42 protein-coding genes and 1 tRNA gene (2 of these 43 cut by a window edge) are annotated in these 57,671 nt (G+C 64.7%); 12 read left to right on the top strand and 31 right to left on the bottom strand.

Going from position 1 to position 57,671, the window contains the following annotated elements:
- Positions 1 to 161, top strand: partial view of an S-formylglutathione hydrolase gene (gene fghA, locus AC07P1_RS19655; protein WP_494697395.1) — the 3' portion only. It extends 709 nt beyond the left edge of the window; the window shows 161 of its 870 coding nt (coding positions 710-870); its start codon lies beyond the left edge, outside the window; it ends in the stop codon at positions 159 to 161.
- On the opposite strand, the gene AC07P1_RS19660 is transcribed toward fghA, so the two are convergent.
- From AC07P1_RS19660 to AC07P1_RS19670, 3 genes are all read right to left on the bottom strand, one after another.
- On the bottom strand, positions 151 to 732 hold the full coding sequence (locus AC07P1_RS19660) for a DJ-1/PfpI family protein (RefSeq protein WP_494697396.1): 582 nt from the start codon (positions 730 to 732) through the stop codon (positions 151 to 153). The genes fghA and AC07P1_RS19660 overlap by 11 nt on opposite strands.
- A gap of 104 nt (positions 733 to 836) precedes the next feature.
- Complete coding sequence (locus AC07P1_RS19665) at positions 837 to 1,811, bottom strand: chemotaxis protein (protein WP_494697397.1); 975 nt, start codon at positions 1,809 to 1,811, stop codon at positions 837 to 839.
- 246 nt (positions 1,812 to 2,057) lie between these two features.
- Positions 2,058 to 2,133: transfer RNA gene (locus AC07P1_RS19670), tRNA-Gly, on the bottom strand.
- Positions 2,134 to 2,250: 117 nt separating this feature from the next.
- Here AC07P1_RS19670 and AC07P1_RS19675 point away from each other — a divergent pair.
- The 5 genes from AC07P1_RS19675 (at position 2,251) to AC07P1_RS19695 (ending at position 7,700) form a co-directional block, all read left to right on the top strand.
- A complete protein-coding gene (locus tag AC07P1_RS19675) occupies positions 2,251 to 3,885 on the top strand; it encodes a Na+/H+ antiporter (RefSeq protein WP_494697398.1) in 1,635 nt (544 codons plus the stop codon).
- A gap of 8 nt (positions 3,886 to 3,893) precedes the next feature.
- Positions 3,894 to 4,976 carry a sensor histidine kinase gene (locus AC07P1_RS19680; protein ID WP_494697399.1) on the top strand — a complete coding sequence of 361 codons (1,083 nt, stop codon included), beginning with the start codon at positions 3,894 to 3,896 and terminating at the stop codon, positions 4,974 to 4,976.
- The gene (locus tag AC07P1_RS19685) at positions 4,952 to 5,716 is read left to right on the top strand and encodes a LytR/AlgR family response regulator transcription factor (RefSeq protein WP_494697400.1); all 765 of its coding nucleotides are present in this window, start codon (positions 4,952 to 4,954) and stop codon (positions 5,714 to 5,716) included. The genes AC07P1_RS19680 and AC07P1_RS19685 overlap by 25 nt, the downstream gene beginning before the upstream one ends.
- A gap of 166 nt (positions 5,717 to 5,882) precedes the next feature.
- On the top strand, positions 5,883 to 6,383 hold the full coding sequence (locus AC07P1_RS19690) for a VOC family protein (protein WP_494697401.1): 501 nt from the start codon (positions 5,883 to 5,885) through the stop codon (positions 6,381 to 6,383).
- A gap of 114 nt (positions 6,384 to 6,497) precedes the next feature.
- Positions 6,498 to 7,700: an acyltransferase family protein gene (locus tag AC07P1_RS19695; protein ID WP_494697402.1), complete on the top strand. Its 1,203-nt coding sequence runs from the start codon at positions 6,498 to 6,500 to the stop codon at positions 7,698 to 7,700.
- A gap of 104 nt (positions 7,701 to 7,804) precedes the next feature.
- On the opposite strand, the gene AC07P1_RS19700 is transcribed toward AC07P1_RS19695, so the two are convergent.
- Both AC07P1_RS19700 and AC07P1_RS19705 read right to left on the bottom strand, forming a co-directional pair.
- The gene (locus tag AC07P1_RS19700; RefSeq protein WP_494697403.1) at positions 7,805 to 10,243 is read right to left on the bottom strand and encodes a penicillin acylase family protein; all 2,439 of its coding nucleotides are present in this window, start codon (positions 10,241 to 10,243) and stop codon (positions 7,805 to 7,807) included.
- A gap of 75 nt (positions 10,244 to 10,318) precedes the next feature.
- Complete coding sequence (locus AC07P1_RS19705; RefSeq protein WP_494697404.1) at positions 10,319 to 11,257, bottom strand: bifunctional helix-turn-helix transcriptional regulator/GNAT family N-acetyltransferase; 939 nt, start codon at positions 11,255 to 11,257, stop codon at positions 10,319 to 10,321.
- 144 nt (positions 11,258 to 11,401) lie between these two features.
- Here AC07P1_RS19705 and AC07P1_RS19710 point away from each other — a divergent pair, with 144 nt between their 5' ends.
- Positions 11,402 to 11,740, top strand: coding sequence for a four-helix bundle copper-binding protein (locus tag AC07P1_RS19710; RefSeq protein WP_363500486.1), 339 nt, complete (start codon positions 11,402 to 11,404; stop codon positions 11,738 to 11,740).
- Between the two features lie 22 nt (positions 11,741 to 11,762).
- Here the strand turns inward: AC07P1_RS19710 and AC07P1_RS19715 are convergent, their stop codons facing one another.
- The 18 genes from AC07P1_RS19715 to AC07P1_RS19800 all read right to left on the bottom strand — a co-directional run bounded on the left by AC07P1_RS19715 (position 11,763) and on the right by AC07P1_RS19800 (position 37,116).
- Positions 11,763 to 12,710 carry a LysR family transcriptional regulator gene (locus tag AC07P1_RS19715; RefSeq protein WP_090314101.1) on the bottom strand — a complete coding sequence of 316 codons (948 nt, stop codon included), beginning with the start codon at positions 12,708 to 12,710 and terminating at the stop codon, positions 11,763 to 11,765.
- 56 nt (positions 12,711 to 12,766) lie between these two features.
- A complete protein-coding gene (locus AC07P1_RS19720; protein WP_315217334.1) occupies positions 12,767 to 13,729 on the bottom strand; it encodes a glycoside hydrolase family 43 protein in 963 nt (320 codons plus the stop codon).
- 34 nt (positions 13,730 to 13,763) lie between these two features.
- Positions 13,764 to 14,768 (bottom strand): galactofuranose ABC transporter, permease protein YjfF, encoded by a 1,005-nt coding sequence (gene yjfF / locus AC07P1_RS19725; RefSeq protein ID WP_494697629.1) that lies wholly within the window; start codon positions 14,766 to 14,768, stop codon positions 13,764 to 13,766.
- Positions 14,769 to 14,779: 11 nt separating this feature from the next.
- Positions 14,780 to 15,835: an ABC transporter permease gene (locus AC07P1_RS19730; RefSeq protein ID WP_494697405.1), complete on the bottom strand. Its 1,056-nt coding sequence runs from the start codon at positions 15,833 to 15,835 to the stop codon at positions 14,780 to 14,782.
- Positions 15,832 to 17,397 carry a sugar ABC transporter ATP-binding protein gene (locus AC07P1_RS19735; protein WP_494697406.1) on the bottom strand — a complete coding sequence of 522 codons (1,566 nt, stop codon included), beginning with the start codon at positions 17,395 to 17,397 and terminating at the stop codon, positions 15,832 to 15,834. Before AC07P1_RS19735 ends, AC07P1_RS19730 begins: the two co-directional genes overlap by 4 nt.
- A 12-nt stretch (positions 17,398 to 17,409) precedes the next feature.
- Positions 17,410 to 18,384: an ABC transporter substrate-binding protein gene (locus tag AC07P1_RS19740; protein WP_315217327.1), complete on the bottom strand. Its 975-nt coding sequence runs from the start codon at positions 18,382 to 18,384 to the stop codon at positions 17,410 to 17,412.
- Positions 18,385 to 18,516: 132 nt separating this feature from the next.
- Positions 18,517 to 20,952, bottom strand: a complete 2,436-nt coding sequence (locus AC07P1_RS19745) for a beta-L-arabinofuranosidase domain-containing protein (protein WP_494697407.1) — start codon at positions 20,950 to 20,952, stop codon at positions 18,517 to 18,519.
- Positions 20,952 to 21,977, bottom strand: coding sequence for an arabinan endo-1,5-alpha-L-arabinosidase (locus AC07P1_RS19750; protein ID WP_494697408.1), 1,026 nt, complete (start codon positions 21,975 to 21,977; stop codon positions 20,952 to 20,954). The genes AC07P1_RS19745 and AC07P1_RS19750 overlap by 1 nt, the downstream gene beginning before the upstream one ends.
- Positions 21,978 to 22,037: 60 nt before the next feature.
- The gene (locus AC07P1_RS19755) at positions 22,038 to 23,585 is read right to left on the bottom strand and encodes an alpha-N-arabinofuranosidase (protein WP_494697409.1); all 1,548 of its coding nucleotides are present in this window, start codon (positions 23,583 to 23,585) and stop codon (positions 22,038 to 22,040) included.
- A 16-nt stretch (positions 23,586 to 23,601) separates the two neighbouring features.
- Positions 23,602 to 25,536 (bottom strand): glycoside hydrolase family 97 protein, encoded by a 1,935-nt coding sequence (locus AC07P1_RS19760; RefSeq protein ID WP_494697410.1) that lies wholly within the window; start codon positions 25,534 to 25,536, stop codon positions 23,602 to 23,604.
- 104 nt (positions 25,537 to 25,640) lie between these two features.
- Positions 25,641 to 26,408, bottom strand: a complete 768-nt coding sequence (locus tag AC07P1_RS19765) for an SDR family NAD(P)-dependent oxidoreductase (protein WP_090314108.1) — start codon at positions 26,406 to 26,408, stop codon at positions 25,641 to 25,643.
- A gap of 63 nt (positions 26,409 to 26,471) precedes the next feature.
- On the bottom strand, positions 26,472 to 28,040 hold the full coding sequence (locus AC07P1_RS19770) for an aldehyde dehydrogenase (NADP(+)) (RefSeq protein WP_494697411.1): 1,569 nt from the start codon (positions 28,038 to 28,040) through the stop codon (positions 26,472 to 26,474).
- Positions 28,037 to 29,029: an AraD1 family protein gene (gene araD1 / locus AC07P1_RS19775; RefSeq protein ID WP_494697412.1), complete on the bottom strand. Its 993-nt coding sequence runs from the start codon at positions 29,027 to 29,029 to the stop codon at positions 28,037 to 28,039. Before araD1 ends, AC07P1_RS19770 begins: the two co-directional genes overlap by 4 nt.
- 38 nt (positions 29,030 to 29,067) lie before the next feature.
- On the bottom strand, positions 29,068 to 30,813 hold the full coding sequence (locus tag AC07P1_RS19780; RefSeq protein WP_090314111.1) for an IlvD/Edd family dehydratase: 1,746 nt from the start codon (positions 30,811 to 30,813) through the stop codon (positions 29,068 to 29,070).
- Between the two features lie 150 nt (positions 30,814 to 30,963).
- Positions 30,964 to 32,025 carry an aldose epimerase family protein gene (locus AC07P1_RS19785; protein WP_494697413.1) on the bottom strand — a complete coding sequence of 354 codons (1,062 nt, stop codon included), beginning with the start codon at positions 32,023 to 32,025 and terminating at the stop codon, positions 30,964 to 30,966.
- A gap of 103 nt (positions 32,026 to 32,128) precedes the next feature.
- Complete coding sequence (locus tag AC07P1_RS19790) at positions 32,129 to 33,082, bottom strand: glycoside hydrolase family 43 protein (protein WP_494697414.1); 954 nt, start codon at positions 33,080 to 33,082, stop codon at positions 32,129 to 32,131.
- 19 nt (positions 33,083 to 33,101) lie between these two features.
- Positions 33,102 to 34,457, bottom strand: coding sequence for a glycoside-pentoside-hexuronide (GPH):cation symporter (locus tag AC07P1_RS19795; RefSeq protein ID WP_315217302.1), 1,356 nt, complete (start codon positions 34,455 to 34,457; stop codon positions 33,102 to 33,104).
- Between the two features lie 64 nt (positions 34,458 to 34,521).
- Positions 34,522 to 37,116, bottom strand: a complete 2,595-nt coding sequence (locus tag AC07P1_RS19800; RefSeq protein WP_494697415.1) for a TonB-dependent receptor — start codon at positions 37,114 to 37,116, stop codon at positions 34,522 to 34,524.
- A gap of 431 nt (positions 37,117 to 37,547) precedes the next feature.
- Here AC07P1_RS19800 and AC07P1_RS19805 point away from each other — a divergent pair, with 431 nt between their 5' ends.
- Positions 37,548 to 38,021: a hypothetical protein gene (locus AC07P1_RS19805; protein WP_494697416.1), complete on the top strand. Its 474-nt coding sequence runs from the start codon at positions 37,548 to 37,550 to the stop codon at positions 38,019 to 38,021.
- A gap of 9 nt (positions 38,022 to 38,030) precedes the next feature.
- Here AC07P1_RS19805 and AC07P1_RS19810 read toward each other — a convergent pair whose 3' ends face one another.
- From AC07P1_RS19810 to AC07P1_RS19835, 6 genes are all read right to left on the bottom strand, one after another.
- The gene (locus AC07P1_RS19810; protein WP_494697417.1) at positions 38,031 to 38,690 is read right to left on the bottom strand and encodes an NF038120 family PEP-CTERM protein; all 660 of its coding nucleotides are present in this window, start codon (positions 38,688 to 38,690) and stop codon (positions 38,031 to 38,033) included.
- Positions 38,691 to 38,790: 100 nt separating this feature from the next.
- Positions 38,791 to 41,436 (bottom strand): EAL domain-containing protein, encoded by a 2,646-nt coding sequence (locus AC07P1_RS19815; RefSeq protein ID WP_494697418.1) that lies wholly within the window; start codon positions 41,434 to 41,436, stop codon positions 38,791 to 38,793.
- A complete protein-coding gene (locus AC07P1_RS19820; protein ID WP_494697419.1) occupies positions 41,433 to 44,537 on the bottom strand; it encodes a sensor histidine kinase, YfiR-like protein-associated in 3,105 nt (1,034 codons plus the stop codon). Before AC07P1_RS19820 ends, AC07P1_RS19815 begins: the two co-directional genes overlap by 4 nt.
- The gene (locus AC07P1_RS19825) at positions 44,534 to 45,205 is read right to left on the bottom strand and encodes a TOL_0243 family YfiR-like periplasmic protein (RefSeq protein WP_494697420.1); all 672 of its coding nucleotides are present in this window, start codon (positions 45,203 to 45,205) and stop codon (positions 44,534 to 44,536) included. Before AC07P1_RS19825 ends, AC07P1_RS19820 begins: the two co-directional genes overlap by 4 nt.
- Before the next feature lies 1 nt (position 45,206).
- Positions 45,207 to 47,141 (bottom strand): TOL_0244 family TonB-dependent receptor, encoded by a 1,935-nt coding sequence (locus AC07P1_RS19830; protein ID WP_494697421.1) that lies wholly within the window; start codon positions 47,139 to 47,141, stop codon positions 45,207 to 45,209.
- Between the two features lie 341 nt (positions 47,142 to 47,482).
- The gene (locus AC07P1_RS19835; protein WP_494697422.1) at positions 47,483 to 48,988 is read right to left on the bottom strand and encodes an AMP nucleosidase; all 1,506 of its coding nucleotides are present in this window, start codon (positions 48,986 to 48,988) and stop codon (positions 47,483 to 47,485) included.
- Between the two features lie 141 nt (positions 48,989 to 49,129).
- On the opposite strand from AC07P1_RS19835, the gene AC07P1_RS19840 reads away from it, so the two are divergent.
- The 3 genes from AC07P1_RS19840 (at position 49,130) to AC07P1_RS19850 (ending at position 54,785) form a co-directional block, all read left to right on the top strand.
- Complete coding sequence (locus tag AC07P1_RS19840) at positions 49,130 to 53,176, top strand: Pls/PosA family non-ribosomal peptide synthetase (RefSeq protein ID WP_494697423.1); 4,047 nt, start codon at positions 49,130 to 49,132, stop codon at positions 53,174 to 53,176.
- A 230-nt stretch (positions 53,177 to 53,406) separates the two neighbouring features.
- Entirely contained in the window at positions 53,407 to 54,039 is a 633-nt protein-coding gene (locus AC07P1_RS19845) for a PEP-CTERM sorting domain-containing protein (RefSeq protein ID WP_494697424.1), read from the top strand.
- A gap of 44 nt (positions 54,040 to 54,083) precedes the next feature.
- Positions 54,084 to 54,785: a polysaccharide deacetylase family protein gene (locus tag AC07P1_RS19850; protein WP_494697425.1), complete on the top strand. Its 702-nt coding sequence runs from the start codon at positions 54,084 to 54,086 to the stop codon at positions 54,783 to 54,785.
- Positions 54,786 to 54,820: 35 nt separating this feature from the next.
- On the opposite strand, the gene AC07P1_RS19855 is transcribed toward AC07P1_RS19850, so the two are convergent.
- Positions 54,821 to 55,366, bottom strand: a complete 546-nt coding sequence (locus tag AC07P1_RS19855; RefSeq protein WP_494697426.1) for a hypothetical protein — start codon at positions 55,364 to 55,366, stop codon at positions 54,821 to 54,823.
- 30 nt (positions 55,367 to 55,396) lie between these two features.
- Positions 55,397 to 56,281, bottom strand: a complete 885-nt coding sequence (gene bla / locus AC07P1_RS19860) for a class A beta-lactamase (RefSeq protein WP_494697427.1) — start codon at positions 56,279 to 56,281, stop codon at positions 55,397 to 55,399.
- A 130-nt stretch (positions 56,282 to 56,411) separates the two neighbouring features.
- Between bla and AC07P1_RS19865 the strand changes: the two genes are divergently transcribed.
- Positions 56,412 to 57,671, top strand: the 5' portion of a protein-coding gene (locus AC07P1_RS19865; RefSeq protein ID WP_494697428.1) for an FAD-dependent monooxygenase. It continues 336 nt past the right edge of the window; only the first 1,260 of its 1,596 coding nucleotides appear in the window; its start codon is at positions 56,412 to 56,414; its stop codon lies off the right edge, out of view.

The following is a 57,671-nucleotide window of genomic DNA, read 5'->3' on the forward strand; positions in this document are numbered from 1 at the left end:
CCGAGCAGCTGCACCCGGAGGCGTTCGAGGAAGCCTGCCGCGGCGCCGCGCAGCCGCTGGAACTGCGGCGGCACGCGCGCTACGACCATGGCTACTACTTCATCTCGACGTTCATGGAAGACCACATCCGCTTCCATGCCCGCAACCTCGCTACAGTTTGATTTCGGTTCCGAGCACGCGCAGGAACTGGCCGAGCCACGCCGGGTGCGCAGGCCACGCCGGCGCGGTGACGAAGTTACCGTCGGTGACCGCCTGGTCGACCGGGATGTCGGCGTATTCGCCGCCGGCGAGTTTGACTTCCGGCGAGCAGGCCGGATAGCACGAGATCTTCTTGCCGCGTATGACCTCCGCCGCCGCCAGCAGTTGCGCGCCGTGGCACACGGCCGCTATCGGCTTGGTCGCGGCCGCGAACTCCTGGACGATGGCGATCACGCGCGGATTGAGGCGCAGGTACTCGGGCGCGCGGCCGCCGGCGATCATCAGCGCATCGTATCTGGCCACGTCGACGTCGTCGAAACTGGCGTTGAGCGCGAACAGGTGGCCCGGCTTTTCGGTGTAGGTCTGGTCGCCTTCGAAATCGTGAATCGCGGTCTTGATGGTGTCGCCGGACTTCTTGCCGGGGCAGACCGCGTCCACCGTATGCCCAACCATCTGCAGCGCCTGGAACGGCACCATGGTCTCGTAGTCTTCCGCAAAATCGCCAGTCAGAAACAAAATTTTCTTAGCTGCCACGGTATGTCCTTTCGAGAACGGGTTGTAAAGAAAAAGGGCCGCGACGTCGCCGTCACGGCCCTTCGATACTACCCTGATTTGTTCGCGGACGCCGACGCCGGCACTTAAGCGGCGGCGGCCCCGGTGGCCTTGGCGATCACGGTGCGGATGGTACCGGCCAAATCCTCGGCCGAGAACTTGGCCACGTACGCGTCGGCGCCCACGCCCTTGACGTGATCCTCGTTGGTCTTGCCCGACAACGAGGAGTGGATCACCACCGGAATCTTGGAGAAGCGCGCGTCCTGCTTGATCAGGCGCGTGAGCGTGAAGCCGTCCATTTCCGGCATCTCCAGATCGGTCAGCACCATGGCCACGCGGTCGGTGATGGCCACGCCTTCGGCCTTGGCGCCGTCGGCGATATGCTGCAGGCGCTCCCACGCCTCCTTGCCCGACTTGGTCATGATGAAGTGCACGCCCATCGCATCGAGACCTTTTTCGATCAGGTTGCGCGCGACCACCGAATCGTCGGCCGCCAGGATCACTGCGCCCGGTTTCAACAGCACTTTCGGGCCGATGGTTTCCGGGTCGATGTCCTTGCCCTCGGGCGGCACCAGCTCGCGCAAAATGGTTTCGACGTCGAGCACTTGCGCCAGGCGGGTGTTCTGCACGTCGCCGTCGACGCGCGCGATACTGGTGACTTTGCCGCCGGCCGTGCCTTCGGCGGTCAGCACCTGGCTCCAGTCCAGACGCACGATTTCATCCACCGATTCGACCGCGAACGCCTGCGTGGTGCGCGCGAATTCGGTGACCAACATGATATTCAGACCGGTTTTCGGGGTCACGCCCACGATGCCCGGCAAATCGAGCACCGTAATGATTTGACCGCGCAGATTGACGACGCCCAGCATATGTGGCGGGGACCCGGCCACCGCTGTCACTTCCGGCATCGCGACGATCTCGCGGATTTTGAAGACATTAATACCAAACAACTCGGAGTGTTGACCGTTGGCGTCGCCGCCCAAACGGAACAGCAGCAGTTCGAACTTGTTGGAATTTGTTAAATTACTGCGCTCATCCACTTCCTGCTGAACTGATTTCATAGATTCGTCTCCACGGGGTCCGCTGATAGGAAAAGGCCCACTGCGGGCCTAGCTTCCATTGCGTTTCCAGTATAGCGGGAGCAACACGCTTGCGTCACATTTTGGACTCAGGATATTGATTTAAAGCACGATATACAACGGTTGCGAGACAAAACATTGCCAATAAAAAAAGAAACCTCAAGGGTTTCTTTTTAGTAGTAAATCCGCACCGCCGTGCGGGGATATCGGAGTTTGAATCTGGAATTCTGGAGCGGGAGAAGAGTCTCGAACTCTCGACCTCAACCTTGGCAAGGTTGCGCTCTACCAACTGAGCTACTCCCGCGTGGAGAGGCCAGATTATGACAGAAAGATCCCCGCCTGACCAGTGCTCGCGGCCAACTTTTTCCAGAACGGGCAATAGTGTAAGCTTGATAGCGATTTGCAATGGAAAAGGATGGGAATGGATTCGATCGAAGTCGTGTTGGCGATGTTGTTGGCGGTGGTGGCCAGTGCCTATATCAAGCGGCTGCTGCCGCCGGCGATCCCGCTGCCGTTGGTGCAGATCGCGCTGGGCGCGCTGATCGCCGCCAAATCGTCGCACGGCGTGGACCTGGAACCGGAACTGTTCTTCCTCGCCTTCCTGCCGCCGCTGCTGTTCCTCGACGGCTGGCGCATTCCCAAGAGCGGCCTGCTGCGCGACAAGGGCACCATCCTGGAACTGGCGCTCGGCCTGGTGATCTTCACCGTCGTCGGCGCCGGCTTCCTGATCCACTGGCTGATTCCGGCGATGCCGCTGCCGGTCGCCTTCGCGCTGGCGGCCATCATCTCGCCGACCGATCCGATCGCCGTCAGCTCGATCGCCTCCAACACGCCCATCCCCAAACGCCTGATGCACATCCTGGAGGGCGAATCGCTGCTCAACGACGCCAGCGGCCTGGTGTGCTTCCGCTTCGCCGTCGCCGCCGCGATGACCGGCAGCTTCTCGGTCGGCACCGCCGCCCTCACCTTTGCCTGGCTGGTGGTGGCCGGCATCGGCGCCGGCGTGGGCGTGACGCTGGCCGTGACGTGGGCGCAACGCTGGCTGTCGCGCCGCTTCGGCGAACCGGTAGGCTCGCCGATCCTGGTCAACCTGCTGCTGCCGTTCGGCGCCTACCTGGTGGCCGAGCGCCTGCACGGCTCGGGCATCCTGGCCGCCGTCGCCGCCGGCGTGACGATGAGCTACGTGGAATTGAGCGGCCACGCGCTGGCCAACACCCGCATCCAGCGGTCGGCCGTGTGGGACACGGTGCAGTTCGCGCTCAACGGCGTGATGTTCGTGCTGCTCGGCGAGCAGTTGCCGGACATCTTCCGTGGCGCCAGCCTGTCGATCATGGAAAGCGGTCGCCTGAATCCCTGGTGGCTGCTGATCTACGCCTTCGCCATCACCGCCGGCCTGCTGGTGCTGCGCATGGCTTGGGTGTGGGCCTCGCTGCGGCTGACCATCTTCAAGCAGAAAATCCGCCACGAGGAGCGCCAGAAGATCAATCCGCGCCTGCTGCTGGCGACCACCCTGGCAGGCGCGCGCGGCACCATCACCCTGGCCGGCGTGCTGACCTTGCCGCTGGCCTTGCCCAACGGCGCCCCCTTCCCGGCGCGCGCGCTGGTCATTTTCCTGGCCTGCTCGGTGATCCTGATTTCGCTGCTGACCGCCAGCATCGCCCTGCCCCGCCTGTTGGCCGGCATGACCTTCCCGGCCGAGCCGGAGGAGCAGCAGGAAGAAGACCTGGCGCGCCGCGAAGCGGCCAATGCGGCCATCAAAGCCATCGAGAAAACGCAGGTCTCGCTGATGGCAGCGGAAACCTGCATAGACCCGGAGGTCTATCCCCAGGCGGCGGCGCGTGTGATCGCGTTCTACGAGCATAGACTCAATGAGGTCGACCGGGATGACGACTCGGAGTGGCGCAAGACAGACCATGCCGAGAACGAGCTGCGGCTCGCGGCGCTGGCGGCCGAACGGCGTGCGGTCTTCGATCTGGCCCGCACCGACCGCATTTCCGATGCGATCTCGCGCAAGCTGGTACGCGAGATCGACTTGATGGAAACGCGTTACCGCTAAGACAAGCCATGCGACCCACTCGCACACAAACCATCATCGCGGTAGCCTGGGTCTTGTTCTGGCTCTTGATGACCACCACCGCCGTGCAGGAATACCTTCGCGACAACGATCACGGTGTGTGGAAGCCGATACTGTGGGAGACTTCGTCGGCCTTCACCGGCACGGTGCTGCTCATTCTCCAGCGCTACTTCACGCGCAGGTACGACCACCTGATCTCATCGCCGCTGCGCTGGTTCTCCCTCCAGCTGGTGTGGCTGCCAGTCTACTGGGTGGCCTTCGTACCGATCGCTTTCGGCATCCGGCACGCGGTCTACCGCCTGGCCGGCGAAACGTACACGCACCACGCGTGGCCGCAGGTGTATCTGTACGAGGACGTGAAGATGACGGTGTTCTTCTTCATCTTCGCCACCATCACCTTCGGCGTGCTGTCGTATCACGCGATGCTGAACGAAAAACTGCGGGTGGAAAGAGTCAACGCCTCGTTGCGGGAGGCGCAGCTGCTTCGCCTGACGCAGCAACTGCAGCCGCACTTCCTGTTCAACGCCCTCAACACCATCTCGTCGCTGATGCACAGCGACGTCGCGCGGGCCGACGCGATGCTGATCCAATTGGCCGACGTGCTGCGCGCCACGCTCGATGTGGGCGAGCAGCACCAGGTGCCGCTGGAACTGGAGCTGCGCCTGCTGCGCGGCTATGCCTCGCTGATGACCGAACGGTTTTCGGACCGCGTGCACATCGCCTGGCACATCGACGAATCGCTGCTGGCCTGCCCGGTCCCGGTCATGAGCATGCAGCCGCTGTTGGAGAACATCTTCAAGCACACCGTCGAACGGCGCCGCCAGAGCACCGCGATCGCCATCTCCGTCGGCCGCGAGCGGGATATCATCGTGGTGCGGCTGGAAGATGACGCCGGAGTGCTGCCCGGGGCCGACGTGAATACCGAACGCGCATCCGGTATCGGCGTACGCAATCTGCGCGAGCGCCTGGCGGGATTGTACGGCGAGCGCGCATCGTTCAACCTGATACAGCTCGCGCCGGCCGGCGTACGGGCGGAAATGCGATTACCATGCCGATTGCCATGCGCATCCTGATCGTCGACGACGAACGCCCCGCGCGCGACAAGCTGCGCCGCATGCTGGAACTAGAGCCGGACATCGGCGCCATCGAGGAGGCGCGCGACGGCGTCGAGGCGCTGGAGATGCTGCCCGGCTTCGCCCCGGACGTGCTGCTGCTCGACATCCAGATGCCCGAGATCGGCGGACTCGATGTCGCCGCCTCGCTGCCGTCGCCGGCGCCGCTGGTGGTCTTCGTCACCGCCTACGACGAATATGCGATCCGCGCCTTCGACGCCAACGCCATCGACTACCTGCTCAAACCCTACGACCAGCAGCGGTTGCAAAGGGCGTTGCGGCGGGTGCGCGAGAGGCTGGGCGCCACGGCGCCGGCGCCGTTGAACGCGGCGACACCGGCCGCCGCGCCGGAGCCGCTACCGGCCATCACCCAGTTGCTGGTGCCCGAACGCGGCGGCACGCGCATCGTCAAGGTGGAACAGATACAGTGGATAGAGACGGCCGATAATTACGTCGTCCTGCACACGGCCGACGGCGATCCGCTGATGCGGCAAACGCTGGCCGGCCTGGTCGAAAAACTGGGCCCGCGCTTCCTGCGCTGCCACCGCCGCGCGGCGGTGCAACTGGATTGGATACACAGCGTCCAGCCGCTGGACAAGGGCGACTGCGAACTGATACTGCGCGGCGGCGCCCGCGTCCCCTGCTCGCGCCAATACCGCGCGGAATTGATGGCGCGCCTGCAAGCGGGTGCCAAATATTAAATGGCCCGGGGCCGATGAATCGCGCGGAAACACGTAGAGCGGATTAGCGCAGCGTAATCCGCCATCTGCGAGTCGCAAACGGCGCATGCCTGAACCCAGTCGTGCGCCCAAACGGGCCCCATCCTGCTAGCCTTCGAGGGCCACCACAACGATCAGGAGCTCAGTCATGCACAGTCTTCAAAAGATCACCCCCTGCCTCTGGTTCAACGACCGGGCCGAGGAAGCGGCCGAGTACTACGTCAGCATCTTCCGCAACGCCAAGCTCTGCGAAATCTCGCGCTACCCCGAAGTCGGCAAGGAACACCACGGCCACGAAGCGGGCACCGTCATGACAGTTGCCGTGGAACTGGACGGCCAGCGCTTCACCCTGATGAACGGCGGCCCGCAGTTCCAGTTTTCCCCCGCGGTATCGTTCCAGATCAATTGCGAAAGCCAGGACGAAGTCGACTACTTCTGGGAGCGCCTGTCCGAAGGCGGCGCGCCCGAAGCCCAGGCCTGCGGCTGGCTGGCGGATAAATTTGGCGTGTCGTGGCAAGTCGTGCCGACGATACTCGTATCCATGATCACCGACCCGGACCCGGAAAAATGCAACCGCGTCATGGCCGCTCTGCTGCAGATGAAAAAACTCGATATCGCCGGGCTGAAGAAAGCCTACGCGGGGCCATAAAAGGCGTCCCGACCGGCTCGCCCCGGCGGCATCCCGCTTCGCCCCATCGCGCTGGACGGGCACGGGGCGCACTACCTAAACTGGCTCCATCGCACCCTACGACGAGAGCCAGCAATGCACAACCCCGACAACAACCGCCTGTACTTCCTCGACTGGATACGCATCTTCGCGTTTTTCCTACTGATCCTGTACCACACCGGCATGTATTACGTGACGTGGGACTGGCATGTTAAAAGCCCCTACACCAGCCACGCCATCGAGCCGCTGATGATACTGTCCTCGCCTTGGCGGCTGGGATTGCTGTTCATGATTTCCGGCGTCGCCAGCGCCTTCATGTTGAAAAAAATCCGTGTCGGCGCGCTGCTCAAGCAACGCAGTTGGCGCCTGCTGGTACCGCTGGTGTTCGGCATGCTGGTCATCGTGCCGCCGCAGGCTTACTTCGAAGTCGTCGAAAAAGTCGCGTACAAGGGCGGTTACGGAGAATTCATGCACTTGTACATCACCAGCTACAAGGGGTTTTGCCGGGGCGACGACTGCCTCGACATGCCGACCTGGAACCACCTGTGGTTTGTCGCCTACCTGTGGGTGTATACGATGCTGATCGGCGGCATCGCCTGGCTGGCCGGTCCCCGCCTGCAATCCTGGTCCAACGCGCTGGGCCGGCTGTTGACGGGCTGGAAGATCATTGTCTTGCCGGTGATCGGGCTGGCGATCGCCCGCTTTGCCTTGGCCGACAGCTTCCCCACCACGCATGGATTGTTCGACGACTGGTATAACCACGCGCAGTCCTTCTACCTGTTCTTGCTGGGCGCGCTGCTGGCGACGCAGGCCGGATTCTGGGCGAACGTGGAAAAGCTCCGCTGGACTAGCCTGGGTTTGTGGCTGGCAAGTTGGGCGGCGATCGTGTGCTACTACTCGATTCCCGAGGCGCAGGCGGCGTCGCCGGCCGTCGCACAGTGGAAGCCGGTGATGCGCATGGTGTACTGCCTGTGCCAGTGGGTGCCGATCATGGCCGTTTGCGGGTTTGGTCATCGTCATCTGGCGTTCGACAGCGCCAAGCGCCGGTATCTGACGGAGGCGGTGTTTCCGGTCTATATTCTGCACCAGACGTTGATCGTGACGATGGCGCATAGCTTCAAACCGCTCAAACTGGCGCCGGTGACCGAGGGCTTGATCCTGGTCGTGTTGACGTTCTGCATCAGCTTCGGGGTGTTCGAGGTGGTGCGGCGGATTGGAGTACTGCGGCCGTTGTTCGGGTTGGGCCGCCGGCCGGCCAAGGTTCAGGATCGCTATCAGGGAGAGGCAGCAACGGTGTGATAAAGCCACTGAACCACTAAACCACGTAGGGCGGATTAGCGGAGCGTAATCCGCCAATGCAAGCGCAGTCGACGGCGCATAGATGGCGGATTACGGCGTTCCGCCTAATCCGCCCTACGTGTCTCCTGAATGAACGTCAGCGTGTGCTGCGCCGGCCCTGGCAACAGCGGCGACTCGCGTCCGCCAAGCCAATCCTCGCGGCCACCGAGGAAATTCGGCGACAAGGGATGGCCGCTCTGTCCGGCCGGCATGTTGAATATGCCTTCCCGCTCGCGTCCCGGCGTCACCGTCATGCGCTCGGACTGTCCGAACGTCGGTCCGGCCACCAGCGGCATGTGCTGATCGCCCGGCAGCATGTCCGGCGCCACCTTCAGGAAGCGGCCCACCACCGGCAGCGCCGCCGCCATCGGATGCGCGCTGGCGGCGGTATTGCGCCGGCCCCAGGTGGCCTCCGACAACGGCTTGCCATCCTTGGTCAGGTCGGCGATCACCCGATCCAGCGCCGTCAATTGCAAGGCCTGCCAATCGGCGAACTGCGGCGGCAGCCATCCCGGCGGCTGCGCGTCCAGCAGGCGCGCCAGCACCACCGGCCAGCGCGCGCTAATGGCCGCCATGTTCGCCTTCGGGTCGATCGCGGCCATCTGCTGGTCGGCGTTTTCGAACAGGATGTCGTACAGCGCGTACATGTAGGCGCGGGTGATGCGGTAGCCCACCGAATCGACGCCGGCCCTGCCGCTCCAACTGGTTTTCAGCAGCTCCAGCGCCTCGGCGCGGCGCGGATGGTCGGCGACGGCCTTGCCGTCGAGCGCCGCGATGGCGCGCTTGCGCCACGGCGCCAGGAACACCGCGCGGTCGTCCAGCGCGATGGCGTAGACCTTCCTGACGTCGGTCTTCGCACCCAGCGCCGTCAGGTCCCCGCGCACCTGGTGCGTGCGCGCGCCCAGATCGAAGCCGCCGTCGCCGATCAACCCGGCGCCGGCGCCGGCCAGCTGGCGGCTGTTGGCGGTGGCCAGCTGGCCACCGGCGGGATTGACCACCTTCGGATATTCGGCCGGCGTCAGCCAGCCATCCCACACACCGGCCTTGTCGTCGGCGCTCAATGGATAGGTGATCTCGACGCCGGCCGGCGCGCGGCGCGGCAGCGGACCGGCGACGGTCCAGCCGATATTGCCCTTGTCGTCGCCGCCGACGAAATTCTGCGCGGGGATGCCCAGAGTCGGCGCGATCGCCAACGCCTGATCCAGCGTATCGGCCGATTCGAGCTTTTGCGCGTTGACGTTGACGGCGCCCGGCATGTGCGCCGTCCAGTGCACTGCATAGCTGCGCCCCATCGCCTCGCGGATCGGGCCGAGCGAGGTTTCGCGCACCACCAGCGTCTCGGCCGGCGCGCCCTTGACCAGTATCGTCTCCTCATGCGCCGCCGGCGTCTCCCAGCCGGCTTGCGTGCGCACCTGTCCCGGCCTGGCCGGATCGGCTTCAAGCGCGATCAGGTCCAGATAATCGCCGTAGCTGTTGGTGAAGCCCCAGGCGATATGGCCGTTGCTGCCCACAACCACCACCGGCGTGCCGGGCAAGGTGACGCCGGCCACGCGGCGCTGGCCGCCCTTCCCGTCCGGGAATTGCAAGGCGGCGCGGTACCAGGTGTTGGGCAGCTGTATGCCCAGATGCATATCGTTGGACACGATGGCGCCGCCGCTGTCGCTGCGGCCGCCCGCCACCGCCCAGTTGTTGCTGCCGACGGTGTTGAGCATCTCGGCGGGCAAAGGCGCGAACGCCATTTTCGACAATGGCGCCGTGCCGGCGGTTCCGGGTTTGCCCCACCACGCCGGCGCCGCCGCCGGAATCGGTGGCGGTTCGCCCGGCACCGTGTCGGCGTCGAGCGGCGCGTCCCACTGCGTCGACTCCGGCGCCAGGAAGGCGCGCTGCTCCTCGGACGCATGCTCGGCGAACCAGCCGCGCGACAGTTCGCGCGGCAGCAGGCCCCCTTGCAGATCGAAATACATCGCCCAGATCACCAGCAGCGAGTCGGTCGCCGACCAGGCGCGCGGCGGCATGCCGACCAGCGCGTATTCGAACGGCTTGGTGCTCAACGCGCCCAGGCCGGCGTTGACGCCGGCGGCGTAGCGGTCCAGCAGCGCGCGGTCCGGCGCGGACAGGGACTTGAACGCCAGATCGGCGCGGGCGCGGAAGCGGTGGAACCGCCGCGCTTTGTCCATCGGCAGCGCGCGCGCGCCAAACAGCTCGGACAATTCGCCTGCCGCGGCCCGGCGCAGCAAATCCATCTGGAAGTAGCGCTCCTGCGCGTGCACGAAACCGGTGGCGTAGGCGACATCGAGCCGGCTGCCGCCGCTGATCACCGGTACGCCGCGCTCGTCGCGCGCGACGCTGGCGGTGGTTTCCAGCCCCGCCGCCTGCCGCGTGCCGTCCAACTGAGACAGGCTTCCGCGCAAATACAGCCATGCCCCCAACAGCGCCAAGACCAGCAAGGCCACAGCCACCAACAAGATCCGCCTGGACCACACCGTCAACCTGCTCTTTTGCATACGATTCCCGGAAATCAGATCAATCCGGCAATAGTGCCAGATAATTCACCATGCAGGCAATCGGGTGTCTCGAACTTACAGCGCCAATTCCCAGGTTTCGTTGACCATGTCGTGGCCGAAGGCGCGCACCGGCTCGCGCGCCACCAGCACATAGCCTTTGGCGACGTAGATCTGGCGCGCCTCCTTCTGCTGGTCGGTGGTCCACAAACGCATCTTCCGGTAGCCGGCGGCCCTGGCGAAGCGATGGCATTCGTCGACCAGCCGGGAACCAAGGCCGGCGCCGCGCGCCGCATCCTCTACCAGCAGCAACCGAAGCTTGGCCACACCCTCCTCGCCGCCGCGCGCCACCGCCACCGAGCCGACCCGCTCACCGCCCATCTCGGCGATCCAGCAATGCTCCAGCGCGGGATCGAAATGACGTTCGAAATCAGCGCAGATCCCGCCGACCAGAGTCTCGAAGCTGGCGTCCCAGCCTTGCGCGGCCGCGTACACCGCACCGTGGCGGCGCGTGATCCACGCCATATCGCCGGGACGGTGCGGACGCAGGACGAAGGGCTGGGCGTATTTCATACCGCTGCCGGTGTCGAGCAGCTCGCGGATGGTGCGCATCGCCTCGAGCATGCGCAACTGATCCGGCTCCTCGAGGCGCGACAATAGATCGCCGACCTCCTCGCGCGAACGGCGCTCCAGCGGTTCGTACAAGGCGCGTCCCTGTTCGGTGAGATGCAGCAACTTGGCGCGGCCGTCGGTGGGCGACGGCACCTTGGCCACCAGCCCCTGGCTTTCGAACTTGGCGAGGATGCGGCTCAGATAACCGCGGTCCAGTCCCAGATCGCGTCCCAGCGTGGATGCCGGCTGGTCGCCGTGGTTGGCCAGTTCGTACAGCACGCGCATCTCCGTGAGCGTGTACTCGCTGTGCAGCAGGCCCTCGCGCAGCACGCCGATCTGGCGCGTGAAGAAACGGTTGAACGCCCGGACGTCGGCGACGCGGTCGTCAAACGGGGTGTCTTGCATGGTCTTTCCCTCTATGTCGATGGGCTTAGTATGCGCAATATGATTGACGGAGTCAACAATATGCAAAGAGAGTCCGCGCACAGAGGCATCGCCAAGGGCGGCCTACCATGGAGTTTTAGTCAACCTGGAAAAGAAAGGGACGCCATGGATACCGTGACCAACATGCAGGACTGCATCGACGCCTGCACCAACTGCCATCAAGCCTGTCTCCAGACGGCGATGACCCACTGCCTGCAGATGGGCGGGCGCCACGTCGCGCCGGACCACCTGCGGCTGATGTTCGACTGCGCGGCCGTATGCGAGCTGTCGGCCAACCTGCAACTGAGCGGTTCGCCGTTCGCCGACCGCCTGTGCGGCGTGTGCGCCGAGGTATGTCACGCCTGCGCCCTGAGCTGCCGCGACCTCGATGGGATGGAGGAGTGCCTGCGCGCCTGCGAGGTGTGCGAGCATTCGTGCCGCGAGATGGCGCAAATGGCCGCCTGAGCGGCCATCCTGCCGTTGCGGATCAGGCGATCTGGTAGATGTCTTTCGCCACTTCCCGCACATAGCGCAGCAACAGCGCGGCGCCCGGGGACATCAGATGCCCGTCCACGGTGATGATGCCGAAAGCGTCCATGCGGCACGGCAGCTCGATCGGCAGGATATTGAGCACACCCTGCGACTCGTAATACTTGGCCACCGCGATCGGCATTACGTTGAGCGCGTCGGTCTGCTGCAACAGCGGTTTAATCAGCAGCACCGCCGTGGTGTCGACCACGTTGCCCGGCACTTCCAGGCCCGCGCGGCGGAACATCAATTCGCAGCGCGCGCGCAGGATGCTGCCCTGCGGCGGCAGTATCCACGGCTGCCCGGCGATGTCGCGCAGCTGCAGGTTGCGCGCCTTGAGCAGCGGATGGCCGGGACGCACCACCGCGCACGCCGGCTCGTCGCCCAGCTCCTCGTAGGCCAGCCCCTGCGCGCTTTGACGCTCGGGAATACGGCCGATCATGAAATCGAGCCGGCCACGCTGCAACTGCTCCAGCAGGATGTTGGACTGCTCCATCTCGACACCGATGCGCAGGCGCGGCGAGGCCTGTTTGGTGCGCGTGATCGCCTGCGGCAGCAGCGAGATCCCCGGGGTCATGATGGTGCCGATGTCCACCTGTCCGGTCAGGCCGGCCTTGATGGCGACGATGTCCTCGTGCGCCAGCGAGAGGCTGGTCAGCGCCATGCGGGCGTGGCGTATCATCGTCTCGCCGTAGATGGTCGGCTCCATGCCGCGCGGCAGACGGTCGAACAGCTGCACGCCGAGCATCTCCTCCAGGTCCTTGAGCTGCTTGGACGCGGCGGGCTGCGTCATGTGCAGATCTTCCGACGCACGGTGGATGTTGCGTTGTTCGTCCAGCGCGATCAGCAGCAGCAGCTGGCGCGTTTTGAGGCGCGCGCGCAGGAACCAGTTCGAATTAGTATCCATAGGAAAATGATATCACGATGGGTATTGATTTGGCATCAAAACCCATCATTTCAATATCACTTGCAAGCCGAACTAGGATTGGCCGCAGGCCCTTCCTTGGTTTGCTTGATGAACGGGATGGTGCCGTCGGCGTTGTACTGGAACTCCTCCACCGCCACCGAGCGGCGGTACTCGCCGCCGGTCGGCAGCTTGTCGTTATGGTAGAAGATGTAGTTCTTGCCGTTGAATTCGACGATCGCCTGGTGGATGGTCTTGACCTTGGCGTTCTTCTCCATGATCACGCCGCCGAACTTCCATGGGCCGATCGGGCTGTTCGACATCATGTAGGCGGTGGTCTCCGGGAAGTCGCGCGAATACGACAAGTAGTACACGCCCTTGTGCTTGTGCATATACGGCGCCTCGGTGAAGCGGTCCATGCCCACCGTGTGGATCGGGCCATCGAATTCCGTCATGTTCGGTTTGAGCTTGGCGTATTTGAGCACGGTGTTACCCCAGTACAGATACGCCTGGCCGTCGTCGTCGACGAACACGCCCGGATCGATGTCGTCCCAGGCGATCGGCGCTTCGAGTGTCATGTTGTTGGTGACCAGCGCCGAACCGCGCGCGTCGACGAACGGGCCTTCCGGCTTGTCGGACACCGCCACGCCGATGGCGCGGCCGGGGATGGTCGCATGATCGACCGTCGAATAGAAGTAGTATTTACCATTGCGCTTGGTGACGTCGGCGGCCCAGGCGTCCACTTTGCCGATGGCCCATTTGAAAGCGGACGGCTTGAGCGGCGAACCGAGATCCTTCCAGTTCTTCATGTCGCAGCTGCTGTAGACACGCCATTCCTTCATCACGTAGTCCTTGTCCTTGACCGAGGCGCTGTCGATGCCCACGTAAAGGTAGACCGTGCCACCGTCGACATACGCGGACGGATCGGCCGTGAACAGTTTCGGGAACATCGGGTTGGCCGCCTGCACGCTGTTTGTCGCGGCAAAAGCCATCCCCGCCGCTGCGATAGCGGCAAATTTCATCAGTTTCGTTTTCAAAGCTCTCTCCAGGTTGATCTTATTTTTTTGCGGTCGCGCCAATCGCCATCAAGCGCTGCACGACGCAGAATACAAACAGCAGACCGCCGATGACGATCTTGGTCCACCACGAGCTGAGTGTGCCGTCGAAGGCGATCAGCGTCTGGATGGTCCCGAGCACCAGCACGCCGGACAGCGCGCCGGCGACATAGCCGTAGCCGCCGGTCAGCAAGGTGCCGCCGATGACGACCGCCGCGATGGCGTCCAGCTCCGTGCCCTGCGCGTGCAGGCCGTAACCGGACAGCATGTAGAACGAGAACAGCACGCCGGCCAGCGCCGCGCAAAAGCCGCTGAACGCGTAGATCAGCACCTTGGTGCGCGCCACGCGCAGTCCCATCATCAGCGCCGATTGCTCGTTGCCGCCGACGGCGTAGATGGCGCGGCCGAACGGCGTGCAGTGGGCGACGTAGATGGCGACGGCCAGCATCGCCAGCGCGATCAGCGCGCCCGGCGACAGGAAACCACCCAGCACAGGGACCTGCGTCTGCGACATGGCGACGAAGAACGGGTCCTCGATGGTGATCGAGTTGATGCTGATCAGGTAGCACAGGCCGCGCGCCAGGAACATGCCGGCCAGGGTGACGATGAACGGCTGCAGCTTGAAGTAATGGATGATGGCGCCCATGGCCGCGCCGAAGCCGGCGCCCATCACCAGCGAGATGGCGATCACCAGCAGCGGCGGCACATGCCAGGTTTGCAGCAGCCAGGCCGAGACCATCGTCGTCAGCGCCAGCACCGAGCCGACCGACAGGTCGATGCCTCCCGACAGAATCACAAAGCTCATGCCAACCGCGATCACCAGCAGGAAGGCGTTGTCGATCAAGAGGTTGAACATCACCTGCAGCGACAGGAAGCCCGGATAGGCGGCGCCGCCGGCGACCAGCAGCACCGCCAGCAGCAGCACCGTCACCAGCGAGGTGAAGTACGGCGAGGACGTCAGGCCGCGCGGGCTGGACGGCTTGGCGCCCGCGACGGCGCCGGTCATGACGGTTGCGCTCATGCTGCGATTCCTTTCGAACGGGCCGGGAAGACGCGGCGCCACATGTTTTTGAATTCGGCCGACTGCGAGATACAGACCAGGAACACGACCACCGATTTGACGACCATGTTCACTTCCGGCGGCAGGCCGAGCGAGTAAATGGTGTAGGTCAGCGTTTGAATGATCAAGGCGCCGATCACGCTGCCGGCCAGGCTGAATTTACCGCCCGCCAGCGAGGTGCCGCCCAAGGTCACCGCCAGGATCGCGTCCAGCTCCAGCAGCAGGCCGGCGTTGTTGGCGTCCGCGCTCTTGATGTTCGCGCTGATCATCAGGCCGGACAAGCCGGCGCATGCGCTGCAGAACAGGTAGACGAAGAAGATCAGGGTGGCGGTCTTCAAACCCGCCAGGCGCGCGGCCACCGGGTTGATGCCGACCGACTGGATGAACAGGCCGAGCGCCGTTTTGCGCATCAACAGGAACGTCACGATGAAGACGGCGGCGACGATGTACAGCGAGAACGGCAGGCCAAACAGATAGCCGCTGCCGAGGAAGAAGAACGGCTCGTAATAGACGGTGACGATCTGGCCGTCCGTCAGCAACTGCGCCAGGCCGCGCCCCGCCACCATCAGGATCAGGGTGGCGACGATGGGTTGCAGGCCGAGGCCCGCGACCAATACGCCGTTCCACGCGCCGCACAGCAGCGCCGCGCCCATGGCGGCGCACAGCGCCCACACCATCGGCGTGTTGGCGACGTATTCGGGCACGCCGTTGTTCATCACCATGGTACCGCCGATCAGCATCGAGGCGACCGTGCCGCTGATGGCGACCACCGCGCCGACCGAGATGTCGATGCCGCGCGTGGCAATGACCAGGGTCATGCCGATGGCGGCCAGCGCCAGCGGGGCGGCGCGATTGGCGATATCGATCAAGCTGCCGTACAGGTGGCCGTCCTTGATCTCGATGTGGAAGAAGCCGGGGATCAGCAGCAGGTCGATCAGCAGCAGGATCGCCAGCGCCGCCAGCGGCCGGAAAAGCGGGTGCCGCACCATGCTCATTTTATTCATATCGCTCATTTTGCGTGCGCCCCTTCGGCCGCGATCACGTGCAGCACCGAGGTTTCATCGAGGGCGCCGCGCGGATACTCGCCGCCTGTTTTACGGTCGCGCATGACGACGATACGGTCGCTGCAACGCAATACCTCCGGCAGTTCGGACGAGATGAACAGTATCGACATGCCCTTGCGGCACAACTTGACCACGTAATCCATGATCTCCTGCTTGGCGCGCACGTCGATGCCGCGCGTCGGCTCGTCCAAGATCAGCATTTTCGGTTCGGTCGCCAGCCAGCGCGCCAGCAGCACCTTCTGCTGGTTGCCGCCGGAGAGCGTGCCGATGGGCGTCTCGATGCTGGCGGTCTTGATGCCGAGCGCCTTGACATATTCTTCCGCCAGTTGCTGCTGGCGTTTGAGCGGGATCGCGCGCGTCAGTCCCATGCGGGCTTGCAAAGCCAAAATGACGTTCTCGCGCACCGACAGGTCGAGGATCGCGCCTTCGTGCTTGCGGTCCTCGGAACAGAAACCGATGCCGGCGGCGATGGCGTCGCGCGGCGAATTGAAGCTATGTTCCTTGCCATCGATGGTGATGGCGCCGCTGTCCGCCTTGTCGGCGCCGAACAGCAGGCGGGCAGCCTCGGTGCGGCCGGAGCCGAGCAACCCGGCGAGGCCGAGCAGCTCGCCCTCGCGCATCTCGATATCCATCGGCGCCAGCGCGCCTTTGCGGCCGAGGCCACGCGCGCTGAGGAAAGCCTTGAGTTTCGATGGCGCGGCGGCGACCGCGTCATCGTTTGCGGCCGGCGACGCGGGTGCGGCGTCCAGCGCGGCGGTGGCCGGCGCGCCGACCATTTTATTCACCAGTTCAAGCCGCGACAAATCGGCGCAGGCGTACTCTCCTTCCCGTTCGCCGTTGCGCATCACGGTGATGCGGTCGGAGATCGCATAGGTCTGGTCGAGGAAGTGGGTGACGAACAAAATCGACATGCCCTGCTCGCGCAGGCCGCGCAGCACGCTAAACAGCAGGTCGACTTCCTTCTCGTCGAGACTGGACGTCGGCTCGTCGAGGATCAGTACTTTGGCGGACACCAGCAACGCGCGCGAAATCGCCACCATCTGCTGAATCGCCAGCGGATAGTGCGCCAACGGCATGGTCACGTCGATGCGGATCTGCATCCGCTCCAGCAGTTCGACCGCCTGCTGCTGCATGCCGCGCCAGTCGATGCCGCCGAACTTGCGCGGATAGCGGCCGATGAAGATATTCTCGGCCACCGACAGGTTCGGGCACAGGTTCACTTCCTGATAGACGGTGCTGATGCCGAGGTTCTGCGCATCGAGGGTCGACGTCGGGTAGATCGGCTGGCCATCGAGCAGGATCTCGCCCTGGTCCGGCGCGTACACGCCGGTCAGCACCTTGATCAGGGTCGATTTGCCGGCGCCGTTCTGCCCCATCAGCGTATGAACCTCGCCCGGATACAGGTTCAGCGCCACGTTGCTCAAGGCCTGGACGCCGGGGAAGGCTTTGCTGATGCCGCGCAGCTCCAGCACCGGCGCTGTCGAAGACGCGGCTTGCGCTAATTTACTCATCGCGGGAGGCTATCAGTATTTGCGGTTCGGGAATTCCTTGGCCGCCACCTCGGCCGGGAATACGCCCTCTTGCACCGTGATGCGTTTAGGTACCGGCTTGTTGGCGGCGACATCGCGCGCGATCTGCATCAGCTGGGGGCCGAACAGCGGATTGCACTCGACGGTCACGTTCATCTTCCCGGCGACCATCGCCTGGAAGGCGCCGCGCACGCCGTCGATCGAGATCACAAGGATATCCTTGCCCGGCTTCATGCCGGCTTCCTCGATCGCCTGGATCGCGCCGATGGCCATGTCGTCATTGTGCGCGTACAGCACGTTGATCTTCTTGCCCTCGGCTTTCAGGAAGGCTTCCATCACTTCCTTGCCCTTGGTGCGGGTGAAGTCGCCGGTCTGCGAGCGGATGATCTTCAGCTTCGGATTGGCGGCAATGACTTCCGCAAAGCCCTTCTGGCGGTCGATCGCCGGCGCGGAGCCGACGGTGCCTTGCAGCTCGACGATGTTGAAGGTGGCGTCGGGCGTCTTCTTGGCGCGTTCCAGCAGCCAGCGGGCGGCCAGGCGGCCCTCTTCGACGAAATCGGAACCGATGAAGGTCACGTACAGCGACGGGTCGGTGACGTTGACGGCGCGATCGGTCAGGATGACGGGGATTTTCGCGGCCTTGGCTTCGCGCAGAACGGTGTCCCAGCCCGATTCGACGACCGGCGAGAAGGCGATGATATCGACACGCTGGGCGATGAAGGAGCGGATGGCCTTGACCTGGTTTTCCTGGCGCTGCTGGGCGTCGGCGAATTTGAGGGTGATGCCCTCCTTCTTGGCCGCGTCCTTGATCGAGACGGTATTGGCGGTGCGCCATTCGCTCTCGGCCCCGACTTGCGAGAAGCCGATGACCAGCGGTTTGGCGGCGAAGGCCGGGCCGACGCTACCGAAGGCGGCGACGATAGCAGCGGCCACGCCGGCTTTGAGTACGGTTCTGCGATTGCATGTCATAGCAAGGTCTCCAGATTAGATTTTTATGGTTTTATCGATCATATACTATGAGAAACACAAATATCTATCCAATGATATTTTGGTCAAGTGCGATATTGATTTCGGTATCAGTTTGCAGTCCAAGGTAATTGCTCATCGCAACAGGCGCAGGCCATACAGCCCGCCGGCCACGGAGCCGTTACGGGCCACGAACTTGACCACCAATTTCCCACCCGCCGCCGCGACCAGCGCCGGTGGAATCGGGTAATCCACGGTGTAGAGCTCCTGCGGCGCAGCGGCGTCCAGCTTCACCTCGGCCAGCATCCGACCGTTGATCAGGATATCGAACCTGCGGCCGGCATCCCCTTTCGAATATGTCAGACGCAAAGCGCGCGCTTCGGACTTCTTGTCGGTCAGGTCGTAGCTGAACCAGTTGGTCGCATGCCGCCAGTGACGTCCCTTGGCCAACCCGGACTCGCCGCCTTCCGCCTTGAAGAAGTGGTCGGACTCCGGCTGCTGCTCGCCCGGCGCCACCTGGTCGATGGTGCGCGCGTCCAGTTCAAGCCGCGCCGCCTCGTCCTCGGCGGCTTTGGCGCGCGTGGCCGCCAGATCCGCCGCCGTGGAATACGGCCAGTACACCATGTAGCGCGAGTCGTGCACCCGGAAGAATGGCACGAAAGTGGCGGCCTGCTTGCCATCCTTGCCCTCCACCAGTCCGGGAGCGACAAAGGTCAGCGGCCGGCCCGACACCGGCTTGAAGCGGCCTTCGAACGCGGGACTGTCGTCGACCAGCACCGGCGCGGCCTGCAACGGGACTACCTGCCCGGAGGCGATATGGCCCATGCGCGAGTCGTCGGCCAGGAAATTCAGTTTCTCGTCCGGGAACGGATTGGTCTTCGCCGCCAGTACCACGGGGCCGTGCAGCACGGCATAGTAGTTGGACTTGTCCGGCATCTGTTCGAGCCGGGTTGTCATCGGCAGTGCGATATCGACCTTGTCGCCGTCACGCCACTGGCGGCGGACACTGACATAGCGGTCGGCGCCGATACTGGCGGCGACCGGCTTGCCGTTGACGGCCACGCGCAGCGCTCCCGGCGCCACCCACTCCGGATAACGGATCTTCAAGGTGAAGGTCTTGTTACCCTTGACAGTGATAGAGCTGCCGCCTTCATCCGGGAAGCGGTTGGACTGGCGGACGGAAACGCCCTGCTCGCGCCAGTTCAAGGTCGAAGGGATGAACAGGTTGACATACAGGTTGTCGCCCCGATGCGCGTAAATGAACTCGCCGTACTTGGCGTGGCTCTCCAGGCCCGAGCCCACGCAGCACCACATGCCTTGCTGCGGCTGCGAGTAGACGCGGTAGTGGTTGGGCCGCATCGGCGTGAAGTAGACAAAGCCGCCGCTGTGCGGACGCTGCGATCCCAGTATATGGTTGTACAGCGCTCGTTCGTAGTAGTCGGCGTAGCTGCCCTTGGCGTCGCCGAGGAACAGCAAGCCGGTGAGCTTGAGCATATTGTAGGTATTACAGGTCTCGGGGCCTTCGACTTCCTCGATCATGGACGAGAAGTCGTTCTGGTCGTGGAAGTGCTCCTTGACGCTGTTGCCGCCGATGGCGACGGTGCGGTGATCGTGCACGGTTTGCCAGAAGAACTGCGCGGCCTTCTGCCAGTCGCGCCGCCCGGTGATGTCGCCAATGCGCTTGAAGCCGATTACTTTCGGGATTTGGGTGTTGGCGTGCAGGCCGGTCAACTGGTCCTTGCCCTCCTCCAGCGGACGCAGGATGGCCTGGTGCGAAAAGCGGATCGCCAGGTCCATGTATTTCTTCTGACCGGTCATCTCGGAGACATCGGCCAGCACTTCGTTCATGCCGCCATGTTCGCAGCGCAGCATGTTCTGCATCTGTTCTTCGCTCAGGTGCGAGATCAGGCCGACGGTCCAGTCGCACAGCGCGATCAGCATCGCGCGCGCGTCCTGGTTGCCGGCGTAGACGTAGGCGTCGCGCAGCCCGGCGTAGAGCTTGTGCAGGTTGTACCACGGGACCCATTTGCCGTTGACGGAGAAACCGTCGGCCTGGAGTTTGCCTTGCGCGATATCGCGCCACGCGGCCGCGCCACCGGGCACGCCGCCGATGTAGCCGTCGCCGTTGCTCGCCTGGCAGCGCTTAAGTTCCGCCACACAGTAATTCAGGCGCTTGAGAACTTCCTCATCGCCGGTGGCGGCGTACATCAGCGCCAGCGCGGTCAGATAGTGGCCGCCCATGTGGCCATCCAGCCCTGTCGATTCCCAGTTGCCGTAAGTCGGCTCTTTCGGCGTCAGACCGGCTTCGCGCAGGAACGGCGCCAGGAGGCGGTCGGGATTCAGCGCCATGATGTAGCGCAGGTCCGTTTGCTGGGCTTCCAGGAATGGGCTTGCGGTCAGACGCACCGCCGACAGCGGGAACAGCCGCAGCGGCGCCTTATCACCCGCCGGCACGGCGATGCCGGCACGCGTCGCCGCGCCGGCCATCGGCGGAACCGCCGCCGCGGCCATCGCGCTGGCGGCATAGCGCAAGGTGCGCCGGCGCGCCGGCTTGTGGATGGCCCCCGCCATTATTTGAGGGGCAGCTGCGTGCTGCGGTACTTGTTCAAGTCGGCCTGGTCAACAGTCGGCCACCCATTCGCATCCCATTTCATTTCCATGATTTTCAGCTTTTGCAGGTAGTTGTCGGCGGTCTCGTAGGCGTGCAGCACCAGATAGTCCTTGCCGTCCATCGTGTAGGCGCTGTTGTGGCCCAAGCCCTTCCAGTCCTTGTCGCCGGCGATCAGCAGCGAACCGCCGCCCTTCATCATGTCCACGCCTTTTTTGTCGACGTAAGGCCCGGTCACCGATGTCGAGCGGCCGACGACGACGTTGTAGGTGCTGTCGCCCTTGCGGCAGCACAGGCCGAACGATGCGAACAGATAATAGTAGCCATTCTTCTTGAAGATGAACGGCGCCTCGATCTCGCCCGGCCCGGCATCCGTGCCGGCCGGCGCATCGACGTTGGCGGTCCGGCTGGCGATCGCGTGCCACTCCTGCGGCTCGGCCAACCCGGTCCATGCGTCGTTCAGCTTGACCAGTTTAAGTCCGCTCCAGAAGGAGCCGAACGACATCCAGGCGACGCCTTTTTCATCTTCGATGATATTCGAATCGATGGCGTTCCAGTCGTCCCGCAGCGGCACCGACTGCAATACCATGCCCTTGTCTTCCCACCGGTAGTCCGGGGAGCGGGGATTGAGCGTCTTGTTGACCGTGACGCCAATCCCCGAGGTGTTTTTACCGAATCCGGAGACGGAATAGTACAAATAATATTTACCGTTATGGAACTGCACATCCGGCGCCCATATATGGCCGTCGAAAGTCGGCGCGGCGCGTTTGGCCCACGATGGCGGATCCTTGAACACGCGTCCTTCCGGCTTCCAGTCCTTCATATTGGTCGAACTGTAGAAAGTGATACCGGGCCCGGTGCTGAAGACGTAATAGGTGTCGCCTTCCTTGGCCATCACGGGATCGTGCACGCTGACTTCCTTGGCGGTGCAGGCAGACAGCCCAGCCACGCCCAATAGCAAAGCCATCGTCGAAAAAATATGCTTCATCCACAACCTCGATTAACTATGCGAGGCCATGCCATCGGCATGACCTCGCGGACTTACGACTTACTCCACAGCGACCACGATAACGGCCTTGGCCGGAATCTTGACCGTCAGCTTGCCATCGGCGCCGGCGGTGGCGCTGAACGGGGCCGGCTTGATCGCTTCCGGCGACTGGAAGGTGTTATGCGTGTCCATCGCGGCGGACGTCAGCACCCGGCCATTGACCGACTTGATGGCCTGGCCCGGCACGTCCACGGCGATCTCCGCTTCCTTGGTCGGATTGGTGTTGACCAGCGCTAGATACAGCTTGCCGTCCTTGGCGCGGGCGGCCGAGGCGCTGATCTCCGGAATGCTGCTGCCGTTGTACGAATACTGGGGATTGTTCGTCAACTTCAGCGGCAGCGAGGTCGCGTCCTGGAACGGCACATACATCTGGAACGCGTGGTACGTCGGCGTCAGCACCATCTTGTCCTTGTCGGTGATGATCATCGCCTGCAGCACGTTGACCATCTGCGCGATGTTGGTCATGCGCACGCGGTCGGCGTGGTCGTGGAAGATGTTGAAGTTGAGCGCAGCCACCACCGCGTCGCGCAGCGTGTTTTGCTGGAACAGGAAGCCGGCGTTGGTGCCCTTCTCGACGTCGTACCAGGTGCCCCACTCGTCGACCAGGAAGCCCAATTTCTTCTCAGGATCGTACTTGTCCATCACCGCCGTATTGGCCTTGATGAAGCCATCCATCTTGATCGTGTTGGACAGGGTCGAGAACCACTGGTCTTCCTTGAAGCCGGTCGCCATGCCCTTCACTTCCCACTGGCCGGTCGGGATGGTGTAGTAGTGGAAGCTGATGCCGTAGGTCTGCTTCTTGAGCTCTTTGCTCAGGGTTTCGGTCCAGGACAGGTCATGGTCGTTGCCGCCGCTGGCGATCATCTTCGGACGATACTGCGGCGGCGCGCGCAGGAAGGTTTCGACGTTCTTGTACAGGTTCGAGTAGTGTTGCGGCGACATGTTACCGCCGCAGCCCCAGGCCTCGTTACCGATGGCGAAGTAGTCGACCTTGAACGGCTTGTCGCGGCCATTTTTGCGGCGCAGTTCGGCCAAGGTCGACTTGCTGTCGGAGGTCATGTACTCGACCCACTCCGACATCTCTTGCGCGCTGCCGGTGCCCAGGTTGCCGTTGACGTAGGTCTCGGCGCCAAGCTGCTCGGCCAGTTCGAAGAATTCGTGGGTGCCGACGGCGTTGTTTTCCTCCACGCCGCCCCAGTTGGTGTTGACCTTGACCGGACGCTTCTCGCGCGCGCCGATGCCGTCGCGCCAGTGGTATTCGTCGGCGAAGCAGCCGCCCGGCCAGCGCACCAGCGGTACGTGCATGGCTTTCAGCGCGCCGACAACGTCCTTGCGCCAACCATTGACGTTCGGGATCTTCGACTTCGGACCGACCCAGATGCCCTCGTAGATGCCGGTGCCCAGGTGTTCGGCGAATTGGCCGTAGATGTTTTTGTTGATGACCGGACCAGGCTTGGTCGTATCGATCGTCACGCCGACAGGCGCGGCGAAAGCGGCGCCCGAAGCGAGCATGCACAGAGTGAGAACACCACGTTTGATGTGATTCATATTTTAAATCTCCTGATTACTGTTTTATTGTTATCACGAAGCCGCCATGCGGCTTGATGGTTACTGCTGCTTTTTTGCCGGCAGCGATGCTGCGTTGGCTAAAACCACGTTCGCCTTCACCGTCGGCGATGATCGTGCCCTGCTTGGCGCCGGCAAAGGACAAGTCCAGTGTCAGCGCCTTGTCGGATTCGGTGGCGTTGATGCCGGCGATGTACCAGGTGTCGCCGGCGCGGCGCGCGACCACCGCATATTTACCGGGGAAGCCGTCGACCAGGCGGCTGTCGTCCCAGCTGCGCGGCAGCTCCTGAAGGAAGCTCTTGACGTAGGCGGGCACGGTCGCCATCCCTTCCGGCACTTCGGCGAAGTGCTGGATGCCGGAGACGTACAACACCGATGTCGCCAGCTCGAAGCCATTGCTGCTGGTGCGCTTGATCTTCGGGATATCGCCGAACACCATCGGCGTGAAGTCCATCGGGTCGAACAGATTGCGGGCGAACGGCATCATCGCCGCGTGGGTCGGCATCTTGTCCTCGTCGGCCTGCTCGAAGGTGGTGAACTCCATGCCGCGCACCGCCTCCATCGTCATCAGGTTGGGCCAGGTGCGGGTCCAGCCGCGCGGCAGGGTCGAGCCGTGGAAGTTCACCAGCAGGCCTGCGGCGGCCGCGTCGTTCAGCATATCGACGTAATAGGCCATCATCGACTGCGCGTCGCCATTGAAAAAGTCGATCTTGACGCCCTTGATGCCCATCTGGCGCAGGCGTTTGAACTCGGCCACGCGCTGCTCGTGCGTCAGCAGTTTGCTCTTCGGCGAGTACTCGGTCGAGTTCCATGGGCCGGACGAGTTATACCAAACCAGCACGCCGACGTTCTTGGTCGCCGCGTAGTCGGCCAGTTCCTTCATCTTCTCGTAGCCGATCTTGCGGTCCCAATCGGCGTCCACCAGGGTGTAGTCCCATTTCATGTCGGCGGCGTAGTCGATGAACTTCTTCTGCACGTCGTAGACGGTGGCGTCGTCCTTCAGCAGCGCCCAGCTCCAGGAGGCGTGTCCAGGCTTGACCAGTTGCTTGTCGAAGGCGATCGCCGGCGCGGCCAGGTCGGTGCCAAGGGTCGAGCCGACCACGGTCGACAGCGAACCAAGCGCCATCAGGCGCCACGGCGAGGTCAGCGTGCCTTCGACGTCGGCCATCAGGCCGCGATCGGGATAGACCTCTTCCTTCATCGGATTGCCGATGCTGTATTTACCGCCCTTGGAATCCGGCGCCAGGCGCGAACCCTGGAAGCTGCCGTCCATGCCGGCCTCCGAGATGGCCAGCCAGTTGTCGCCGGCCTTGAACAGCGCCGGGAACACCCAGCCGGCCGGCGACGGCGAGACCGTGCCTACCGGGATGTCCATCTGATAGTGTTCTTCGTAGGACGGATTGGTCCGCCCCCAGCCGGTCTGCGCGACGGCGATAGGCTGCAACCACGCCTTTGCCGATGTCGGCAGCGCGAACGTGGTGCGTTCCTGGATCAGTTTTTTGCGTGGCAGCGATGGCTCGGCGACGATGTAGCGGAACGCGACGCCGTCGTTCGACACGCGGAAGACGATGTCCATCTTCTGCTTTTGCGCGTTCTGCACGGAGAAGGTTTGTTCGTTGGCGCTGTAGGTGATGTCACGCTTCTTACCCGTGGCCATCTGGTACTTGTCGGTGACGGTGCCGACCTTGGAGCTGGCGGCGATCGTCAGCGCGCCGGCCAGATCGGCGCCTTGCAGTTGCAGCCCCAGTTCGGAGGCCAGCAACACCGGCTTGCCGTCGCGGGAGACTGTGTAGGTCAGGGGCTTGCCGGGCGACTCGTTCAGCTGGACGCTGATGTGGCGGTCGGGGCTTGTCAGCGCGCCGGGGGACGCCGCGAAAGCGGTCGACGCGGCCGTGGCGCCCACCGCGACCGCGGAGATAAATTTATTCACCATGTTCTCACCAGTTTTTTAGGGTTATGTAGCCCCGCCGCCTCTAAGGGCGGTGTCTCCGGGGCGGCGAACGGTGTTGCGGGTATTACGGGTATTGCGGTTGCTGGTTAAACCCATCCTCCATCGACGATGAACTCTTGGGCGGTGCACATGGCGCCGTCGTCGGCGGCCAGGAACAAAATCATCGACGCGATATGCTGCGGCATCAGCTTCGTGGGCATGCACTGGTTGCGCTTGATATCCTGCTCGCCCGCCTCGTCCAGCCACAGGTCGATCTGGCGCTGGGTCATCACCCAGCCCGGCGTGACGGTGTTGACGCGGATGCCGTGGGCGCCGAATTCGCGCGCCAGGCCACGGGTCAGGCCATGGGTCGCCGCCTTGGAGGTGGCGTACACCGGATAGCCGGCGTTCTTGACCTGCCACGAGATCGAGCCGACGTTGATGATCGAGCCGGCGCCCTTTTCCTTCATGCCCTCGAAGACCGCCTGGCAGGTGAAGAACATCGGACGCTGGTTGATGGCGATACGCTCGTTCCAGTAGTCGACGGTGACGTCCTGGGTCGCGTGGCGCTGGTCGTTGGCTGCGTTGTTGACGAGGATGTCGAAGGAACCGATGATGCCGGCCATTTCGGCCATCGTGGACTGCAAGGCGGGAATGTCGGTGATGTCGCAGACGCGGAACTCGGGCTCGGGATAGCCGGCTTCCTTGACGCGGCGGACCAGCTCCAGGCTGGCGTCGCGGGCGATGTCGACGAAGGCGACCTTGGCGCCCTGCTCGGCGAAGGAAATCACCATCGCCTCGCCGATGCCGGTGCCGCCGCCGGTGATGAACACGCGCTTGCCGCGCAGGCTGGCGAATTTTGCCAATTGGGTCATACAGTCTCCGTTGTTTTTATAGACGAAAGCCCCGCCGTGGCGGGGCCGGTACAGCCACCACGATCACTTGTGGTTCAATTCACCTTCAAGGCGTCGCCATGGCGCGCCGCCCTCGTCGCGCAGCACTTGCGGCAGCAGCGGCTGCGGCAGGTTCTGGTACGAGACGGGACGCAGGAAGCGTGTGATCGCGCCGGTGCCGACCGAGGTGCTGCGGCCATCCGACGTCGACGGGAACGGGCCGCCGTGCACCATGGCGCTGCATACTTCCACGCCGGTTGGATAACCGTTGGCCAGGATGCGGCCGACTTTACGTTCCAGCACCGGCAGCAGCTCGTGTGCGGCGTCCAGATCCGCTTCGTCCATCAGCAACGTGGCGGTCAGTTGGCCTTCCAGTTCTTCGGCGATCCGGCGCATTTCGGCGATATCCTTGCAGGCCACGACCAGCGAGGCCGGCCCGAAAACTTCCTCCGACAGGACGTGCTGATCCAGGAATGCCGCGCTGCTCGTGTCGAACAGCGCCGGAGCGGCCTTGCCTTCCGACTGCGGCGCCAGCGCCAGCGTGTTGACGTCGGCGTTGTCGGCCAGCTGCGTGATGCCGCGCTTGTAGCTGCCGGCGATACCCGGCGACAGCATGGCGCAAGCGGCGCCGCCTTCGAGCGCCTTGGACGCGGCGGCCTTGAAGCGGTCCAGGTCCGGGCCGGCGATACCGATCACCAGGCCCGGGTTGGTGCACATCTGGCCCACGCCTAGCACCAGCGAGGCGGAGAAGCCGGCGGCCAATTCCTCGGCGCGGCTGGCCAAAGCCTTCGGCAGCAGGAACACCGGGTTGATCGAGCTCATTTCGGCATACACCGGAATCGGCACGGGACGCGCCGCGGCCACCGCCATCAGCGCGACGCCACCGCCACGCGAGCCGGTGAAGCCGACCGCCTTGATGGCCGGGTGACGCACCACCTCCTGGCCGATCTCGTTGCCGACACCGTTCAGCAGCGAGAACACGCCGGCCGGCAGGCCGCAGATCTCGACCGCCTTGACGACGGCGCGGCCAACCAGCTCCGACGTGCCTGGGTGGGCGAAGTGCGCCTTCAGCACCACCGGGCAGCCGGCGGCGAAGGCCGACGCGGTGTCGCCGCCGGCGACGGAGAACGCCAGCGGGAAGTTACTGGCCGAGAAGACGGCGACCGGACCGAGGCCGATCATGCGCATGCGGATATCGGGACGCGGCGGCGCGCGGTCCGGCAACGCCTTGTCGATACGGACGTCGTTCCACGAACCTTCGCGCAGCAGATTGGCGAACAATTTCAACTGGCCGACGGTGCGGCCGCGCTCACCCTCGACGCGGGCGCGCGGCAGGCCGCTTTCGGCCATTACGCGCTCCACCAGCACCTCGCCCAGGGCCATGATTTGTTCGCCGATGGTTTCCAGGAACACCGCGCGCTTCTCGTCGCTCAGCGAGCGGAAGGTATCGAACGCCGCTTCGGCCAGGCGGCAGGCCTGGTCGATTTGATTACCGTCGGCTGTCGTGAACTCCGGGTCCATCGACTGCTGCAGCGATGGATTGTAGGCGCGGAAAGCGGCGCCGGTGCCTTTGACGGCCTGGCCGCCAATCAGCGAATCGCCGGTGATGATCATAAGGTCTTAACTTTCGCTACTTCGGTTTTGTACACGGTCAGCTTGTTGCGCAAGGCTGGACCGAACTGCGGCGAATCGATCTCGAACGTTTCGCCCGGCTTGACGACGATGTTGTCGGCCACGCTCAGGGTGGCGGTGCCGAAGAAGTGGATATGCACGTCGCCCGGGCGCTTGAACAGCGGGTACTTGAAGTGGTGATGCTCCAGGTTGCCGATGGTGTGCGACATATTCTGTTCGCCGCTGAAGAAGGCCTTCTCCCAACGCACCTTGCCGTCCACGTCGTAAATGCGCGACGTGCCCTGGATGTTGGCCGGCGCCTCGCCGACCAGCAGCGCCGGGCCCAGGCCGCAGGCGCGCAGCTTGGAGTGCGCCAGGTACAGGTAGTTCTGACGCTCGGTCACGTGGTCCGAGAACTCGTTGCCGATGGCGTAGCCGACGCGGTAAGGCTGGCCGTCGTCGCCGATCACGTACAGGCCGGCCACTTCCGGCTCTTCCCCGCCGTCGAGCGCGAAGTCGGGCATGCTCAGGTCCTTGCCGCTGGCGGCCACGATCGAGCCGTCGCCCTTGTAGAACCACTCCGGCTGCACACCGGCTTCGCCGGCGGCCGGCTTGCCGCCTTCGACGCCCATGCGGAACATCTTCATGGAGTCGCTCAGGCTTTCGACGTCGCCGCCGATTTTCTTGTGCATGGCGTCGCGGGTGTCGGCGCTGCCCAGGTGGGTCAGGCCGGTGCCGGTGACGTAGGTGTGGGCGTCGTCGGTGTGATCCAGTGGCGCCAGCAGGCGGCCGGCGGCGGCGACGGCTTCAAACGAGGCGGTGGCGCTGCCGACCGACTTCTCGACCAACGCGGCCAGGCCGGTCGACTTGCGGATCGCGTCCTGGGCCAGCGCGTAGGTGGTGCTGTAGCCATCGATGATACGGATGGTGTCTTGTTCCAGCACGCCGATCTGGCGCGCGCCTTGTTCGTTCTTGAATTGTACGAGTAGCATGGTATCTCCTGGTTTTTCTCAGTGCGTATCGGTGCGTATCAGTGCGAGTGGCGTGGAACGGCCGAACCACGATTCCCGACCAGGAAATCGAAGTCGCAACCTTCATCCGCTTGCAGCACGTGTTCGATGTAGAGCTGCTGGTAACCGGTCTTCGGACCCGGCGCGCTGCCCGGCACGCGGGCGGCTTGGCGTTCGGCCATTTCGGCGTCCGAGATTTCCAGGTTCAGCAAACCGCCTGCGCAATCCAGGGTGATCCAGTCGCCGTCCTTGACGATGCCCAGCGGGCCGCCGGCCATCGCTTCCGGCGCCACGTGCAGCACAACGGTGCCGTAGGCGGTGCCGCTCATGCGGGCGTCGGAGATGCGGACCATGTCCTTGACGCCGGCCGCCAGCAGTTTAGGCGGCAGGCCCATATTCCCTACTTCGGCCATGCCCGGATAACCTTTCGGGCCGCAGTTCTTCATCACCAGCACCGAGTTGGCGTCGACCACCAGATCCGGATCGATGATACGGCTCTTGTAGTGTTCAAAGTCCTCGAACACCACGGCCTGACCGCGATGCTGCATCAGTTCAGGCGTCGCCGCCGATGGTTTCAGCACGGCGCCGCGCGGCGCCAGGTTGCCGCGCAGGATGCAGATGCCGCCATCCTTGAGCAGCGGTTTTTCCAGCGGGCGAATCACTTCGTCGTCGTAGATCGGCGCGTCCTGGCAGTTTTCCCAGATGGTCTTGCCGTTGACGGTCAGCGCGTTCGGGTTCGGCAGCAGCTTGCCCTCGCCCATGCGGCGGATCACGGCCGGCAGGCCGCCCGCATAGTAGAACTCTTCCATCAGGAAGCGACCCGACGGCAGCAGGTCGACGATGGTCGGCATGCCGCGGCCGACGCGGGTCCAGTCTTCCAGTTCCAGATCGACGCCGATACGGCCGGCGATGGCTTTCAGGTGGATCACGGCGTTGGTCGAACCGCCGATGGCGGCGTTGACGCGGATCGCGTTCTCGAAATTCTCCTTGGTCAGGATCTTCGACAGCTTCAGGTCTTCCTTGACCATGTCGACGATGCGCATGCCCGACATGTGGGCCAGCACGTAGCGGCGCGCGTCGACGGCCGGAATGGCGGCGTTGTGCGGCAGCGAGGTGCCCAGCGATTCGGCCATGCAGGCCATCGTCGACGCCGTGCCCATGGTGTTACAGGTGCCGGCGGAGCGGGAGTGGCCCGCTTCGGCCGCGAGGAAGTCGTGCATACTCAGTTCGCCGGCCTTGACCTGCTCATGCAACTGCCAGACGGCGGTGCCGGAGCCGATGTTCTTGCCGTTCAGCTTACCGTTCAGCATAGGGCCGCCGGTGACGACGATGGTCGGAATGTCGACCGAGGCGGCGCCCATCAACAGCGCCGGGGTGGTCTTGTCGCAGCCGACCAGCAGGACGACGCCGTCCATTGGATTGCCGCGGATGGATTCTTCGACGTCCATGCTGGCCAGGTTACGGGTCAACATGGCGGTTGGACGGAGATTGGATTCGCCGTTGGAGAAGACTGGGAATTCGACCGGGAAGCCGCCGGCTTCTAGGATGCCGCGTTTGACGTGTTCCGCCAGTTTGCGGAAGTGGGCGTTGCAAGGGGTCAGTTCAGACCACGTGTTGCAGATGCCGATGATAGGCTTGCCCTGGAATTCGTGATCAGGAATACCCTGATTTTTCATCCAGCTGCGGTACATGAAACCGTTTTTGTCTTGGGAGCCGAACCATTCGGCGGAGCGCAGCTTTACTTTCTTGTTGTCATTGTCCGACATGCAATTCTCCTCAGTATTTTCCTGTGCGGGGACGTGAATGTCATGCCCCCGCATCGATAAAGCATACTAAGATGGACTGAGATATCTTTCCAATAAATTATTAATCAACTTCGATATCAAAACCGGTATCAACACCCTCCAAATGGCGGCTTAAGCTTCGGTACTGAAGCGATAGGCCATCACCGTCGAGTATTCCTGTCCCGGACGCAGGATCGTCGACGGGAAGTCCGGCCGGTTCGGCGAATCCGGGAAATGCTGCGGTTCGAGGCAGAAGGCGCTGCGATAGCCGTAGATCTGCCCTTTTCCGGTCATCTTGTCATTCATGAAATTTCCACTGTAGAACTGGATGCCCGGCTCCTGGCTCCACACCTCCAGCACCCGCCCGGACGCCGGATCGCGCACGCGGGCGGCCATCTCCAGCGCGCCCGGCTTCGATTTTTTCAGCACGAAGTTGTGGTCGTAGCCAAAGCCGTTGCGCAATTGATCATCATCCTGGTCGATACGCTCGCCGATCGCATGCGGCGTGCGGAAATCGAACGGCGTGCCCTCGACCGGCGGCAGATCGCCCAGAGGGATCTGCACATCGTCGATCGGCGTATAGGCGTCTGCCACGATGGTCAGCTCGTGGCCCAGGATATCGCCCTTGCCGGCCAGGTTGAAATACGCGTGGTTGGTCAGGTTGACCGGGGTCGCCTTGTCGCTGATGGCATGGAAAGCGATACGCAATTCGTTATCGTTGCGCAGCTCATAGATGGCGGTGACCTCCAGATTCCCGGGATAGCCCTGCTCACCGTCGGCGCTGACGTAACTCAATATCAAGCCGGCCGAATTCGGGGTGGTGAAGGTTTCGCCGGTCCACAGCCGGCGATGGAAGCCGTCGCCCCCCCCGTGCAGGTGATTGGCCCCGTTGTTGACGTCCAGCGCAAAGGTCTCGCCGTCGAGCGTGAAGCGGGCGTTGGCGATGCGGTTGCCGTAACGGCCGATCAGCGCGCCGAAGTAATGGGATTCGCCCATGTAGGCGGCGACGTCGTCGTAGCCGCAATTGACATCGGCCAAGGTGCCGCTGCGGTCGGGCACATGGATTTCGGTGATGGCGCCACCGAGGTTGATGATCTTGACGATCATGCCGTTGGCGTTGGTCAGCGTGTAGCGGGTGACGTCGCGGCCGTCGGCCATCTGGCCGAACGAGGATTCAGTGATCGAAGCTTGCATGATATGACTTTCAGCTTTCAAATGGGGCGGCGGCCGGGGGGAATGAACCCACCGGCCGCCGCGATTATTCTTTGGCGGTCGCGCAGCGACCGGCCGAACTGGGCTAAGCGATCGACGGCTTTCCGAAGACCGGCATGCCCTGCCCGTCCCACTTGAGCGGCTTGACATAGGTGTGACGGTCGGGATTCCACAGCGGGTCGCCGATAATCTCGGTATAAGTGCGTGCATGATAAACCAACATGACTGTTTCGCCATCATCGCCAATGGTGAAACTGTTATGTCCAGGACCATAGACGCCGTGCTCGAAGCAGGTTTGCAGCACCGGTTCCTTCAGTTTGGTCCACGAGGCCGGGTCCAGCAGGTCGGCGTTTTCGTCCGCCCACAGCAGGCCCATGGCGTAGTTCTCGTCGGTGGCGCTGGCCGAATAGCTGATGAAGATCTTGCCGTTCTTCTTCAACACCGACGGCCCCTCGTTGACCCAGAAACCACGGATCTCCCAGTCGAACTCCGGCTTGCTCAGCATGACCGGCGGGCCGCCCAGCTGCCACGGCGTCTTCATCGGCGCGATGTACAGGTTGGAGTTGCCCTCGATGGCGACGTCCTTCTGCGCCCACAGGTAGTACAGCTGGCCGTTGTGGGTGAAGGTGGTGGCGTCCAGGCAGAAGGTGTCGATGCCGGTGTCGATCTGGCCCATGAACTCCCACTCGCCCTCCAAAGGATTGGCGTTGGTGTTACGGATCGCGTACATACGGTGCTGGAAAAGCTTGTGCTTGATCTCGCGGCTCGGCGCGGCGGCGAAGTAGACGTACCATGCGCCCTGGTTGAAGTGGAGCTCCGGCGCCCAAACCAGTTCGCTGTACGCGCCGGTCTCCGGTTTGAACCAGACATCGACCTTCTCGGCGTCGGCCAGGCCGGCGATGGTTTTCGCGCGGCGCAACTCGATGCGGTCGTACTGCGGCACCGAGGCGGTGAAGTAGTAGTAGCCGTCGCTGTGGCGGATGATAAAAGGATCGGCGCGCTGTTCGATCAGCGGCTGCAGTACGTCTTTGCTTTCCATTGCTTCGTTTTCCAAAAAATTAGACTGCCACATAAGAATCGGCTCCCATTTGCTTCTTCACTTCCGTGTAATACTCGTCGGTGACCCGGTATTTGAACATCAAAAGTCCCATCAAGGTATGGAAGAAGCCGGGAATCAGGGTCATCATCAGCACGATGCCGTGCAGCGCGAACGCGGTCTGCTCGTGGTTCGGCTGATACTGGAAGTACGTCAGCAGGCCACCGGCCAGCGCGCCGGCCACGCCCATGCCGGCCTTCTGGCACACCGAGATGCCGCCGAAGGCGAAGCCGGAGACGCGCTTGCCGGTCTTGACCTGGCCGTAGTCGATGGTCTCGGCGATGGCCGACCAGAACACCGGCGCATGCAAGTCGACCACGAACGACAGCACGAAGTACAGCACAAACGCCAGCATGATGTCGCCCGGCTTGACGAAGAAGTAGATCGCGGCGCTGATCACGCCGACGGCGATCTGGCTCCAGCGGAACAGCTTGACCTTGCAATAGAACTTGGTGATCCAGGTCGAGGCGACCATCGACAGGATCGCGGCGACCACGCCGATCGAAAGGAAGGTGGCCACGGTGGCGGTGTCGCCGCCCAGATAATATTTGACGTAGTAGATGGCCGCCGTGGCGCGCAGCACGTAGCCGATTGTGCCGGTCACGCACACGCCGCACAAGATCAGCCACTGGTCGTTTTGCAGCAGCACCTTGAGCTGGGCCCACAGCGACTGGCGCTGCACCACGTGGATTACGCGCTCCTTTGTGGTGAAGAAGCAGAACAGGAACAGCGCCACGCCCATCGCCGCCATCACCGCCATCGCCGCCTGGTAGCCGGTGGCCGCGTTGCCGCCGCCCCAGCGCTCCGATAGCACCGGCACCACCACCGTCACCATGAAGGCGCCGATCTTGGCGAAGAACAGGCGGTAGCCGTTGGCCGACAGGCGCTGCTGCGGATCGTTGGTCAGGCTGCTCGGCAGCGAGATGTAGGCCACGCCGACGCCGGACGTCATGATCGTCATGATGATGTAGGTCGAATAGGCCCAGATCAGTTTCGCGTCATAGCCCCAGTCGGGAGTGGTGAAGACGAAGAACACGCTGATGCCGTAGGGAACGGCGAGCAGCAGCAGCCATGGGCGATAGCGGCCCATGCGCGCGCTGGCATAACGGTCGGTGAGCTGGCCCACCACCAGGTCGGCGATAGCGCCGACGAATTTGACGACCAGGAACAGCAAGGCCAGGTCGGAGGTTTTCAGTCCGTAGATATCGGTGTAGAAGAACGTGATGATCAACATCATCGACGAAATCACCACGTTCAGCGCCATGTCGCCGGCGCCAAAGCCCACTTTTTCCAACAGCGATAGTTTTTGATTCGACATTTACGACCTCTTAAAAATGCAGCTATCCCGCAAAGGCGGGATAGTTTTTAACGACGTGGTGACATCAATACTTCAAATTCATCGACAGGCCGACCGTGCGATCATAGCGGCGCGTGTCGCGCGGGAAGATCTTCGAATCCGACCAGTAGTCCTGGAACTTGAAGTTCAGCAGATTGGTGCCGGTCAGGTTGACAGTAACATGATCGCTGACCTTGTAGCTCAGAGAGCCGTCGAGCGACGACATCGGCTTGACGATCAAATCCTTCGGCACCAGGTTCGGATTGTTCCTGTCCGGCGTATCCGCGTAGGTGTCGACGAACTTCGAGCGCCAGTTGTACGCCAGGCGCGCAGACCAGCCCTCTTTCTCATACAACGCCACGATGTTGTACGACAGGCGTGACATGCCGGCGAAAGGCTTGCCTTCGATGTCCTTGTTCTCCGAAGCCGTCACGCCGCCTTCGCTGTAGGTCACGTTGGCCTGCAAGCCGAAACCGCTCAACCAGCCAGGCAAGCCGTCGTAGAACTGCTGGTACGCCAGTTCGACGCCCTGCAGATGGCCCTTGTCGGTGTTGAAGGGCCGGGTCGTATTGTAAGGAATACCCTGGAAGGTCTCCGATATCACACGGTTCATGATGTAGCCGTCGAAGTTATGACGGAACACCGTGCCGCTAATGGAACCGGTAGGCGCGAAGTACCACTCGAGCGAGGTATCGAAGTTCTGCGCGGTGAATGGCTTCAAGTCCGAATTGCCGCCGCTCGCCGTCGCCACGTTGGTGGTGCCGTTAGGTTTAACGTACGCGGTGGCTGGATTGAGTTGGCCGAAGTCCGGACGCGTCATCGTCTTCGCGTAGGCGAAACGCGCCAGCAAGTCCTTGCGCAAGGCCAGCTTGAAGTTCGCGCTTGGCAGCACTTCGGTATTGGACGAGTCCTTGTTGGTCGGCACCAGCACGCCATCGACACTGTCGTTAGCCTGGATATCCGAATCGGTCTTGGTCACACGCACGCCGATCACGCCATCGACCGGGAACTGGCCCAGGTCGAAGCCGACCTTCGCCTTGCCGTAGAAGGCGTAGTTCTTTTCCTTGTTGGAGAAGAAGGATGCGGGATCGAGCGCCCTGGCCGCGGCGTTGCCGGTGGCGGCGGCGCGGATCACCGAGGTATTGTTGATCAAATAACCGGCGCAAGGCGTCGACCATTTCGGCGTGCCGTAATTCTCGGAGAACTCCGTGGTGCTGCAAGACAGTCCGGGAATACTGGACATGGCGATGCCGGCCGGAGTCGGCACGCTGCCCTCGAACGACTTGATCGAGTTGGCGGTGCGCTCGTTCAGGCGCAGGCCGCCGCTGAACTCCTTGAAGAAGCCGTCGGCTTCCGGCGAATAGGTCACGTCGCCACGCCAGTCGGTCGACTTGCCGCGATCCCTTCCATAGCGGTCAAAGAACTGCGACAGGAAGATCTTGCTTGGATCGTTCAGGGCCGGGCTCTGATACTGCACGAACGCGCCGCCGTTGACGTTGGTCTTGACGAACACATTGTCGACATTGAGGCTGGTGTCGAGGATCGGATTGACCCAATCAAATTTGCTGCGCGTGGTCGCCAGCTCGGTGGTCGCGCGCAGTCCCGGCGCCACGCGCCAGTTGGCGCCGACCGCGTACTGCGAAGCGGTGCTGGTATTCTCGCGGCCCTGCGTCGACAGGATGGTAAACGCGTTGGTCGACGTGATGGTGTCGGTCTGGTTGGTGCCGGGGATCTTGGTGACGCTGATCTGATCCGGCGACGTCGCCCATGGCAGGCCGACGAAGAAATCGGTCTCCTCGGTGTTTTTCAACACCGAATGCAGGCCCTCGGCATACACTTCCAGATCGGCGCTCGGCTTCCACTGCAGCGCGAAGTTCGCGGCCTGGCGCTTGCGCTGGCCGTGCACGTCCTGCAGGCCGACCAGATCGGGGCCGGTCAGATTGGGCGCGGCGAAGCTTTTATCGATCGGGAAGGTCTGGAACGCGCGCTCCTCCTGGAAGCGGTCCTTGATCGACGACACGCCGAACAAGGCGCCCACTTCGCCGATGCCGGTTTTCCAGCGGTTCGACACCATGCCGGACAACTCCGGATCGGTGGCCTTGGCCTTGTCCTTGTTCTTGGCGCCGACCTGCGCGCTGGCGGTGAATTCCTTGAAGTCGAACGGACGGTTGGTGCGCACGTCGATCACGCCGGCGATGCCGCCCTCCACCTGGTCGGCGCTCTGCGACTTGTAGACGTCGGCGCGCTGCAACATAGTCGAAGGGATGTCGGCCAGCTTGATATAGCGGCCGGTGGTGGTGAACATCTCGCGGCCGTTAATCAGCGTTGCGATGCCGGGCAAGCCGCGAATCAGCACCGTATTGGCTTCGCCTGCGTCGCGGCGCACCTGGATGCCGCTGACGCGGGCCAGGGTTTGGGCCACGTTCGTGTCCGGGAATTTGCCGATGTCGTCGGCGACGATCGAATCGATGACGTTGTCCGAATCCTGCTTGATCTTCTGCGCGGTCTGGGCGGCGCGGCGCACGCCGGTCACGGTGACGACGGCTGCCGGAGCGGGAGTGGTGTCGGCGGCTGCGGCGGCCGGCGCCTCGGCGGCGGCGGGTGCGGTGACGGCTGGAGCGGCAGAAGTATCTTGTGCCAAAACGGGGAAGGCGCTCAGGAGGCCGGCCGCGGCCAGTACTGCAACGCTAGATTTGAGGACGAGGCGATGCTTCGCCTGGGACTCGAAAGTCCCGGATGCTGGGTAATTCATAAGTCTCCAGTGTTTGTCTGTTATCTGTTTTATGGGAGAGTTGCCACGCTGGGTGCAACTGTCGGATTTCATCTTAGGGGCTGGGCAAAAAACAAACCAATCAATTTTTTCGGGTTTTCGATACCAAAAAGAATATCAATCACCAAAATCGACGGGGGTCAGTGCCGACATTCGGACACAGCCTGATCCGTATGGTGGCTTACCGCACCTAACGCGAGGCATGACCGTTCCCCCACGCGTCGTACCGCCCCGCGCGAGTGCTAGACTTTTCTAACATTGGATACCGAAATCAACAATTAACACCAACCAGGAGTCACAAGATGAAACTTAGCAGCCTGCTCCCCTCCGCGCTGATCGGCGCCGTCGCCAGCGCGCGATCGATGACGCCGATGGCCACCATCTCGGCGGCACGCCTCGCGCACCGCCACACCACAGGAAACCTCGTTCTTCTGGATCGGCCGCTGTTCAAGTACGGCGCGCTGGCGATGGGCATCGGGGAACTGCTTGGCGACAAAATGAAGACGGCGCCCGACAGGACGGTCTTTCTGGGACTGTTGGCAAGGGTGGCGAGTGCCGGAATTGCTGGTGCGGCCCTGGCGCCCGAGGGCAAGGAGAAAACTGGCGCGGCGGTCGCGGTGGCAACCGCCGTGCCGCTCGCCTATCTGACGCTGGCGGGCCGCAAACGGGCCATGGCGAGTATCGGCCAAACCCGCAGCGGACTGATTGAAGACGCGCTGATCGTCGCCGCCGGCGCCGCGATCGTGGCGCTGGCGACGCGATCGCAAACCGAATAGCGAGCCGTTTCAGGCTTTGCGGCGACGGGCGATGAGTCCCATCATGCCAAGGCCGGCCAGCAGCATCGCGTAGGTTTCCGCTTCGGGAACGGCGGTAACGGCCGTGGCGTTGATGTTGTCGACCGAGAAACCGTTGAACTCGGGGAGATCGCTGCCGCTGCTGCTGAAGCGGACCGACACCAGGTTGTTGAAGCCCGACGAGAAGGCATACGACGTGAAATTGAGACCGCCATTGCCGCCCGTCGATTTATCGATCTGGAAGGATTGGTACACCGTTCCGCCGCCCGCCAGCACGCCGGTCACATCGATCTGATTGGGGATGAAGGTGGAGCCGTCGCCGAAGTTGAAGGCGCCGGTGCCGTCAAAGCTGGACAGGGCGAACAAGCCGCCGCCGGCCCTTGTCATCGTCAGCGAGGCCGCGTCCACGCCATAGGGTGCGACGACATAATGGGTGCCGTTGTCCGGGCACTGCGGACCGCAGTAGGAACCCGTGGGCGTGACGGCGGAACCGTCTCCGACCAAAACGAAGTCAAAGCCGTTCGAGGAAAAAGCTCCCTGGCTATAGGCCGGCACATCCTCAAAATCCACGGTCGTGGCGTGGGCCTGGGTGGACAGGATGGCGACGCAGGCGAGCACGGCGTTGGCGGTCAGCGTTTTAAACGAAGTCATGAGTTCTCCAAAATAGTTATTGTGTTTTCGCAACGTAAATCGGCTGCGATATTAGCATGCTATTTTGCAAATACACTGATATTTATCGCATCGGCTCCGCTCAGGGCGGGGTCGGCTGATGGCGCTTGAACGCGTCCCGAATGTTTTGCCGCAGCTGCACATCGTCCCACGGCTTGGTCAAAAAGCGGTAGATCTCGCCGCGATTGACAGCCTCCAGCACCGACTCCAGCTCCGTGTAACCGCTCAATATCAGGCGCATCGTGTCGGGATACAGCCGCGTGGCGATCGCCAGGAACTTCGGCCCGCTCATGCCCGGCAGCCGATGCTCGCACAGGATCACCTGCACCGGCACACGCGCCAGCACATCGAGCGCCTCTTCCGCGCTGCCCGCCGTGACGATGCGGTAGCCTTCCGACCGCAAGGCGCGCTTGACGGCCGACACCAGCGACGCCTCGCTGTCGACGATCAACAGCGTCAGCTCGCGCACCTCCGTCGTCGCCGACAGGTCGATATGCGTGTCGGCGCGCAGCATGGCCTCGAACGCCGTCGCCGGCACCGCCGGGCTGAAATAATAGCCCTGGATCTGGTCGCAGCCCTTGAGACGCAACTGTTCGAATTGCGCCGCCGTCTCCACCCCTTCGGCGATGACCAGCATGCGCAGATTGTGCGACATGGCGATGATGGCCGAGGCGATCGCCGCGTCGTCGGGATTGGTGGTGATGTCGGTGATGAAGGCGCGGTCGATCTTGACGCTGTTGAACGGGAAGCGTTTCAGGTGCGCCAGCGAGGAATAACCGGTGCCGAAATCGTCCAGCGACAGCTGCAGCCCCAGGGCGCGCAACTGGCGCATGGTCTTCTCCGCGCCGGCCGGATCGTGCATCACCAGCGACTCGGTCAGTTCCAGCTCGATCAGATTGCTGCTCAACCCATGCTCCGCCAGCCGATCCGCGAGCTGCGCGGCCAGGTCGCCCTGGCCGAACTGCAGCGCCGACAGGTTCACGGCCACCGGCACCACCGGTACGCCGTCCGCCGCCCACGCGGCCTGCTGGGCGCAAACGTCGGCGATCACCCAGGCGCCGATATCGAGTATCAGGCCGCTCTCCTCGGCCAGCGGGATGAACTGCGCCGGCGGCACCATGCCGCGCTCCGGGTGTATCCAGCGTATCAAGGCTTCGGCGGCGGCGACGCGGCCGGTGCGCAGGTCGACCTTGGGCTGGTAGTACATGACGAACTGGCGCTGCTCGCTGGCCCGGCGCAGCATGGTTTCGAGTTCGAGCTTGGCGATCATCGCCGCGTTCAACTCGGGCGAATAAAACGACAGCCGCTCGCCGCTTGCCTTAGCCTGTTTGAGCGCCGCCTCGGCGTGGCGGAACACCGCCTCGGCGTCGGCGCCGTCGCGCGGATAGCTGGCGATACCGCCGTGGACGCTCAGGCGGATGTCGTTGCCGTCCACCTGCGCCGGTTGTCCGATCAATTCGGCGGCGTGCTCGATCACCGGCAGCAGATTCTCGCTGGCGCCGCAGGCGCCGGCGACGACATAGGTGTCGCCGGCCAGCCGCGCCACCGTGCAAGGGCGTCCCAGGCCGTCGACCAGGCGTTGCGCGACGATGCGCAGCACCTGGTCGCCGACCCGAGAGCCGAGTGTGTCGTTGAGGCGCTTGAAGCGGTCCAGGTTGAGCATGAAGACAAAAGCGTGGCCGCCCTCGTGCTTGCCGGACTGGATGATCTGGCCCAGCCGGTCGTGGAACAGCGCCTGGTTCGGCAACCCGGTCACCGGGTCGTAATAGGACAGGTAGTTGACGCGCTCCTCCTGCGCGATGTACTCCATGGCGAAGGAGATGTCGCCGGCCAGGTCGTCCAGCAGCATCAGCTCCTCGGCGTCGAAATAGCCGGCGTCGCGCGCGTACAGCACCATCACCCCGGCCGCCGCCGCGCCCTGCATCAGCGGTATCGCCGTCAGCGACAGGAAGCCGTGTTCGCGCGCGTCGCGGCAGGCCGCCCCCTCCTGCCCCGGGTCGCGCAGGTCGTTGCAGCAGACCGCGCGCGCCTGCGCCAGCGCGCGCCGTGGCACGCTCAGTTCATCGCTCGGTTCAAGCGCCATCGCTTGCAGCAGCCGCTCGAGCCGCTCCGGATCGGTGCCGCGCCAGGCGGCGGCGCGCATGCCGCCGCCGTCGCCGTCGCGCAAGGCGATCCACGCGGTGTCGAAGCCCCCGTCCTCGGCGGCGATGCGGCAGGCCTCGTCGTACAGCGCGGCGCGGTCGCGGATGCGTATCACCGCCGAATTGATGCCGCTCAGGACGGTCTTGATGCGGCTGAGCCTAGCGATTTTCTGCTGGTGCGATTCCAGTTCGCGCACATAGTGCGCCAGCCGGTTGGCGTTGACCAGCGACAGGTGGGTGCGCACGCGCGCGCGCACCAGCGCCGGCGACACCGGCTTAACGATGTAGTCGACCGCGCCGCAGGCGAAACCGGCCGCCTCGTCGACCACCTCGCTCATGGCCGAGACGAAGATCACGGGGATGTCGCTGGTGTCGGCCTGCGCCTTGAGCTGGCGGCAGACGGTGTAGCCGTCCATGTCGGGCATCTGCACGTCCAGCAGGATCAGGGCCGGCCGGTGCTTGCGCGCCGCAGCCAGGCCCTCGGCGCCGTTGCGCGCAAACGCCAGCACATGGTCCGGCGCGAGGATGGCGCGCAGCGTGGCCAGGTTGCTCGGTTCGTCGTCGATGATGAGAATGGGCGCACTCATCGCGCCTCCCCCGCGCCGCCAGGCGCCAGCGCGATCAGCGCCCGCACCTCGGCCTCGGCGCCGCGAAAGTCGAACTGGTCCAGCCGCGAACGCACGGCCGCTACGGCGTCCGCCGGCAGCATCGGCGCCAACTCCGCCAGCAACGGCGCCGCGACGTCGGGGTTGTCCTGGTCCAGGCATGCGAGCAAGGCGGCCAGCAGTTCCTCGCTGGATGGGGAGGACCGGGGCGCGTCGTCCGTCGCGATCCGGGCGGCCGTGGGCGGCGCCGCCCGTGCCGCCGCGCCGATCCGTTCGGCCAGCGCGGCGATCGATTCCAGCGCCGTGGCCAGCGCGCCGCGCAGTTGCGCGATCAACCCGGCGGCGTCGCCACCGTGCGTGACCACCTTTTGCAATTCCCCCGCCAGCCGGGATATCTCCGGCAACGCCAGATTGCCGGCCACTCCTTTCAGTTGATGGCACAGGGCGTCCATGCCGGAGGTACCGCGGGCCGCCAGCTCCGCATCGAGCCGGTCGGCGACGTCGCCGTAATCGGCGGCGAAGCGGCCAAGCACCGCGCTGTAAGGCTCCCACTCGCTCCATACCAGGCGCGCGCGCTCGATGTCGATGCCGGCCAGCGGCGCGATCGAAGGTAAAGGCGGTGGCGTCGACGTCATCTCCAGCGCCGCCGGCGAGGGCGAGGACGAAATTCGGCCGAACGCCTGCGCGTCCGCCGCCGCGTTGCGCGCCGATGCGCCGCGCGCCAGGCGCCGGACAACCTCCATCAATTCATCGACATTGAACGGCTTGGCGACAAAGGCGTCCATGCCGGCCGCGCGCGCCTCCTCCTGCTGGCTCTTGAAGGCGCCCGCCGTCAGCGCCACGATCGGCAGGTCGTCGAACCGCGGCGACTGGCGCAACATCCGCGTCGCCTCATAGCCGTCCATCACGGGCATTTGTACATCCATCAGCACGATGTCGACCGCGTCCGGGTTCCGCAGCAGCCAGTCGACCGCCTCGCGGCCGTCGCAGGCCAGGCTGACCGTGGCCCCTTCCGCGCTCAGGATGCGCGAGGCCACCTCGCGGTTGATGTCGCTGTCATCGGTCACCAGCACCCGCACGCCGGCGATGCGCATGCTGGCCGGCCGCGCCGGCGCGCCGTCTCCCTGCCCGCCCTGGCGCCGCCGTGCCTGCGCCTTGGCCAGCGCGTTGTACAGGCAGGAACTGGTCACCGGCTTGGTCAGGATGCCGTCGACCAGCCCGATGTCGCCGTGCCGCAGCAACTCGTCGCGGGCATAGGCGGTCACCATCATCAGCACCGGCTGGGCGTCGTCCGGATAGCTGGCGCGGATCTGGCGCGCCAGCTCCATGCCATCCATGCCCGGCATCTGCCAGTCCAGCAGCAGCGCGTCGAAGCCGCCGGCGGCCAGGTGGCGCTGGTGCACGCAGTCCAGCGCCAGCTGGCCGGAGACGGCCTGGCTGGCGCGCCAGCCCAGGGCGCGCGCCATCAGCGCGATATTGTCGCGCGAGATGTCGCTGTCGTCGACCACCAGCACGTCGAGGTTGCTCAATTCGGCCGGTTCGACCTGGCCGGCGGCCACGCATTCGAAGGGGATGGTGAACCAGAACTCGCTGCCCCGCCCCGGTGTGCTGGTCACGCCGATTTTGCCGCCCATGTGCTCGACCAGATAGCGGCAGATGGTCAATCCCAGGCCGGAGCCGCCGAAGCGCCGCGTGGTCGAGGTGTCGGCCTGGCTGAAGGCGGAAAAGATGTGCTGCAGCTTGTCCTCGGCGATGCCGATGCCGGTGTCGGTGACGGCGAAGCGCAGCACGGCGCGCTGGCCGTCGTGTTCCAGCAAGGTCAGGCCGATGCCGACGGCGCCGCGCTCGGTGAACTTGATGGCGTTGCCGGTCAGGTTGATCAACACCTGTTCCAGCCGCAGCGCGTCGCCCACCAGTTGGCCGATGGCCGGCGGCGGCGGCGCGATCGTCAGCTCCACATCCTTGTCGCCGGCGCTGGCGGCCATGATGCTGGCCAGGTTGTCGAGCACGTCGGACAGGTTGAAGGGCACGCGCTCGATCTCCAGCCGCCCCGCTTCGATCTTGGAGAAGTCGAGGATATCGTTGATGATGGCCTGCAGCGAGCGGCCGGCGTTGCGGATCTTGCGCACCAAGTCGGCCGCGTCGGCGTCGAGCGGACGCTGGTCGAGCAGGTAGGCCAGCCCCAGTATGCCGTTCATCGGCGTGCGGATTTCGTGGCTCATGTTGGCCAGGAAGTCGGCCTTGGCGCGGCTGGCCGCCTCGGCCTCCACGGTGCGCGCCTGCAGCGCCGCGTTGGCCACCCGCAGCTCGGCGGTGCGGTCCGCCACGTGCTCCTCCAGGCCGGCGTTGAGCGCGCGCACCTCCGTCTCGGCGGCGGCGCGCTCGGTGATCTCGTGCTCCAGCGTTTGCAGCATGCCGTTGAAGGCGTCGGCCAGCTGCCCCACCTCGTCCTCGCTGTCCTTGGGCGCGCGCAGGCGGTAGTCGCGTTCGCGCACGACCTGGCGCGCGACCTCGCTCACGCCCATGATCGGTCCCGAGATCCAGCGCTGCAGCAGCGACGACAGGGCCAGGCCGAGCAGCAGGCTGCCAAGCAACACCGTCGCCAGGATGGCAAGGTAGCCGCGCAGCCAGGCCGCCAGGTCGTAGCGTTCGCGCAGGTAGACGGTGCCGTGCACCGTGTCGCGGTCGGCGATGCGCCGGACCACCGTCAGTTCGCCGCCACCGAATTCGGCGCCGTCGGCCGGCGCCATGCTTGCCGGCGCGGCCGGCGAGGCGGCGTCGCGCCGGTAGGCGGCGAACAGCTTGCCGCCGGCGGTGTAGATGGCGCCCGTCAGGATGTTGGGGTTGGCCCGCAACAGCGCCAGGTTTTCGGTGGCCACCTTGGCGTCGTCGAATTCGATCGCCAGCGCGCTGCCCTGTCCCAGGATGGCGGCGATCGAGGTCAGCTCGCGCACGGTGGTGGCGCGGTTTTCGCGCAGGTCGCGGTACAGCAGGCCGGCGCCGGCCAGCGCCAGCGCGCACAGGTTGGTCACCAGCACCAGCAGCAGCAACTTGTGGCGCACCGAGCGTATCCTCAGCTTCATTGTCGTCCCCCCTCGATTTTGTGCGCCACCGCCAACAGCCTGGCGCTGATCTTCAGGCCGCTGCGCTCGGCGTGCGACAGCGACACGTCGAAGCGGATGCGGTTGTCGACCGGCACGAAGCTGATGGCGCTGCCGGCGGCCAGCGTGCCGGCGCCGTCGGTGATGGCCAGAACGCCCTGGGTCGCCGCCGCCTCGAGCGTGCGCTTGACGCGCGCGCCGTCCTGGGCGCCGACATACAACACCTGGATGGCGCCGGCCGCGTCGCCGGCGCGCAGGGTGCGCACGGTCACGCCGCGCCCCTTGATCTGGCGGGTCTGGCGCAGCTGGTTCAACTCGGCGGCGACCTCGTCGGCGTCCACCACGGCGATCACCAGCGGCGCGGCATCGTCGGCGAAGGCGGCCGGCGGCCACTCGATGTGCTCGGCGAAGCGGTAGATATAGGCCGCCTTCACCTGGGCCGCGACGCGCGACGGGTCGGTGTCGCCGGCGGCGGCCGCGGATGGCAGCGACGACATCGACAGCAGCAGCGACAACAACGATGGCAACAGCAGCGGTGGCACCCACGGCGGCAACCACGACAACCACGGACATGGCGACGACGGCGACCGGCGCCACGGCGCGGCCGCGATGGCGCCGTGCGCGCGTGCCGGGGCGCCGGTGGTCGCCACGTCAGAAACGCAGCGTCAGTTTCAGCTGCACGCCGCGCTCGATCATGCTGCGGCCCGCCCCGCCGCCATACTCCACGTGGGAATGGTGCAGCAGGTTGCGCCCGATCAGCGCCACGTCCAGCGTGGGCCGCGGTTGCCACATCCATTGAGCGTCCAGTTCGTAATAGGACGGCACGGCGGGCAACGGCAGCGCGCCCATGCGGCGCAAGGTCAGGTCCAGCGCGCTGTGGTCGGTCAGGTCGTACGAAGAGCGCAGCAGCCAGTGGTGGCTGGGGTCGTTGGACAGCAGGGTCGGGTTGGTGGCGCTGATATCGCGGCTGCCCGGCAGCAGTCTCTGGTTGACGCGCTGCACCACCAGCCCGGCGTTGAGCCGCCAGGCGGGCGCCGCCTGCCACGTGCCCCACAGCTCGACGCCGCGCGTGTCGCCCTCCGCCCGGTTCTCGAACTCGAACAACGCCGGGGCCGTCGGGCTGGTTTGCGGCTCCAGTGTGCGCAATCTGTCGTAGCGGCTGTAGAAGGCGGTGGCCGAATAAGACAGCGTCGGCAGCGGCTGGGCACGGTAGCCCAGCTCGACCACCTTGGCCACCTCGGACTGGAAATTGGGACCGCCGCCGTAAAAATACACGGTGCGGCCGCCGACGACGAGCGGCCGGCTTGGCGCGTGCAGGTCGCTGTCGAAGCGCGACGGCGCGCGCACGGTGCGCGCAAGGCTGCTCCAGACCAACTGGCCTGGCGCCGGCGTCCACGCCAGACGCAGGCTGGGCAGGTATTCGGCGCCGGTGTATTTATTATGTTCGACCTTGGCGCCGGCGGTCAGCTTGAGGTCGGGCGTGACGGCGTATTCGTTCTGCGCGAACAGATTGGCCCAATGCAGATCGACGTCGCCGGGCAGGAACCCAAACTCGGTCGCATTCGTCACCCGGTCCCGGCTATGCCGGTAGCCGCCGCCCCAGGTCAGCACGTTGCGCTCGCCCAGGCGCAGGTCGTGCTGGGCGTCGAGGTCCAGCGTGGACAGGCGTTCGATGAAGGCGCCGGGCTGGTTGCGTTCGGAGTGGTCCACAATGACCTGCAGGCGCAGGTTGGCGTCGGGCGAGAACTTGCGGGTCAGGCGGCTGATCAGATTGACGCCTGAGGTGTGTACCGGCAAGCGGCGGAACTGGCCCAAGTGGCCCTGGTAGGCGTCGCCGGAGACGCTCAGCGCACCTTCGGGCAAGGCCCAGTCGGCGCGGAAGCCGGCCTGCGTGCGCTCCATGCCGAAGTTGGTGTCGAGGCCGTTGGCGCCGAAGGTATCGCTCAGCTTCTGGTATTTCCCGTAGACGCGATAGGTGCCGCCGTTGTCCATCTTGCCGCCGTAGCGCACGGAGGCGTTGGGGTCGCGGTCGCCGCCTATGGCGCTGAGCTGGCCGCCCTGGGTGTCGGCCGACGAGCGCGTGATGACATTGATGACGCCGTTGACCGCGTTGGCGCCCCAGATCGTCGCGCCCGGTCCGCTGATAACCTCGATGCGTTCGACGTCCTCCATCACCACGTCCACCGCGTCCCAGTAAACGCCGGAAAACAGCGGGGAATAGACGCTGCGGCCATCGATCAGCATCAGCAATTTGTTGGCGAAGGCGTTGTTGAAACCGCGCGCCGTGACGGCCCAGTTGCGCGCGTCGACCTGCGCCACCTGCAGGTTGGGGGCCAGGCGCAGCGCCTCGGGCAACGACTGCGCGCCGCTGCGGCGGATGTCGCCGGCGCTGATGACGAACACCGACGCGGCCGTGGTGCCCAGCCGCTCCTCCTGGCGCGACACGGACGTCACGACGACATCGCTGAGCTGCTCGAGCGACATATCGGCGATGACGCTGCCATCGGCCACCCTGGCCCGTGCCGATGTCGCACAAAGCACCGTCGCAACGAGTAAAACCTTTGAAAAGTCGACTCTTCCAGCCATCGCGCCCCCCGCGGTTGCCGCACGCTCGCCGCCGCCCGCCCCGGCCGGCGCCCCGTCCCGAACGAGCGCCGCGCACCGCCGAATGGCCGCCCGTACACAGAAATTATAGCCACATTGGCCACGCTTTCCCGCAGGAATTTATGTTTTAGTGCAAGATTCAGGATCGATAGGCGGGAATGCAACACCTCGTTTCGCGGAAAACCACACCGGGGTTAAGTTGATAATCGGACACGGCCTCGTCAAGGACCCCACACCGGGGTCAGGTCCGACATTCGGACACGGCCTCGTCAAAGAAAACGCAGCACGGTTGAGTGCGTGTCCGAATGTCGGACCCCGGACGGTTATTGGAAGGCGACTTCGGTGAAGCTGCGCAGTTTGCGGCTGTGCAGACGGTCGACGCCGAGATCGCGCAGCATTTCCACGGCGCGGATGCCGATCCGCAGGTGCTGGTCGACACGGTCGCGGTAGAACTTGTTGGCCATGCCCGGCAGCTTGATTTCGCCGTGCATCGGCTTGTCGCTCACGCACAACAACGTGCCGTACGGCACCCGGAAACGGAAACCGTTGGCGGCGATGGTCGCGCTTTCCATGTCCAGCGCGATCGCCCTGCTTTGGCTGAAACGCCGCTCGGGCGTGCGCTGCGGCAGCAGTTCCCAGTTGCGGTTGTCCGTGCTGGCGACCGTGCCGGTGCGCATGATGCGCTTGAGGTCGTGCCCGGTCAGCTGCGTCACCTCGGCCACCGCCGCTTCGATCGCGACCTGCACCTCGGCCAGCGGCGGAATCGGCACCCACAGCGGCAAATCCTCGTCGAGCACGTGGTCCTCGCGCACATAGCCGTGCGCCAGCACGTAGTCGCCCAGCTCCTGCGTGTTGCGCAGGCCGGCGCAGTGGCCCAGCATCAGCCACGCGTGCGGACGCAGCACGGCGATGTGGTCGGTGATGGTCTTGGCGTTGGCCGGGCCGACGCCGATATTGACCATCGAGATGCCGGCGCCGTCGGCGCGGATCAGGTGGTAACCCGGCATCTGCGGCAGGCGCGGCAACGCCGCGCCGAGCGCGTCGCCCGGCTGCACCGCCTGGCCGACCCGGCGCGTGACGATATTGCCCGGCTCGACGAAGGCGATGTAGTCGTTCTCCGGCCCGGCCGATTCGGCGGCCATCAACTCATGGCCGAGTTTGACGAACTCGTCGATATAAAACTGGTAATTGGTGAACAGCACGAACTTCTGGAAGTGTTCGCACGAGGTGCCCGTGTAGTGGCGCAGCCGCTGCAGCGAGTAATCGACGCGCGGCGCCGTGAACAGCGACAGCGGATGCGCTTCGCCCGGCGGCGGCTCGTGGGTGCCGTTGGCGATGCCGTCGTCCATCGCGGCAAGATTGGGCAAGTCGAAGACATCGCGCATCAACAGGCGCCGTTCGGCCGTCATGCTGCCTTCAATGTGCTCGTGCTCGGCGAACGAGAAGTGGATCGGGATCGGCTGCGCGCTGGTGCCCACCTCCAGCCGCACCTGCTGGTGGTGGCCGTGGTTCTTGAGCAGCAGCCGGAACTGTTCCTGGTAGTAGCGGGCGAACAGGTCAGGCCGCGTCAGGGTGGTTTCATAGGTGCCGGGGCCGGCGACGAAACCGAAGGCCAGCCGCGAATCGGCGCGGGCCACGGTGTCGGTATGGACGCGGACGAAGGGATAGCAAGCCCGGACGTGCTCGCCAAGGTCCTCGCCGGCGACAAAGCGTTTCATGGCATCGCGCAGATGGGCGATGTTGGCGTCATAAATGGCCAGAACCTGTTCGTAAGCGGCAATCGGATCGTCAAATTGCATCGGGGCGATATGAGGACGGTTCGGTAACATGCGACTCCTTTTTGAAACGGCGAGTGAATCAGGGGTTCTTATTTCCTATTGTAAAGGCTGTAAGCAGAACTTGCATTCTTCCCATCGAGGAAGATCTAGGCGTACCGTACAATAACTCCAAGCCACCAATAAAGTTTCAGCATGAACGAGCCAGTAACGCCCCGCCTTACGCTTCCGCAATCCCATCCCGACATTCTTTATGGTCACCAGCACAGCGACCTGTTGCGCGACGAAATCCTGGCCGACCTGCTGGAGGCGACCGCCCGCCGCACTCCCGACCAGATCGCGCTGATCTCCGGCGACCGCCGTCTCACCTACCGCGAACTCGATGCGCAGGCCGATCTGGTGGCCGGCCGCCTGATCGAGGCCGGCGTGCGGCCGGGCCAAATCGTCGGATTGTGGCTGCCGCGCGGAATCGAGCTGCTGGTGCTGCAGGCGGGCATCGCCAAGGCCGGCGCGGCGTGGCTGCCGGTCGACGAAGACACGCCGGTCGATCGCCTGCAAGTGTGTCTGGACGATGCCGACGGCGCCGGCGTGCTGACCTGCGCCGCCTTCGCGCCGCGCCTGGCCGGCATCGGCCGTCCGGTGTGGACGGCGGAGGCGCTGCTGGCCCCCGCCCATCCGCCCGTGGCGCGGCGCGGCGCGGTCCCGCCCGACCTGCCCGCGTACGTGATCTACACCTCCGGCTCCACCGGCAAGCCCAAAGGCATCCTGATCACCCAGCGCAGCATCTGCCACTTCCTGCGCAGCGAAAACGCGGTGCTGGGCGTGACTTCGGCCGACAAGGTGTATCAGGGCTTCTCGGTGGCCTTCGACATGTCGTTCGAGGAGATCTGGATCGCCTATCTGGCCGGCGCCACCTTGTGGATCGGCCCCAAGGAAATCAGCGGCGACCCCGAAACGCTGCCGCGCATGCTCGACCAGCACCAGGTCACGGTGCTGCACGCCGTCCCCACCCTGCTCGCGCTGTTCAACCAGGACGTGCCGAGCCTGCGGCTGATCAACCTCGGTGGCGAGATGTGCCCGGAATCGCTGGTCGAGCGCTGGTCGAGCGACGGCCGCCAGATGTTCAACACCTACGGTCCGACCGAGGCCACGGTGTCCGCCAGCCTGGCGCGCCTGCGGCCCGGCCACCCGGTCACGATCGGCACGCCGCTGCCGAACTACGGTCTGCTGGTGATCGATGCAAATGCGGAAGCGAATCCCGACGCCGCGCAGGGCGCGCCCCTGCGGCTGCTGCCACGCGGCGAGATCGGCGAATTGTGCATCACCGGCCCCGGCCTGGCGGCCGGCTACCTTGGCCGCCCCGATCTGACAGCGGAAAAATTCCTGCCCAATCCCTGGTCCACCGGCCGGCATGACGACCGCCTGTACCGCACCGGCGACCTGGCGCGCATCGCGGCCGACGGCGAGGTGGTGTGCCTGGGCCGCGCCGACGACCAGGTCAAGATACGCGGCTTCCGGGTGGAACTGGGCGAGATCGAAGCGCTGCTGGCGCAGGCCGGCGGCGTCGGCACCGTGGCGGTCCTGCTGCGCAAGGACGACGGCATCGACCAGCTGGTCGCCTACCTGGTCGCCGAAGCCGGCGTGACGCTGGACCCGCGCGCCCTGCGCGCCGGCCTGGCCGAAAAGCTGCCCCCCTATATGGTCCCGGGACGCTACGAAATCCTGGACGCCATGCCGCGCCTGACCTCCGGCAAAATCGACCGCAAGACCTTGAAGGCCACGCCGCTCAGCACCGCGCCGGCCGGCGGCGCCGAGGATTCCGACCTGCCCGAAACGCCGGCCGAGGAGGCGCTGTTCGCCGCCCTGGGCAAACTGTTCCCCGGCCAGCCTATCCTGCGCCACGCCGACTTCTTCTCCGACCTTGGCGGCCACTCGTTCTTCGCCGCGCGCCTGGCGTCGGCCCTGCGCGCCGATCCGCGCTACGCCCACGTCACCGTGCGCGACATCTATCAGCAGCGCGAGGTGGGCAAGATCGCGCAGGTGCTCGGCGAGGCGCACAGCGCCGGCAAACAGGAAGTCGAGTGGACGCCGCCCTCCGCGCTCAAACGCTGGACCTGCGGCCTGGCCCAGGCGGCGGTGATGCCGGCGCTGGTGGCGCTGCGCATGGCGCAGTGGCTGGCCCCTTTCTTCACCTACCACTTCTTCACCGGCGATCCGGGCGATTCGGTCAAGCGCGCCATCGCCGCCTCGGTAGGCGTGTTCCTGCTGGCGACGGTGATGGAGTTCGCCATCGCCATCGGCGGTAAATGGCTGATCGCGGGCCGCATCAAGGCCGGCGACTATCCGCTGTGGGGCCTGACCTACTACCGCTGGTGGCTGGCCGACCGCCTGGTCGAGGCGGCGCCGGCGTATCTATTAAGCGGCTCCTCGCTCAACGCCTGGTGGCTGCGCGCGCTGGGCGCGAAGATCGGCCGCGATGTCACGATAGGCTCGATGAGCGTGCGCGCGCCCGATCTGCTGACCATCGCCGACAACGCCAGCATCGGCAACGCCGTCAATTTCGAGAACGCCCGCGTCGAACGCGGCGTGCTGCGCCTGGGCCGCATCACCCTGGAGCGCGACGCCTGCGTCAGCTCCTTCGCCATCCTCGAAGGGAACACCCATGTCGAAGCGCAGGGCCATCTGGACGGCCAGTCGGCACTGGGCGACGGCGCCCACGTGCCGGCGGGCCGCATGTGGGCCGGCTCCCCCGCGCGCGACACCGGCGCCTTCGATCCCGCGCGCCTGCCGCCACGCCCCGAACCGACGCGCGCGCGCAGCCTGGGCGAAGGCCTGTTCTTCATCGCCGGCATCCTGCTGATCGTCACGCTGTTCTTCATGCCGGTATTCCCCAGCTTCGTGCTGATCGATTGGTTCGACGAAATCGGCGTGATGCCGGCGATCCAGGGCGACGGCATGGGCATCCGCCTGCTGCGCTACTTCGTGCTGGCCTTCCCCGCCAGCGCGGTGCTGATCCTGCTCACGGCGCTGCTGTCGGCGGGCATCCGCTGGACCGTGCTGCCGAAACTGAAGCCGGGCCGCTTCGCGGTGCACAGCAACACCTACTGCGCCAAATGGCTGGTCAGCCAGATCCAGGAATCGAGCCTGCAGGTCCTGCACGGCATCTACGCCACCGTGTTCGCGCCGTACTGGTATCGCCTGCTGGGCGCCAAGGTCGGCAAGGACGCCGAGATCTCCACCGCGCTGGGCGTGGTGCCGGACATGCTGACCCTGGGCGACGAGACCTTCATCGCCGATGCCGTCATGCTGGGCGACGAGGAAATCGACGGCGGCTGGATGACGATGCAGCCGACGGTGGTCTCCAACCGCAGCTTCGTCGGCAACGGTGCCTACATCCCGGACGGCACGGTGCTGCCCGAGGGGGTGCTGATCGGCGTGCATTCGCGCGCGCCCGACAATGCCCGCATGAACGGCGGCGACACCTGGCTCGGCTCCCCGCCGATCAACCTGCCCGCGCGCGAGCAGACCAGCGGCTATCCGGAATCGCTGACGTTCCACCCTTCGGCCATGCGCCGGCTCGGGCGCGGCCTGATCGAGGCGTTCCGCATCGTCGCGCCGCACGCGCTGGTGATCGCGGTCGGCTACACCCTGGTGCTGGAGGTGATGCCGGCGGCCGACGCCGGGCGCTGGACGGAGGTGATTTGGGACCTGACCCTGGCGGGCTTGGTCTACGGCGTCGGCAACTACGTGTTCGTGGCGCTGCTCAAGTGGATACTGATCGGCCGCTATCGCAAGCGCTCGGCGCCGATGTGGACGCCGTTCGTCTGGCTGTCCGAGGGCGTCACCAACCTGTATGAGGGCATAGCCGTGCCCAACTTCATGCGTTATCTGCGCGGCACGCCATGGCTGCCGCTGGCCTTCAACCTGATGGGCGCGAAAATCGGCAAGGGCGTCTATCTGGACACCACCGACATCACGGAGTTCGACTGCGTGCGCATCGGCGACCATAGCGAACTTAACGCCCTCACCTGCCCGCAGACCCATTTGTTCGAGGACCGGGTGATGAAAATCGACGAGGTGACCATCGGCGCGCGCGTCTATCTGGGACCGCGCAGCGCCGTGCTGTACAGCGCCGTGGTGGGCGACAACGCCCGCCTCGGCGCGTTGACCCTGGTCATGAAGGGCGAGCACATTCCGGCCGGCGGCAACTGGTCCGGCTGCCCGGCGGCACCGGCACGTTAGTATCAATACAATAGTTACAACACCGCCGTGGCCGCTACGGCGGTGCCGCGCACTCTGGCGTACGCCACCCCAGCGGCAAATGTGTTAAATAACAACGCGCCGATTTCACGACAGCAATAAATTTCATGATTTCAATTAACAAGTCGGCATGCAATAATGGTATTGTGCTTTTCCTACTTGTTTGAAATTACGGAGTTGTTATGTCACCAACACGCTTTTTTGCGGTTCCAATGCTCATCATCGGCTTGCTGGCCAGCTCGGCGCATGCGGCCGTCATCTTGGACAGCTTCGGCCCCTACGATTTCCTGAAGTACAGCATCGACAATGGCACTAATGGCGATGGCACGCATTACGAGCAAAGCCACGCCGTACGCTTCACGCTGACTTCCGAGACCCAAATCACCTCGATCCGGACCGCCATCGATAACGAAAGCGGCTTGGGCAAGCTCACCTTGGGCATCATGGCGTCGGTCAAGCAGGATTCCAGTGGCTTCCCCATCCCCGGCGACTTCGAGCAACTGCCATCGGGCAAGTTCCTCTACTCGAGCGACCTGACCGGCGTGCTGTCGAACGCCGCGCTGTCGAACCTGAACTGGACGCTGGGCGCCGGCACCTATTGGCTGACCGGCTCCGCCATCGGCACCTCGGCGACCTGGACCACCGGAAACAAGGCCAACTACGCGCTGTCGACCGAGGCTGGTGTCTGGACCGGTGGTTCGGAAAACATGCTCAGCCCCGCCGCCCTGATCGAAGGCGAGCAGTTGGCCGTGAGCGCCGTTCCCGAGCCGGAAACCTACGCGATGATGCTGGCCGGCGTGGCGCTGGTATCGGTGATGGCCCGCCGCCGCAAGCGCGCCGCCTGAAAATGTTCATCGCCGGAAAAGTTGCAAAGCTCGTGGCAATGGGCATGCTGGCCTCGCTGGCGGCCCCCGCCCTTGCCGCCGAATGCGGTGCCGACAAGCTCGGCACCAGCCGCACCATTAAACTCCCCCGCGACGGCGCGCTGTACGGCGCCCACCAGCATGCCGCCCTGCCATTGGAAAAAGGCGAGGTCGTGCTGACGTTCGACGACGGACCGGAACCGTCGGGCACGCCCGCCGTGCTCGCGGCCCTGGCCGACCAATGTGTGAAAGCGACGTTCTTCATGATCGGCGACCGGCTGGCGCGTTCGCCGGAGCTGGCGCGGCGCGTCGCCGCCGAGGGCCACTCGACCGGCCTGCACAGCAACACGCATCCGCATCTGTCCCAACTCGGCGCGCAACAGCAACTCGACGACCTGCGCAAGAACCAGGTCGCCTACCAGGCCGCGTTCGGCGTGTCCGCGCCGGCCTACCGCTTCCCGTATCTGGAAGAAACGCCGACGATGCTGGCGGCGCTCAAGGCCGCCAAGGTCACCGTCATGTCGATCGACCTGGGCATCAACGACTGGTTGCCAAACGACACGACCGAAGTCCTGATGGTACGCCTGGCCGAGAACCTGACCAAAACCGGTCGCGGCATCATTCTCATGCACGACGCCAACGGTCCGACGGTCAAGGCCTTGCCCGCGCTGCTCAGGCTACTGAAGGACAAGGGCTACAAGGTGGTCCACCTCGAGTGGGAAAAATAAGCCGCATCTCCCCCGCCCCTGAGACGCATGCCGCCCTAGCTTTGTGGCGGCGCGTCCAGGAAGAAGATGGCGTGGGCCTTGGCCGGCGCCTTTTCGGTCGGCTTGTCGATCTGCACCTGGGCGCAATCCTCGACCACCAGGCTGCGCCAGTTGCCGACGCCGGCGTTGGCGAACGCCGTGTGCGCCTTCGAACCCAGGCTGATGTCCAGCGCCAGGCGCGCGTTGCGCTCGCCCGTCTTGGCGTAGTTGACGCCGCGCAGCTCAAAGCCGTAGGCGGTCAGCCACGGTTCCCACAGGCCGCTCTCGACACCCTCGACGATGCGGTCCAGCATGGTCCACAGCGGCAAACCCTTCTTGACCACGCCGCGCAGCACCGCCAGCGACGGCGCCTTGCGCGCGTCCGTGCTGCGCTTGCCGGCGCCGCTCTCGCCGATCGCCTTCAATTCCTTGGAAAACGCCGCGTCGCGCTCGGTGTAGTCGCGCATGCGGCCATACAACTCGGCGTTGAGGAAGGGATTGGGCGCGCGGCCCACCGGCGCCTCGGCGGGATTTTTGGCTGGCGGCTGTTTTTTGTTCGTCATGGGTGGCCCACTAGTGTTAAGGGCCGTAGTTTAGCCGACCTTGAAGGCATCGATGACAATCTTCGCCGCCTGGCCGAGGATTTCGGGGCGCGTCTTGTCGTCCTTGCCCGGCTGCGTCAGGTAAACGGCCAGCACGATCGGTGGTTTATTGCCCGGCGGCCACAGGATGGCGATGTCGTTGACGGTGCCGTAGTCGCCGGCGCCGGTCTTGTCGCCCACCGTCCAGCTCGACGGCACGCCGGCGCGGATGCGGGTGGCGCCGGTCGTGTTGTCGATCAGCCAATCGGTCATGATCTTGCGCTTGGCGGGCGGCAGCGCCTCGCCCAGGGTCAACTTGTGCAGCGACGCCATCATCGCCGCCGGCGTGGTGGTGTCGCGCGGGTCGCCGGGGATGGCGCTGTTGAGCGCGGTTTCCCAGCGGTCCAGGCGGAACTGCCGGTCGCCGATCGAACGGGCGTAGGCGGTCACCTCCTCCGGTCCGCCGAGATGGCGGATCAGCAGGTTGGCCGCCGTGTTGTCGCTGTACTGGATGGTGGCCGCGCACAGCGCCTCGATGGTCATGCCGCCGTCGAGGTGCTGCTCGGTGATCGGCGAATGGGCCACCAGCTCGGCCTTGTCGTACCTGATGTTCTGTTGCAGCACCGACGGTTCCTTCGCCAGCACCGCCGCCGACAACATCATCTTGAACGTGCTGCAGAACGGAAAGCGCTCATCGGCGCGGTGGAACAGCTGGCGCCCGTCGGCCGTGTTCCACGCCGCCACGCCCAGGCGCCCGCCGGACGCGGCCTCCAGTCGGACCAGCCGCATATCCGGCTGCATGGGGGCGGTCGGCGCGGTCGGCGCGGCATGGGCGCGGGCAAGTGGTGTCGCGGCGAGTGCCAGCAACAAGGTACGGCGGGTGGTCGAATGGCTCATATCGGGTGAACGTGGGTGGTCAGGAATAACAATGTTGTCCAATATAATACCAATTCCCCCAACTGGCCAGAGCAATCCCGCCCCCGCCAATTGCGCGCGCCGCATTCGCGCGCGCAGGTAGACTGGGTTGATGGTTCCTCAAGTTCTCATCGTCGGCGCCGGACCCACCGGCCTGGTGCTCGCCCTGCGGCTGGCGCGGCACGGTGTCGCCGTGCGCATCATCGACAAAAACAGCGGCCCCGGCCAGGCTTCCCGGGCGATGGCCGTGCATGCGCGCACGCTCGAGTTCTACCGCCAGATGGGTTTCGCCGACGCCGTCGTCGATCTGGGCATCCGCATCGAGGCCATCCACCTGCGCGAGGACGGCCACGATATAGCCCAACTGCCGCTCAAGGACGTCGGCGCCGGCATCAGCCCCTATCCCTTCGTGCTGGCGTTCCCCCAGGACGACCATGAACAATTTCTGGTCGAGCAACTGCGCGCGCAGGGGGTGGAGGTCGACTGGAACACCGGGCTGGAAACATTCACGCAGGACGAATGGGGCGTGCGCGCCGTGCTTCAGCGTAACGGCGAGCGCATCGCCTGCAATACCGCCTTCCTGTGCGGCTGCGACGGCGCCGGCAGCCGCGTGCGCGAGGCGCTCCAGCTCGGTTTCGCCGGCGGCACCTACGACCATCTGTATTACGTGGCCGACGTCAAGACCGAGGGGCCGCCCAATGTCGACCTGGTCGGCCACCTGGGCGCCAACACCTTCGCGCTGATGTTGCCGGTGCGCTCGCGCGGCATGCAGCGCCTGATCGGCATCATGCCCGAGCCGGTCGAAGGCCGGCCCGAACCCGGTTTCGACGACGTGCGCCCCGCGCTGGAAAAGTTGCTCGGCATCAAGGTCGAGCAGCTCAACTGGTTCTCCACCTACCGCGTGCACCACCGGGTGGCGTCGCAGTTCCGCGTCGGCCGCTGCTTCCTGGCCGGCGACGCCGCGCACATCCACAGCCCCGCCGGCGGCCAGGGCATGAACACCGGCATCGGCGACGCCGTCAACCTGGCGTGGAAGCTGGCACAGGTGTTGCGCGCCGGCGCCCACGGCGCGCTGCTCGACACCTACCAGGCCGAACGGCTCACTTTCGCCCGCAAGCTGGTCACCACCACCGACCGCGCCTTCCAGCTGGTGGTGTCGCAGGGCGCCGGCGGCCAGTTGTTGCGCCAGTGGCTGGTGCCGCATGTGTTCCCGATGCTGACCGGCTTCACCACCGCGCGCCGCACCTTGTTCAAGACGGTGTCGCAGGTGCAGATCCACTATCCCGACAGCCTGCTGAGCGGCGGGCGCGCCGGCGAGATCATCGGCGGCGACCGCCTGCCGTGGGTGCCGCAAGCGGATGGCGGCGACAAT

This window comes from Duganella sp. GW821-FHT07F09, from assembly GCF_059418705.1.

Excerpts from the sequence above, each read along its gene's own strand:
- AC07P1_RS19665 (WP_494697397.1), bottom strand. The coding sequence starts at position 1,811 with ATGAAATCAGTTCAGCAGGAAGTGGATGAGCGCAGTAATTTAACAAAT.
- AC07P1_RS19675 (WP_494697398.1), top strand. The coding sequence starts at position 2,251 with ATGGATTCGATCGAAGTCGTGTTGGCGATGTTGTTGGCGGTGGTGGCC.
- AC07P1_RS19680 (WP_494697399.1), top strand. The coding sequence starts at position 3,894 with ATGCGACCCACTCGCACACAAACCATCATCGCGGTAGCCTGGGTCTTG.
- AC07P1_RS19685 (WP_494697400.1), top strand. The coding sequence starts at position 4,952 with ATGCCGATTGCCATGCGCATCCTGATCGTCGACGACGAACGCCCCGCG.
- AC07P1_RS19690 (WP_494697401.1), top strand. The coding sequence starts at position 5,883 with ATGCACAGTCTTCAAAAGATCACCCCCTGCCTCTGGTTCAACGACCGG.
- AC07P1_RS19695 (WP_494697402.1), top strand. The coding sequence starts at position 6,498 with ATGCACAACCCCGACAACAACCGCCTGTACTTCCTCGACTGGATACGC.
- AC07P1_RS19700 (WP_494697403.1), bottom strand. The coding sequence starts at position 10,243 with ATGCAAAAGAGCAGGTTGACGGTGTGGTCCAGGCGGATCTTGTTGGTG.
- AC07P1_RS19705 (WP_494697404.1), bottom strand. The coding sequence starts at position 11,257 with ATGCAAGACACCCCGTTTGACGACCGCGTCGCCGACGTCCGGGCGTTC.
- AC07P1_RS19710 (WP_363500486.1), top strand. The coding sequence starts at position 11,402 with ATGGATACCGTGACCAACATGCAGGACTGCATCGACGCCTGCACCAAC.
- AC07P1_RS19715 (WP_090314101.1), bottom strand. The coding sequence starts at position 12,710 with ATGGATACTAATTCGAACTGGTTCCTGCGCGCGCGCCTCAAAACGCGC.
- AC07P1_RS19720 (WP_315217334.1), bottom strand. The coding sequence starts at position 13,729 with ATGAAATTTGCCGCTATCGCAGCGGCGGGGATGGCTTTTGCCGCGACA.
- yjfF (WP_494697629.1), bottom strand. The coding sequence starts at position 14,768 with ATGACCGGCGCCGTCGCGGGCGCCAAGCCGTCCAGCCCGCGCGGCCTG.
- AC07P1_RS19730 (WP_494697405.1), bottom strand. The coding sequence starts at position 15,835 with ATGAGCGATATGAATAAAATGAGCATGGTGCGGCACCCGCTTTTCCGG.
- AC07P1_RS19735 (WP_494697406.1), bottom strand. The coding sequence starts at position 17,397 with ATGAGTAAATTAGCGCAAGCCGCGTCTTCGACAGCGCCGGTGCTGGAG.
- AC07P1_RS19740 (WP_315217327.1), bottom strand. The coding sequence starts at position 18,384 with ATGACATGCAATCGCAGAACCGTACTCAAAGCCGGCGTGGCCGCTGCT.
- AC07P1_RS19745 (WP_494697407.1), bottom strand. The coding sequence starts at position 20,952 with ATGGCGGGGGCCATCCACAAGCCGGCGCGCCGGCGCACCTTGCGCTAT.
- AC07P1_RS19750 (WP_494697408.1), bottom strand. The coding sequence starts at position 21,977 with ATGAAGCATATTTTTTCGACGATGGCTTTGCTATTGGGCGTGGCTGGG.
- AC07P1_RS19755 (WP_494697409.1), bottom strand. The coding sequence starts at position 23,585 with ATGAATCACATCAAACGTGGTGTTCTCACTCTGTGCATGCTCGCTTCG.
- AC07P1_RS19760 (WP_494697410.1), bottom strand. The coding sequence starts at position 25,536 with ATGGTGAATAAATTTATCTCCGCGGTCGCGGTGGGCGCCACGGCCGCG.
- AC07P1_RS19765 (WP_090314108.1), bottom strand. The coding sequence starts at position 26,408 with ATGACCCAATTGGCAAAATTCGCCAGCCTGCGCGGCAAGCGCGTGTTC.
- AC07P1_RS19770 (WP_494697411.1), bottom strand. The coding sequence starts at position 28,040 with ATGATCATCACCGGCGATTCGCTGATTGGCGGCCAGGCCGTCAAAGGC.
- araD1 (WP_494697412.1), bottom strand. The coding sequence starts at position 29,029 with ATGCTACTCGTACAATTCAAGAACGAACAAGGCGCGCGCCAGATCGGC.
- AC07P1_RS19780 (WP_090314111.1), bottom strand. The coding sequence starts at position 30,813 with ATGTCGGACAATGACAACAAGAAAGTAAAGCTGCGCTCCGCCGAATGG.
- AC07P1_RS19785 (WP_494697413.1), bottom strand. The coding sequence starts at position 32,025 with ATGCAAGCTTCGATCACTGAATCCTCGTTCGGCCAGATGGCCGACGGC.
- AC07P1_RS19790 (WP_494697414.1), bottom strand. The coding sequence starts at position 33,082 with ATGGAAAGCAAAGACGTACTGCAGCCGCTGATCGAACAGCGCGCCGAT.
- AC07P1_RS19795 (WP_315217302.1), bottom strand. The coding sequence starts at position 34,457 with ATGTCGAATCAAAAACTATCGCTGTTGGAAAAAGTGGGCTTTGGCGCC.
- AC07P1_RS19805 (WP_494697416.1), top strand. The coding sequence starts at position 37,548 with ATGAAACTTAGCAGCCTGCTCCCCTCCGCGCTGATCGGCGCCGTCGCC.
- AC07P1_RS19810 (WP_494697417.1), bottom strand. The coding sequence starts at position 38,690 with ATGACTTCGTTTAAAACGCTGACCGCCAACGCCGTGCTCGCCTGCGTC.
- AC07P1_RS19815 (WP_494697418.1), bottom strand. The coding sequence starts at position 41,436 with ATGAGTGCGCCCATTCTCATCATCGACGACGAACCGAGCAACCTGGCC.
- AC07P1_RS19820 (WP_494697419.1), bottom strand. The coding sequence starts at position 44,537 with ATGAAGCTGAGGATACGCTCGGTGCGCCACAAGTTGCTGCTGCTGGTG.
- AC07P1_RS19830 (WP_494697421.1), bottom strand. The coding sequence starts at position 47,141 with ATGGCTGGAAGAGTCGACTTTTCAAAGGTTTTACTCGTTGCGACGGTG.
- AC07P1_RS19835 (WP_494697422.1), bottom strand. The coding sequence starts at position 48,988 with ATGTTACCGAACCGTCCTCATATCGCCCCGATGCAATTTGACGATCCG.
- AC07P1_RS19840 (WP_494697423.1), top strand. The coding sequence starts at position 49,130 with ATGAACGAGCCAGTAACGCCCCGCCTTACGCTTCCGCAATCCCATCCC.
- AC07P1_RS19845 (WP_494697424.1), top strand. The coding sequence starts at position 53,407 with ATGCTCATCATCGGCTTGCTGGCCAGCTCGGCGCATGCGGCCGTCATC.
- AC07P1_RS19850 (WP_494697425.1), top strand. The coding sequence starts at position 54,084 with ATGCTGGCCTCGCTGGCGGCCCCCGCCCTTGCCGCCGAATGCGGTGCC.
- AC07P1_RS19855 (WP_494697426.1), bottom strand. The coding sequence starts at position 55,366 with ATGACGAACAAAAAACAGCCGCCAGCCAAAAATCCCGCCGAGGCGCCG.
- bla (WP_494697427.1), bottom strand. The coding sequence starts at position 56,281 with ATGAGCCATTCGACCACCCGCCGTACCTTGTTGCTGGCACTCGCCGCG.